Source organism: Actinoplanes regularis, assembly GCF_900188005.1.
GTDB classification, from domain to species: Bacteria; Actinomycetota; Actinomycetes; order Mycobacteriales; family Micromonosporaceae; genus Actinoplanes; species Actinoplanes regularis.
The window spans coordinates 283,751-333,242 of the sequence record NZ_FZNR01000009.1; the positions used below are offsets into that span (position 1 = coordinate 283,751).

51 protein-coding genes, 1 tRNA gene and 1 other RNA gene (1 of these 53 only partly in view) are annotated in these 49,492 nt (G+C 70.2%); 29 read left to right on the top strand and 24 right to left on the bottom strand.

Annotated elements, in window-relative coordinates; genetic code table 11:
• On the top strand, positions 1–99 hold the 3' end of the coding sequence (locus tag CHC09_RS45395) for a hypothetical protein (RefSeq protein WP_143232507.1). 102 nt of this gene lie to the left of the window's left edge; 99 of the gene's 201 nt are visible here — the last part of the coding sequence; its start codon lies off the left edge, out of view; it ends in the stop codon at positions 97–99.
• Between the two features lie 499 nt (positions 100–598).
• On the opposite strand, the gene CHC09_RS24425 is transcribed toward CHC09_RS45395, so the two are convergent.
• A complete protein-coding gene (locus CHC09_RS24425) occupies positions 599–979 on the bottom strand; it encodes a YbaB/EbfC family nucleoid-associated protein (protein WP_089295496.1) in 381 nt (126 codons plus the stop codon).
• A gap of 90 nt (positions 980–1,069) precedes the next feature.
• Positions 1,070–1,441, bottom strand: coding sequence for a hypothetical protein (locus tag CHC09_RS24430; RefSeq protein ID WP_089295497.1), 372 nt, complete (start codon positions 1,439–1,441; stop codon positions 1,070–1,072).
• A 251-nt stretch (positions 1,442–1,692) separates the two neighbouring features.
• Between CHC09_RS24430 and CHC09_RS24435 the strand changes: the two genes are divergently transcribed.
• The 4 genes from CHC09_RS24435 (at position 1,693) to CHC09_RS24450 (ending at position 6,921) form a co-directional block, all read left to right on the top strand.
• Positions 1,693–2,988, top strand: a complete 1,296-nt coding sequence (locus tag CHC09_RS24435) for an AAA family ATPase (RefSeq protein ID WP_089295498.1) — start codon at positions 1,693–1,695, stop codon at positions 2,986–2,988.
• A 36-nt stretch (positions 2,989–3,024) separates the two neighbouring features.
• The gene (locus CHC09_RS24440; RefSeq protein ID WP_089295499.1) at positions 3,025–4,041 is read left to right on the top strand and encodes a beta family protein; all 1,017 of its coding nucleotides are present in this window, start codon (positions 3,025–3,027) and stop codon (positions 4,039–4,041) included.
• Positions 4,042–4,057: 16 nt separating this feature from the next.
• Positions 4,058–4,900 carry a bifunctional DNA primase/polymerase gene (locus tag CHC09_RS24445; protein WP_089295500.1) on the top strand — a complete coding sequence of 281 codons (843 nt, stop codon included), beginning with the start codon at positions 4,058–4,060 and terminating at the stop codon, positions 4,898–4,900.
• Between the two features lie 134 nt (positions 4,901–5,034).
• A complete protein-coding gene (locus tag CHC09_RS24450; protein ID WP_239138491.1) occupies positions 5,035–6,921 on the top strand; it encodes a GAF domain-containing SpoIIE family protein phosphatase in 1,887 nt (628 codons plus the stop codon).
• On the opposite strand, the gene CHC09_RS24455 is transcribed toward CHC09_RS24450, so the two are convergent.
• Both CHC09_RS24455 and CHC09_RS24460 read right to left on the bottom strand, forming a co-directional pair.
• Complete coding sequence (locus CHC09_RS24455) at positions 6,895–8,331, bottom strand: hypothetical protein (protein ID WP_089295501.1); 1,437 nt, start codon at positions 8,329–8,331, stop codon at positions 6,895–6,897. The genes CHC09_RS24450 and CHC09_RS24455 overlap by 27 nt on opposite strands.
• A complete protein-coding gene (locus CHC09_RS24460) occupies positions 8,328–9,377 on the bottom strand; it encodes a hypothetical protein (RefSeq protein ID WP_179277256.1) in 1,050 nt (349 codons plus the stop codon). The genes CHC09_RS24455 and CHC09_RS24460 overlap by 4 nt, the downstream gene beginning before the upstream one ends.
• A gap of 143 nt (positions 9,378–9,520) precedes the next feature.
• On the opposite strand from CHC09_RS24460, the gene CHC09_RS24465 reads away from it, so the two are divergent.
• Positions 9,521–9,805 (top strand): DUF427 domain-containing protein, encoded by a 285-nt coding sequence (locus tag CHC09_RS24465; RefSeq protein ID WP_089295502.1) that lies wholly within the window; start codon positions 9,521–9,523, stop codon positions 9,803–9,805.
• 19 nt (positions 9,806–9,824) lie between these two features.
• Here the strand turns inward: CHC09_RS24465 and CHC09_RS24470 are convergent, their stop codons facing one another.
• Complete coding sequence (locus CHC09_RS24470) at positions 9,825–10,157, bottom strand: hypothetical protein (protein ID WP_089295503.1); 333 nt, start codon at positions 10,155–10,157, stop codon at positions 9,825–9,827.
• Positions 10,158–10,212: 55 nt separating this feature from the next.
• Positions 10,213–10,659, bottom strand: coding sequence for a YbaB/EbfC family nucleoid-associated protein (locus CHC09_RS24475; protein WP_089295504.1), 447 nt, complete (start codon positions 10,657–10,659; stop codon positions 10,213–10,215).
• A gap of 194 nt (positions 10,660–10,853) precedes the next feature.
• Here CHC09_RS24475 and CHC09_RS24480 point away from each other — a divergent pair, with 194 nt between their 5' ends.
• From CHC09_RS24480 to CHC09_RS24490, 3 genes are all read left to right on the top strand, one after another.
• A complete protein-coding gene (locus tag CHC09_RS24480; RefSeq protein ID WP_089295505.1) occupies positions 10,854–11,042 on the top strand; it encodes an FXSXX-COOH protein in 189 nt (62 codons plus the stop codon).
• Positions 11,043–11,053: 11 nt separating this feature from the next.
• Positions 11,054–12,511, top strand: coding sequence for an aKG-HExxH-type peptide beta-hydroxylase (locus CHC09_RS24485; RefSeq protein WP_089295506.1), 1,458 nt, complete (start codon positions 11,054–11,056; stop codon positions 12,509–12,511).
• A 118-nt stretch (positions 12,512–12,629) separates the two neighbouring features.
• Positions 12,630–14,309 (top strand): putative bifunctional diguanylate cyclase/phosphodiesterase, encoded by a 1,680-nt coding sequence (locus tag CHC09_RS24490; RefSeq protein WP_089295507.1) that lies wholly within the window; start codon positions 12,630–12,632, stop codon positions 14,307–14,309.
• Here the strand turns inward: CHC09_RS24490 and fxsT are convergent.
• Positions 14,306–16,726, bottom strand: coding sequence for an FxSxx-COOH system tetratricopeptide repeat protein (gene fxsT, locus CHC09_RS24495; RefSeq protein WP_089295508.1), 2,421 nt, complete (start codon positions 16,724–16,726; stop codon positions 14,306–14,308). The two genes, CHC09_RS24490 and fxsT, sit on opposite strands and share 4 nt — an antisense overlap.
• A 94-nt stretch (positions 16,727–16,820) precedes the next feature.
• Here fxsT and CHC09_RS24500 point away from each other — a divergent pair, with 94 nt between their 5' ends.
• Positions 16,821–17,135, top strand: a complete 315-nt coding sequence (locus CHC09_RS24500; protein ID WP_089295509.1) for an STAS domain-containing protein — start codon at positions 16,821–16,823, stop codon at positions 17,133–17,135.
• A 6-nt stretch (positions 17,136–17,141) separates the two neighbouring features.
• Here CHC09_RS24500 and CHC09_RS24505 read toward each other — a convergent pair whose 3' ends face one another.
• A complete protein-coding gene (locus CHC09_RS24505; RefSeq protein ID WP_089295510.1) occupies positions 17,142–18,431 on the bottom strand; it encodes an MFS transporter in 1,290 nt (429 codons plus the stop codon).
• Positions 18,432–18,478: 47 nt separating this feature from the next.
• Between CHC09_RS24505 and CHC09_RS24510 the strand changes: the two genes are divergently transcribed.
• The 9 genes from CHC09_RS24510 to pilO all read left to right on the top strand — a co-directional run bounded on the left by CHC09_RS24510 (position 18,479) and on the right by pilO (position 27,451).
• Complete coding sequence (locus tag CHC09_RS24510) at positions 18,479–19,459, top strand: GlxA family transcriptional regulator (protein ID WP_089295511.1); 981 nt, start codon at positions 18,479–18,481, stop codon at positions 19,457–19,459.
• A gap of 69 nt (positions 19,460–19,528) precedes the next feature.
• The gene (locus tag CHC09_RS24515; RefSeq protein WP_089295512.1) at positions 19,529–21,199 is read left to right on the top strand and encodes a GspE/PulE family protein; all 1,671 of its coding nucleotides are present in this window, start codon (positions 19,529–19,531) and stop codon (positions 21,197–21,199) included.
• 102 nt (positions 21,200–21,301) lie between these two features.
• On the top strand, positions 21,302–22,420 hold the full coding sequence (locus CHC09_RS24520; RefSeq protein WP_089295513.1) for a type IV pilus twitching motility protein PilT: 1,119 nt from the start codon (positions 21,302–21,304) through the stop codon (positions 22,418–22,420).
• A 2-nt stretch (positions 22,421–22,422) separates the two neighbouring features.
• Positions 22,423–23,655 (top strand): type II secretion system F family protein, encoded by a 1,233-nt coding sequence (locus CHC09_RS24525; protein WP_089295514.1) that lies wholly within the window; start codon positions 22,423–22,425, stop codon positions 23,653–23,655.
• 104 nt (positions 23,656–23,759) lie between these two features.
• The gene (locus CHC09_RS24530) at positions 23,760–24,260 is read left to right on the top strand and encodes a type II secretion system protein (RefSeq protein ID WP_089295515.1); all 501 of its coding nucleotides are present in this window, start codon (positions 23,760–23,762) and stop codon (positions 24,258–24,260) included.
• An 83-nt stretch (positions 24,261–24,343) separates the two neighbouring features.
• Positions 24,344–25,129 (top strand): prepilin peptidase, encoded by a 786-nt coding sequence (locus CHC09_RS24535; protein ID WP_089295516.1) that lies wholly within the window; start codon positions 24,344–24,346, stop codon positions 25,127–25,129.
• Positions 25,130–25,167: 38 nt separating this feature from the next.
• Positions 25,168–26,193: a type IV pilus assembly protein PilM gene (gene pilM / locus CHC09_RS24540; protein ID WP_089295517.1), complete on the top strand. Its 1,026-nt coding sequence runs from the start codon at positions 25,168–25,170 to the stop codon at positions 26,191–26,193.
• Positions 26,190–26,879 (top strand): hypothetical protein, encoded by a 690-nt coding sequence (locus CHC09_RS24545; RefSeq protein WP_089295518.1) that lies wholly within the window; start codon positions 26,190–26,192, stop codon positions 26,877–26,879. The genes pilM and CHC09_RS24545 overlap by 4 nt, the downstream gene beginning before the upstream one ends.
• Complete coding sequence (pilO, locus tag CHC09_RS24550; protein ID WP_089295519.1) at positions 26,879–27,451, top strand: type 4a pilus biogenesis protein PilO; 573 nt, start codon at positions 26,879–26,881, stop codon at positions 27,449–27,451. Before CHC09_RS24545 ends, pilO begins: the two co-directional genes overlap by 1 nt.
• Here the strand turns inward: pilO and CHC09_RS24555 are convergent.
• Positions 27,448–28,308 (bottom strand): LLM class flavin-dependent oxidoreductase, encoded by an 861-nt coding sequence (locus CHC09_RS24555; RefSeq protein ID WP_089295520.1) that lies wholly within the window; start codon positions 28,306–28,308, stop codon positions 27,448–27,450. The genes pilO and CHC09_RS24555 overlap by 4 nt on opposite strands.
• A 182-nt stretch (positions 28,309–28,490) precedes the next feature.
• Here CHC09_RS24555 and CHC09_RS24560 point away from each other — a divergent pair, with 182 nt between their 5' ends.
• From CHC09_RS24560 to CHC09_RS24570, 3 genes are all read left to right on the top strand, one after another.
• The gene (locus CHC09_RS24560) at positions 28,491–28,880 is read left to right on the top strand and encodes a response regulator transcription factor (protein ID WP_089295521.1); all 390 of its coding nucleotides are present in this window, start codon (positions 28,491–28,493) and stop codon (positions 28,878–28,880) included.
• Positions 28,881–29,248: 368 nt separating this feature from the next.
• Entirely contained in the window at positions 29,249–29,674 is a 426-nt protein-coding gene (locus tag CHC09_RS24565; RefSeq protein ID WP_089295522.1) for a PLD nuclease N-terminal domain-containing protein, read from the top strand.
• An 888-nt stretch (positions 29,675–30,562) separates the two neighbouring features.
• On the top strand, positions 30,563–30,832 hold the full coding sequence (locus CHC09_RS24570; protein WP_089295523.1) for a hypothetical protein: 270 nt from the start codon (positions 30,563–30,565) through the stop codon (positions 30,830–30,832).
• A 222-nt stretch (positions 30,833–31,054) separates the two neighbouring features.
• On the opposite strand, the gene CHC09_RS24575 is transcribed toward CHC09_RS24570, so the two are convergent.
• Both CHC09_RS24575 and CHC09_RS24580 read right to left on the bottom strand, forming a co-directional pair.
• Positions 31,055–31,127, bottom strand: a tRNA-Ala gene (locus tag CHC09_RS24575).
• A 77-nt stretch (positions 31,128–31,204) separates the two neighbouring features.
• A complete protein-coding gene (locus CHC09_RS24580) occupies positions 31,205–31,798 on the bottom strand; it encodes a YqgE/AlgH family protein (RefSeq protein WP_089295524.1) in 594 nt (197 codons plus the stop codon).
• 80 nt (positions 31,799–31,878) lie between these two features.
• On the opposite strand from CHC09_RS24580, the gene CHC09_RS24585 reads away from it, so the two are divergent.
• Positions 31,879–32,685 carry an S-methyl-5'-thioadenosine phosphorylase gene (locus CHC09_RS24585; RefSeq protein WP_089295525.1) on the top strand — a complete coding sequence of 269 codons (807 nt, stop codon included), beginning with the start codon at positions 31,879–31,881 and terminating at the stop codon, positions 32,683–32,685.
• A gap of 42 nt (positions 32,686–32,727) precedes the next feature.
• Here CHC09_RS24585 and pntB read toward each other — a convergent pair whose 3' ends face one another.
• The 4 genes from pntB to CHC09_RS48875 all read right to left on the bottom strand — a co-directional run bounded on the left by pntB (position 32,728) and on the right by CHC09_RS48875 (position 38,142).
• Positions 32,728–34,146 carry a Re/Si-specific NAD(P)(+) transhydrogenase subunit beta gene (pntB, locus tag CHC09_RS24590; RefSeq protein ID WP_089295526.1) on the bottom strand — a complete coding sequence of 473 codons (1,419 nt, stop codon included), beginning with the start codon at positions 34,144–34,146 and terminating at the stop codon, positions 32,728–32,730.
• Between the two features lie 4 nt (positions 34,147–34,150).
• The gene (locus CHC09_RS24595) at positions 34,151–35,677 is read right to left on the bottom strand and encodes a Re/Si-specific NAD(P)(+) transhydrogenase subunit alpha (protein WP_089295527.1); all 1,527 of its coding nucleotides are present in this window, start codon (positions 35,675–35,677) and stop codon (positions 34,151–34,153) included.
• Between the two features lie 395 nt (positions 35,678–36,072).
• Positions 36,073–37,389 carry a hypothetical protein gene (locus CHC09_RS24600; protein WP_089295528.1) on the bottom strand — a complete coding sequence of 439 codons (1,317 nt, stop codon included), beginning with the start codon at positions 37,387–37,389 and terminating at the stop codon, positions 36,073–36,075.
• Positions 37,390–37,866: 477 nt separating this feature from the next.
• On the bottom strand, positions 37,867–38,142 hold the full coding sequence (locus CHC09_RS48875) for a restriction system modified-DNA reader domain-containing protein (protein WP_373871956.1): 276 nt from the start codon (positions 38,140–38,142) through the stop codon (positions 37,867–37,869).
• 53 nt (positions 38,143–38,195) lie between these two features.
• Between CHC09_RS48875 and CHC09_RS24605 the strand changes: the two genes are divergently transcribed.
• Together CHC09_RS24605 and CHC09_RS24610 are read left to right on the top strand one after the other, a co-directional pair.
• Positions 38,196–38,447 carry a type II toxin-antitoxin system Phd/YefM family antitoxin gene (locus CHC09_RS24605; protein ID WP_089295529.1) on the top strand — a complete coding sequence of 84 codons (252 nt, stop codon included), beginning with the start codon at positions 38,196–38,198 and terminating at the stop codon, positions 38,445–38,447.
• Complete coding sequence (locus CHC09_RS24610) at positions 38,444–38,818, top strand: type II toxin-antitoxin system VapC family toxin (RefSeq protein WP_089295530.1); 375 nt, start codon at positions 38,444–38,446, stop codon at positions 38,816–38,818. The genes CHC09_RS24605 and CHC09_RS24610 overlap by 4 nt, the downstream gene beginning before the upstream one ends.
• A gap of 110 nt (positions 38,819–38,928) precedes the next feature.
• Here CHC09_RS24610 and ssrA read toward each other — a convergent pair.
• Both ssrA and CHC09_RS47800 read right to left on the bottom strand, forming a co-directional pair.
• Positions 38,929–39,310: a transfer-messenger RNA gene (gene ssrA, locus CHC09_RS24615) on the bottom strand.
• Between the two features lie 31 nt (positions 39,311–39,341).
• The gene (locus CHC09_RS47800) at positions 39,342–39,593 is read right to left on the bottom strand and encodes a hypothetical protein (protein ID WP_239138492.1); all 252 of its coding nucleotides are present in this window, start codon (positions 39,591–39,593) and stop codon (positions 39,342–39,344) included.
• A gap of 7 nt (positions 39,594–39,600) precedes the next feature.
• Here CHC09_RS47800 and CHC09_RS47805 point away from each other — a divergent pair, with 7 nt between their 5' ends.
• Positions 39,601–40,026 (top strand): hypothetical protein, encoded by a 426-nt coding sequence (locus CHC09_RS47805; protein ID WP_239138493.1) that lies wholly within the window; start codon positions 39,601–39,603, stop codon positions 40,024–40,026.
• Positions 40,027–40,139: 113 nt separating this feature from the next.
• Here CHC09_RS47805 and smpB read toward each other — a convergent pair whose 3' ends face one another.
• From smpB to CHC09_RS24650, 6 genes are all read right to left on the bottom strand, one after another.
• Complete coding sequence (smpB, locus tag CHC09_RS24625) at positions 40,140–40,616, bottom strand: SsrA-binding protein SmpB (RefSeq protein ID WP_089295532.1); 477 nt, start codon at positions 40,614–40,616, stop codon at positions 40,140–40,142.
• A gap of 54 nt (positions 40,617–40,670) precedes the next feature.
• Entirely contained in the window at positions 40,671–41,918 is a 1,248-nt protein-coding gene (locus CHC09_RS48480; RefSeq protein ID WP_089295533.1) for a M23 family metallopeptidase, read from the bottom strand.
• A gap of 115 nt (positions 41,919–42,033) precedes the next feature.
• The gene (gene ftsX, locus CHC09_RS24635) at positions 42,034–42,909 is read right to left on the bottom strand and encodes a permease-like cell division protein FtsX (protein WP_089295534.1); all 876 of its coding nucleotides are present in this window, start codon (positions 42,907–42,909) and stop codon (positions 42,034–42,036) included.
• 66 nt (positions 42,910–42,975) lie between these two features.
• Positions 42,976–43,656 (bottom strand): cell division ATP-binding protein FtsE, encoded by a 681-nt coding sequence (gene ftsE / locus CHC09_RS24640; protein ID WP_089295535.1) that lies wholly within the window; start codon positions 43,654–43,656, stop codon positions 42,976–42,978.
• A gap of 140 nt (positions 43,657–43,796) precedes the next feature.
• The gene (gene prfB / locus CHC09_RS24645; protein ID WP_089295536.1) at positions 43,797–44,909 is read right to left on the bottom strand and encodes a peptide chain release factor 2; all 1,113 of its coding nucleotides are present in this window, start codon (positions 44,907–44,909) and stop codon (positions 43,797–43,799) included.
• Between the two features lie 52 nt (positions 44,910–44,961).
• Positions 44,962–45,477, bottom strand: a complete 516-nt coding sequence (locus tag CHC09_RS24650; protein WP_089295537.1) for a PadR family transcriptional regulator — start codon at positions 45,475–45,477, stop codon at positions 44,962–44,964.
• Between the two features lie 407 nt (positions 45,478–45,884).
• On the opposite strand from CHC09_RS24650, the gene CHC09_RS24655 reads away from it, so the two are divergent.
• Positions 45,885–47,024 (top strand): hypothetical protein, encoded by a 1,140-nt coding sequence (locus CHC09_RS24655; protein WP_179277258.1) that lies wholly within the window; start codon positions 45,885–45,887, stop codon positions 47,022–47,024.
• Positions 47,025–47,059: 35 nt separating this feature from the next.
• Here CHC09_RS24655 and CHC09_RS24660 read toward each other — a convergent pair whose 3' ends face one another.
• Positions 47,060–47,590: a DUF6912 family protein gene (locus CHC09_RS24660; RefSeq protein ID WP_089295538.1), complete on the bottom strand. Its 531-nt coding sequence runs from the start codon at positions 47,588–47,590 to the stop codon at positions 47,060–47,062.
• Between the two features lie 129 nt (positions 47,591–47,719).
• On the opposite strand from CHC09_RS24660, the gene CHC09_RS24665 reads away from it, so the two are divergent.
• Entirely contained in the window at positions 47,720–47,965 is a 246-nt protein-coding gene (locus CHC09_RS24665; RefSeq protein WP_179277259.1) for a helix-turn-helix domain-containing protein, read from the top strand.
• A 620-nt stretch (positions 47,966–48,585) separates the two neighbouring features.
• On the top strand, positions 48,586–48,933 hold the full coding sequence (locus CHC09_RS48725) for an Rv3235 family protein (RefSeq protein ID WP_342352361.1): 348 nt from the start codon (positions 48,586–48,588) through the stop codon (positions 48,931–48,933).
• Positions 48,934–49,492 lie beyond the last annotated feature (559 nt).

Sequence of the window (49,492 nt, forward strand, 5' to 3'; positions counted from 1 at the left end):
AGTTGCAGGCCGGTTTCGCTTTTCCCTGTACCCGATATTGAACACGGAACTTATTTCCGGCCGGTGACAGGCAAGGAAACATCCTTTCACCATCCTTGATCAAATAGTCTGCGACCTGCGAGCCGGTCGCTCGGCCGGGTCGCGATATCGGACTCTCCGAAGTGGACCGAACGGACAGAAAGATCTTCCATCCGGTGCGCCGTCTTTTCACCTAGATCCACTACTGCGGGCCGCGAGTCTCGCAACCGGGCAAACCCCTGACGTTCGCCCGACCGACGATGGCTCAACTGTCGGATACCCGTCAGAACATCTGTTCGTTGATCCAAAACGCGCTGCAAACGTTCTCACAGGTCCGCCGCCAATCTGATCTTGATCCGCCGCCCTCACCCCGGTCCGAGCCGCTGGAGGGCTCTTGGCAACCCATCCGGCCCCGGCCGTCACTCCGAGCGGGAATGGCGGCCTCGATCCGCAACAAACAGCACACAATTCGCCGGTCGCCGCGCCGAATCTCGACCTGGAACGAACAATTGCACACCGGGAAGAAGCAGACGTATCACGGCCGCCCGGAGAATTCATTGAACCTGTGACGTGAAGCCATTCAGAAGGACCGCCCGGAATCGCGCGTCGCATACGCCGCGGCCACCGCACGCCCGGTCGCCGATTCGGCTCCGACGGCCTTCTCGGTCGCCGTCAGTACCGCATCGGCCAACGCCAGTCGCGCCGCCCGCACCGTCGCCCGAATCTCCGCGGCGATATCGGTCGCCGCGCGCCCCCGGACCCCCTCCTCCAACTCCAGTCCGACCAGCTCGCCGCCGGGCCCGACCGTCACGCTGACCAGCCCGTCCGGACTTCGCGCCGTCCCGGACAGACGATGGACCCGGGCGGACAGCTCACGCGCCCAGTGGGCCCGCTCCGCGAGCCCGGACCGCCACTCCTCGATCCAGGACCGGACGTCGTCGAGATTCCGGGCATCGAGCATGGCTCCGCCTCCCATTCACCGTCACGAGTTCGCCCGGCTGACGCTAGCGGCGCGCGGGAGATCACGGAGGAGCCTGTGGACAACCGGAACTCAGCCGGGGTCGACGGTGTCCCAGGAGTAGTCGAAGTCGTCCGGCGGGAGACGCCATTCGCGCAGCACAGCGAGGAGTTCAGACTCGTCGGCGGCCTCCGCCCGACGGAGCCGGACCACGCCTGGATCGTGGTCGTAGCCCTCCAGCCGGTCCGCCTCGTACTCCCAGTGGGTGATCAGGAAGCTGCGCCCGGAGTCGCTGCGCACGGTGCCGTCCCGGATCGAGGCCTCGTCCGCGGACCGGCCGCTGGGCACGATGTGCACGAACGACCAGCGGTGCGGCTGCGAGGCCGGGACCAGTACCGCCAGCCTCCGGCCGAGCCGCAACGCCGCCAGCTTCAGCGCCGGCCAATCCCATTCATGATGATCCATGGCAGGGCGCAGCGTACCTACAAAACGTTTCCACCAGGGACGTGCCGCGCCCGCGGCGCGATTGTCCCTTTCCAGGCAAGGCGCCGACACGTTCAAACCCTTTCCCGGTACGACCGGAGCACCCTTTCGGGCACGGTTTCCCCCCATCCGAATGTGAACGGGACTTTTCGGCACCACCGCGGCCCGTGGAAACCCCTGGTGGGAAGCGGCGATCCGGAGGTCCTGTCGGTGGGCCGCGCTACCGTGCCCGGGTGAGTTCAGTCAGTCCGGCCGAGGAGGCCGCCGCCGTGATCGCCGGGGTGCTCGGCGATCTCCGCTCCGGCCGGCACCGGGGAGTCGTCGTCGACTCACCACCCGGCGCCGGCAAGTCGACGCTGGTGGTGCGCGCGGCCGGGGAGCTGGCCGCGACCGGCGAGCCGCTGATGATCGTGGCTCAGACGAATGAGCAGGTCGACGACCTGATCGAGCGGCTCGGCGCGCGCTCGCCCGAGGTGACCGTGGGCCGGCTGTCCGCAGTCGACTACGAGCGCACCGATCGGGTCAAGGAGCATCCGAGCTGCCGCGTCGCGGCCAAGGTGCCCGACCTCGGCTCGCCGGCGATCACCATCGGCACGGCGGCCAAGTGGGCCACGGTCGCCGAGGGCAGCTGGCCGTGGGCGATCGTCGACGAGGCCTACCAGATGCGGTCGGACGCGCTGCTGCGAGTCGCCCCGCGCTTCGAGCGGGCGCTGTTCGTGGGCGATCCCGGTCAGCTCGACCCGTTCTCCACCGTCGAGGTGGAGCGCTGGACCGGCCTGTCCTGGGACCCGACGCAGAGCGCCGTGGCCGTGCTGCTGCGGCACAATCCGGAGCTGCCGGTGCACCGGCTGCCGGTCTCCTGGCGGCTGCCGGCGTCCGCCGCGCCGGTGGTGGCCGAGGCGTTCTACCCGTTCACCGGCTTCCGCTCGGGCACCGGTCCGGACGACCGCGCGCTGGCCTTCGAGCGGCCCGCCGAGACCGCCCTCGACCGGGTGCTGGACACCGCGGCGCGGACCGGGTGGGGGCTGCACGAGCTGCCGGCGCGATTCACCGTGCGGACCGACGCGGAGGCCGCCGACGCCTGCGCCCAGCTCGCCGCGCGGGCGCTGGCCAGGGGCGGGGTGGCCGAGTCGGAGGCCGGGAGCGGCGCGCTCGAGCCGTCCCGGATCGCGATCGGGGCCGCGCACCGCGACCAGGCGGCCGCGATCCGCGCGCTGCTGCCCCCGGAAGCGGCCGGCATCACCGTCGACACCGCGAACCGCCTGCAGGGCCGGGAGTACGACCTGACCGTGGTGCTGCACCCGCTCTCCGGCCGGCGCGACGCCACCGCGTTCCACCTGGAGTCCGGGCGCCTCTGCGTGCTCACCTCGCGGCACCGGCACGCCTGTGTGGTGGTCGCCCGGTCCGGCATCCCGGAGCTGCTCGACGCGCACCCCTCGACCGAGCCGGTGCACCTGAACGTGCCGGTCAAGTTCCCGGACGGCTGGGAGGCGAATCAATCGATGCTGGCGCATTTATATCGGACGTAACCCACAGGTAACCATCGATCCGGCTACCGTGGTGGCATGACGCCCACCGGGGCTTATCGGCCGATTCTGCGGCCACGTCGTGGTGAGCTCACAGCGCTGGCGCACCTCACCGCGGAGGACGCCGGGCGGGTCCTGCCGATCGTCGAGCTGGACCCGGCGATCAGCATCCTCCCGCTGATCCGCGAGCTGCGACCACGGAGCGAGGCGCTGGCCCTCGACTTCGGGAACGTGCCGGAGCAGGCCACCGCGGCGGATCAGCCGCTCCCGGTGGCGGAGCGACTGGCCCGGCTGGGTGTGGCGATGGTGCCGGTGCTCAGGCCGGCCGAAAGCGGTCGCCGCCTGGTGGCACACGGCCTGGCCGCGCGGATGCACCGCCGCCACGCGGTGCTGCGCCTGCAACCGCACGCCGACGCCGGCAACCCGGCACAGGCGGACGCGGTCACCGACCGGGTGCTGGCCACCACCGCGCTCGAACCGCACGAGGTCGATCTGCTGATCGACCTGGCCGAGACGGCCTGCCTGGCGCACGCCGACGAGGTCGAGGAGCGGGCGCGCCGGGTTTTGCGCTGGGCCCGGACGATGCCGTGGCGCTCGGTCAGCGTCGCCTCCGGCGCGATGCCGCCCAACCTCGACGATCTGCCCACCGATCGGCCGGTCGCGGTGGGCCGGCTGGATGCCCGGGTGTGGACACGGCTCGGCGAGCCGGGGATCGGGTACGCGGATTACGGCGTCACCTCCCCGGTCCGGCGGCTCGGCGTGCAACATCACCGCCAGTTGCCGACCCTGCGGTACACCACCGAGCGGGACTGGTGGATCTACCGCTGGGCGCGGCGCGGCGGGCGCAGCGACGACCGGTGCCACGACCTGTGCCGGACCCTGGTCACCTCGCCGCAGTGGCCGGCCGCGGGCGCCCGGTTCTCCTGGGGGGACGCCGAGATCGCCCGGCGGGCACGCACCGCCCGGGGCGCCGGGAGCTCGGCGAGCTGGATCGCCTGGGGCACCTCGCACCACATCTCGCACGTTCTGAGGACCCTACCGGAGCGCTCCATTTAGTCGTACGTTTGTTCTAATGTCGCTCACGGCAGCCCTGGCGTACGCCCGGCACGGCATCCCGGTCCTGCCGGTGCATACCCCTGACCGGGACGGTGTCTGCTCCTGCAGTCGACGAGACCACTGCGACAGCCCTGGCAAGCACCCGCGCCTGCGGCACGGGGTGAACGAGGCGAGCACCGATCCGCGCCAGATCGAGCTCTGGTGGACGTACTGGCCCCGGGCCAACCTGGGCCTGCGCACCGGCGTGGTGATGGATGTGGCCGACGTCGACTCGGCGGAGGGCTGGCACGGGCTGCGCCATCTGCTCGACGACGAGGTCCCGCCCGGTCCGCAGGTGCGCACCGGGTCGGGCGGCCGCCACCTGTGGTTCCGCCCGACCGGCTACGGCAACCGCGTCCGCGTGCTGCCCGGCCTGGACTGGCGCGGCACGGGTGGGTATGTGCTGGCGCCGCCCTCCCGGCACGCGACCGGCGCCGGGTACACCTGGATCCGCCGGCCGGGGCCGGCGCTGCCGGTCAGCCCGGCGGCGCTCCGCGCCATGATCGCCGGGCCGCCGCCGGCTCCGGCGCGGCCGGTCGCCCACCCGGACCGGTACGCGGAGGCGGCGCTCGACGCCGAGGCCGACCGGGTGGCACGGGCCGTCGTCGGGTGCCGCAACGACACGCTGAACCGGGCGGCGTTCGCGCTGGGCCGATTCGTCGGCGCCGGGTTGCTCGACGCCGGGACGGTGCGGCGCGAACTGGAGGCGGCGGCACGCTCCGCCGGGCTGGGCCAGGCCGAGATCCGCGGCACGATCCGCTCCGGGATGGCGGCGGGCACGCGGCAGCCGTTCCTGCGGACTCCGGGCCACGTGGCGTGACAGTCGGGAAGATCACCCCTGCCGGAGCAGATCGGCACGAATGCCAGAAAACGGCACCGAGCTGCGGCGATGGCATGGATGAGGGGACGGGTTAACCGATTGGGTTACCGGAAACGGATGATCGGGTCGCGTGCGTGCGGGTTCCCGGGGCTCTCGCGCCGGTAGCCTGGCAGGCGACCGGCCGGGGGGCGATGGTGCTTCAGTGGGACGTCATCGGTGACGCGGAGCAAAGTGTGCTCGGTGATCCGGTGCGCCTGTGTTCGGTGCGGCGGATCGGCCGCCCGGGGCCGGACGAGGCGTTCGACCGGGTCGCGATGCTGGTCCGGAAGCTGGTGGACGCGCCGCTCGGGGTGGTCTGCCTGGTCGACGCCGAGCATCAGTACCTGGCCGGCCAGGTCGGCCTGCCGGAGCCGATCGCCAGCGAGCGGACCATGCCGCTGACCCACTCGTTCAGCCGGCACGTGGTGGTGGCCGGCGAGATGCTGATCATCTCGGACGTGCGCACCGACCCGCGGATGCGGGGCAACCCGACGATCGCCCAGCTCAACGCGATCGCGTACGCGGGGGCGCCGATCACCGATCCGGACGGGCTGGTGGTGGGGGCGCTCTGCGCGGTGGACCACGAGCCGCGGGACTGGACGAACAGCGAGATCGCCCTGCTCACCGAGTTGGCGGCGGTCTGCTCGTCGGAGGTCTGCCTGCGGATCGCCCGGGCCACGGCCGAGGACGCCCGCAAGGCGGCCGAGGACGCCCGGCGGGCCGCCGAGTCCGCCGGCCAGAACCTGGAGCTGCTCACCGACCTGACGGAGTCGCTGGCCGCGACGATGGACGTGGACGAGGCGATGCGCCGGCTCGGCCGGATCGTCACGGGCGGGCTGGCCGACTGGTGCGTGGTGACCTACGCCGACGAGCCCGGCGTCACGCCGCACGTCAGCGCCACACACCGGGATCCGGCCCGGGCCGCCGACATGGACCGGCTGGCCGAGCTGGCCGCCCGCTCCCGCACCGACCTGCGCGCGATCGTGCTGGCCGCGCACCGGCACGGCCGGCCGGTGCGCCGGGTGGACGGGCCGGCGAAGATCCGCGACCGGCTCAGCGACGCGGAGATCGCCTCGATCGCCACCACCGCGGGGCTCGGGTCGTCGATGATCGCGCCGATCATCTCGTCGGTGCGGCGCCGGATCCTCGGCGCGGTGCTGCTGGTCAACGGGCCGGACCGGGCGCCGTTCAACGACGCCGAGGAGCGCGTCGCGGCGGAGATCGGGCGCCGGGCCGGGCTGGCGGTGGAGAACAGCCGGCTCTACCGGGAGCAGCGGCACATGGCCGAGGTGCTGCAACGCAGCCTGCTCACCGAACTGCCGACGCTGCCGGGTGTCGAGCTGCACGCCCGCTACCTGCCGGCGCAGGACGGTGCCGCGGTCGGCGGGGACTGGTACGACGCGTTCGCCCAGCCGGACGGCAGCGTGATGGTCGCGGTCGGCGACGTGTCCGGACACGACATCGAGGCCGCGGCGATGATGGGTCAGCTGCGGAATCTGGTCCGGGGCGACGCGTACGGCCGGGACGACGAGCCCGGCGCCCTGCTCACCCAGCTGGATCTGGCGCTGCACGGCCTGCGGGTGCCGGCCGCCGCGACGGTGGTGCTGGCCCGGGTCCGGCAGTCCTGGTCGGGCTACGCGATCAGCTTCGCGAACGCCGGCCACCCGCCCCCGTTGCTGCTCCTGCCGGACGGCCGGGTGCAGGTCTGGTGGGTGCCGCCGGAGCCGCTGCTCGGCCTGCTCCCGCAGGATCCGCGCACCACCACGATCCGCTATGTGCCGCCCGGGTCGACGCTGGTGCTCTACACCGACGGCCTGGTCGAGGACCGTGACCAGCTGCTGGACGACGGGGTGGCCCGGCTCGCCGAACGGCTCCGAACGAGCTCCGCCTACCCCGGCGACGCGCTCTGCACCCGGCTGCTGGAGGTCGCCCCGCACCGCAGCGACGACATCGCCCTACTGCTGGTCCGCCTGACCGGCTGAGTCCTCGGCCACGACCGGCGGCCCGCCGTGGGTCCACGGTGTCTCGGCGGGGTCCGGGAGGGACCCGCTGCGGCGGAACTCCTCGCTCAGGGTGGTCAGCACCAGGCGCTCCCCCGCCGCGGGGACGCTGCCCGGCTCGGCGACCAGCTTGCGTCCCATGCCACCGGACAGTTCGAGGAGCACGTCGCTCTCCCCCGGGGAGCCGGCGGGCGTCACCGAGATGACCCGGGCGCGCTGGGACGGGCGGGCCGGTGAGGTCAGCGACGTGCCCGGCTCGACACGGACGGGCTCGGCGGTGCGGACCATGATCCGGGGGCGGAGGACCGGACGCCGGCCGGTGTCGTCGACGCGGTCGGGGGCGGCCAGCGTCACGGTGCCCGCGAAGGCCGCGCCGGCCAGCCGGTACTCGGCGAGCACCAGCGGGTCGTCGAAGGCGCGCTGGACCGCGTACCGCGAGGCCGCGGACTCCAGGCGTTGCAGGCGCGCGGCCGCCGCGACGGCGCCGTCACGGCGGGGCTGGGGCGCGCCGCCCTCGGCGAGGTACTGGTGGAACGCCGTGAAGGCATCCTTGTCACCGTCCCAGCGCTGGGCCACCCGCTCACCGGCCGGCAGCCGCCGCAGCAGGTTCAGGGTGCGCCACATCCGCTCCCAGGTCGGGAGCATCAGATCGCGCAGCACCTCGGGCAGTTCCGGCGCCTGGCGTTCGATCAGCGGGGCGAGGACCCTGTTGTCGAAGTCCGGGTCGGTGGCCGGGCCGGCGACCGGGCCGTTCTCCACCGCGCGGGCCGCCACCGCGCCCTCCTCGATCCAGGCCAGCAGCACGCCGAGCTGGGCGTCCTCGGCGCCGCTCTGGCCGGTGGCCCAGTGCAGCCCGAGCGCCTGCACCGCGTTGAGCAGCAGCGACGATCCGGGCACCTCGGCGCTGTTGGCGAAGAAGGTGAGCCAGCGGCCGAGCAGCGGCACCGCGGCGGGCACCGGGTGCTCGCCGTCGACCGTGCGGAACCGGGTGGAGCGGCCGAACAGGCGCAGGAAGTCGACGCCGCCCGGGTTCGGGACCCAGAGCTGCGGGGCGTCCACGTATCGGGTCCGGACGTCCTTGCCCCGGTCGACCGGGACGTCCTCGGTGACGTCGGTGAACGAGTCGAGGTACGAGACGAGCAGCTCGCCGAGGCGGTCGGCGAACCGGAACCGCTCGTCCCGGTCCCGGGGCTGGGTGACGACCAGGAGCTCCGGTCGCGCCGGATCGGTGCCGGCCAGCGCGGCCAGCGGGGCGTTCGCCTCGCCGGCCATCGCCAGCGGGATCAGCACCATCGGATGATCGTGGACGTGCAGGTGGCGGACGGTGGCGACGGCCTGCGCCCGCCCGGTGGCGACGGCCTGCGCCCGGGCGAGGGCGGTGAGCGTACTCAAGAAAGGGCCTCGGATCGCAGGCGGAGCGCGTGCCGCAGCATGGCGGCGGCCTCCTCCTGCTCCGCCGTGGGCGGTTGCGAGCCGGAGGCGAGCGCGAGCACCTCGCCGACGGTCTCGATCCCGCCCAGTGCCTCGCGCACCGGTCGGCCGAGGGCTCCCGTGGTCCCGGCCGCCTCGTTCCGGCAGAACATCGAGAGTTCGCAGGTGGAGATGCACTCCGGCGCGTATCTCGGCGTCACCTGCTCGAGCGCCGCGGTCAGTTCCGTGGACGGCTGGTTCAGGTCGAAGGTCAGCCCGGCCGGCAGCGCGTCGATGATCTCCCCGACCGAGGCGAGCCGCGACAGCTGCCGGCGCAGCGTGGCGAGCTGCTTGCGGACGTCCAGCCGGACCGCCACCGGGGTCATCGCGAAGTTCCGCGGGCAGACCAGCACGACCTCGTGGTCGACCAGCAGCGGATCCATCCCGAGCCGTTCCAGCAGCTGACGCAGCGCGAGCACGTACGTCGCGGCCTGGGTCGCCGCGGCGGAGACCTTGGCGCTCTCGGCCTGCCCATCGACCACCGCGAACGACTTGATCTCGACGACCTGCAGCCGGCCCTCGTGCGCGTAGGCGACCAGGTCGGGCTCCAGGTAGACGGTCTGCCCGGCCACCTCGAGGGTGAGCAGCGGATGGTCGATCAGCGCCGCCTCGGCCGAGGCGAGCAGGCGGGCCGTCCGCGAGTGCCGGTCGTCCAGCGTGTCGTCCGAGTCCGCGCCGAGATCCTGATAGCCGAGGGCGGCGTCGCCGGCGCCGAGCACCGACCGCAGCAACGCGCAGTCGTCGGCCTTCAGCATCGCCTCGAACGCGTTACCCCGGGACAACGCGAAGCGGGACTGGCCGAAGCTGCCCGGGAAGCCGACCGCGTCGGCGAGTTTCAGCTTGTCGACGCCGGCCGCGTCGAGGACGGCACGCCGATTGCAGCCCGGATTGCCGGTGAGGGCGGCGATCGTGCGCGCGTTGTGCCGCTTGGCCTTCCCTGGGCCGCGTAGCTCGTCGAGCCGAGTCATCAGCGCCGTTCTTGTGAGACGTCGGGGAGAACTGACTGTAGATCTTTGTACGAGGCGGCGGCAATCTCGCCGCGTTTCACCCACGAGAGGTGAATAAAACGTGCATTTCAGTCACAATCCCGGTGGCGCGCTAGGTTCGGAGCATGCCGAAGGCCATCTGGAACGACGAAGTGATCGCGGAGAGCAACGACACCGTGGTGCTCGAGGGGAATTACTACTTTCCCCGGGGCTCGGTGCGGGAGGACGTGCTCATCCCCTCCGACACGCACACCGTCTGCCCCTGGAAGGGCAAGGCGTCGTACTACTCACTGAGCGCCGACGGCCGGACGGCCGCCGACGCCGCCTGGTACTTCCCGAATCCGAAACCGGACGCCGCGGCGGTCCGGGATCGCGTCGCCTTCCGTAAAGACGTGAGGGTGGAGCTCTAACCGCGGCCACGAGGCCCGCTCACGCGATGCGCGGGTGGGCCTCCTCGATCGCGGTGACCTCGAGATAGTCCAGCATGTCCCGCTGCTCGTCGGGATCCAGCGCTCGGAAGGCGGCGTACGCCTCCCCCCGGGCGTTCTCCGTCTCCGCGGCCAGCAGCGCGATGATCGCCGACCAGGCCAGCGAGACCCGGTCGAAGAGCCGGGCCCGGCGCAGCGAGGTGAGCCGGGTCAGCATCGCCACCTTGGCCACCGCGTCGTCGTCGGTCGGGAGCCGGTCACAGAGCTCGAAGAGCGCCTTCCCCCGGTACGGATGCTCGGCCTCGATCATCCGGGCCAGCTCGGCATTGCCCATCCGGTCGACCGCCGGAGCGGGGCCGCGCCGCGGCAGGCGCGGACGAGGGTTCGGCTCAGCGTGCACGACTGTCCCGCCCACTCTCGAAGCCCTTGCCCGGCGACTGGTGCGGCAGCGTGGGCCGACTGGCGAAGGAGGGGAACGGCGCGCGCGCCGGCATCACCGGGGCGGGCGGCTCGGCCGGCCCGGCAGTGGCCGGGAAGCGCTGGGTGAAACCGTCCAGCACCGCCCTGCCGGTCTCGGTCTCCGTGCCCACGGTCTCCTCGACCGCGTCCGCCACCTGATCGGCCAGCGCCGACTGCGCCCGCCTGATGGTCCGCAGGATCTCGGTCGCCAGCCCGGGCGCGCCCAGGCCCAGCGACCGTTCGTCCAACTCCAGCGCGGTCACGTTCCCCGAACTCGCCACGGTGACCAGAACCGCGCCGTCCGCACCGGCCGCCGACGCGCGCAGCGTCGCCACCCGGTCCGCCAGCGCGGCGGCCGCGCCCCGCGAACGGGACACTCCGTCACCGCCCCCCGACTCTCCGCCCAGCACGATTTCGCCCTCCGTTACGGACTTGCGGTGGTGATGTCTCATAAGATCACGCCCGCGCCATCCTCGCGAGCACCCACGGTAGCGACTCCCGGCGCTCACTCGACCCGATTACCGCCGTAACCTTCAACCAACACATCGACCATCACGATCGAGGGGGTTTTGTGGAGACGGGCCAGCCCGACGACGGACCCGCGCCGGAGTGGCGGTCCGCGATGATCGACATCTCCGAGTTCACGCTCGCCGAACTGGTCACCCACGACGACTCCGCCCTGGACCGGTGCCTGCGCCACCTGGCCGAGGATCGGACCGGGGCGGGCGAGCAGATCGCCGGCTTCAACTCGGCGCTCTGACCCCGATCCCGTTGCGCCCGTTCCGGCTCGCCGACTCCGACCTCGCCGCCCTCGGCGCCGGCCGGCCGTCGCCCGGCACCCTCGGCCTGCTGCGCAGGGCGCGGCTCAGCCGCCATCTCCTTCTCCTGCGGGAGGCCCGGCGAGCGGTCCCGGAAAGGCTTGCCTGGTACGACGACCTGGGCGCCCTGACCCCGGCGGCCGCCCGCACGCGGATCGCCGACCCGCTGGTCGGACTCTGGTCGGCGCGAGTCCTGGCCGCACTCCGCGCCGGCCCGGAGACGGCGCTCGGGGAGCTTCCCGAACCGGTCGGGCACCTGATCCGCGTGACGCACTCGGGGCGGACGCTGACCGTGCGGCTGGACGACCGCGGCCCGCTGCGGCACCTGCTCGGGTTGCCCCCGGCCGAGCGGCTGGCCCCCACCGAGCTGGCGCACTGGCACGACTGCCTCGACGCGGCCTGGCGGATCCTGGTCACCCGGCACCCCACAGCCGCCGGCATCCTCGACGGCGTCCTGCAAGTGATCGTCCCGGCCCGGCCGGATCCGCTGGCCGAGGGCGTGAGCGCGACGTCGGCGGGGGCGTTCGGCGCGGTCGCGATGTCGGCGCCGGCCACCGGCACCGGCCTGGCCGTGGCCCTGCTGCACGAGACCCAGCACAGCGTGCTGAACGCGGTGCACGGGCTCTTCGAGCTCGTCCACCCGGGCGGGCGGCTCGGGTACTCGCCGTGGCGGGAGGATCCGCGTCCCACCTTCGGCGTCCTGCACGGGGCGTACGCCTTCCTGGCCGTGGCCCGCTTCTGGCGCACCGAGCTGCGGCACGACGGCGCGACGGCCCCCGGCCGCGGTGCGGCGGAGTTCGAGTTCGCGCGCTGGCGGACGGCGGTGCACGAGACGGCCGGCCGGCTGCTCGCCGGCGGGGAACTGACCGCGGCCGGGGTCCGGCTGGTCGGCGCCCTCCGGGACGAGGTCGAGCCGTGGCTGGCCGAACCGGTCGATCCGGAGGTGGAGCGCCTCGCCGACCTGGCCCGGGCCGATCATCACGCGCGCTGGCGGCTGCGGAACCTGACGCCCTCCCCCGGTGACCTGACCGCGCTGGCCGGCGCGTGGCGCGCGGGCCGGCCGGCGATGCCCGTCGAGTCCACGGTGGCCGACGGGGTGCGGACGATCGAGTCGAGTCCCCGGCTGCGGCTGATCCGGGCGGTGCTGCGCGGGGACACCGCCGGCGCCGAGGAGGGCGATCCCGGGGATGTCGCGTGCGTCCGTGGGAGCCGGCGGGACGCGCTCACGTCGTACCAGGCAAGCCTCTCGAAGGACCGCGCCCACGACGCGGCCTGGGGCGGACTCGCCCTCGTCTCCCCGCATCCCGCCCTGCGCCGCAGGCCGGAGCTGGTCCGCGCGGCCGCGCTGGCCCTGCCCGAAGCGGACCTCGCGGCGCTGGCCGACTGGCTGTCCCACCAGGACGAAGACTGAGCTTTCGCCGGTTGCAACTCGGTTGACCTGTGGTTATGTTCGGTAGCGAAGCCGAAAGGCGAGCTGGATCACTTAAGCCGCCCACCACCGGACCGATGTTTGCGTCCGGAGGTGACTCATGGCTCGAAAAGCACTGCTGGCCCGGACGCAACGCGTCGTCGACGACGGCTTGGTCCTGGTTTCGCTGATCCTGCTGGTGTGGCCGGCGGCGAACACCGTCGGCGTGACATCGGCGGCCCGGCTTATTCCGCTGGCCGCAGCCATCTGTCTCGGCACGGCGATGCTGCTGGTGGCACCGGAGCGGCCGATGCTGCGCTTCGCTCCGACCGCCGCGGCGCTGGCGGTCAGCGCCATCCGGCACATCCAGGGCGAACTCGCGCGGGGTGCGATCTGGCTGTTGCTCGGCATGGCCGTGGCGGTGCTCTACCGCCGCTGGGCCGGAGCCGGCAGCAGCAAGGCCATGCTCCGCGAGATGACCACACAAAACGCCCTGCTCGTCCGCCAGGCCTACCGGGACCCGCTGACCGGGGTCGGCAACCGCAAGATGTTCCTGGAGCGCGCCGACTTCGAGCTGGGCGAGACGAGCCGCACCCTGACCGCGGTGATCGTGATCGACCTGGACGGGTTCCGCGACCTGAACGACACCTACGGCCACGAGGTCGGCGACAGCCTGCTGCGCGCCGCGGCCGACCGGCTGGCCGCGAACGTCCGGGCCAACGACGTCGTCGCGCGCCTCGACGGCGACGAGTTCGTGGTGCTGCTGTCCGGTCTGGAGGACGAGCAGGCCGCGATCGCGATCGCCGACCGGGTGCTCACCGAGCTGCACCGGCCGCTGGAGGTGAACGGCGTCAAGCTGGCCGTCCGGGCCAGTGCGGGCGTCGCGATGACCGCCGGCGGTGAGGGGATCGACCTGCTGCTGCGCGAGGCCGATCAGGCGCTGCACCGCGCCAAACTGGACGGTGGCGGCACGACCCGCCGGTTCGACCCGGAGCAGTTCGCCCTGGAGGAGCAGCGCCGCAAGGTCGGAGCCGACATCATGCGCGCCCTGGACGCCGGCGAGTTCGAGGTGCACTACCAGCCGATCGTGGACCTGGACGGCGAACAGACCGTCGGCGTCGAGGCGCTGCTCCGCTGGCAGCACCCGGAGCAGGGGCTGGTCTCGCCCGAACGCTTCCTGGAGATGGCCGAGCAGCTCGGCCTGCTCCCCCGGCTCGGCGGCTGGGTGCTCGAGGAGGCCTGCCGACAGGCGGTCCACTGGCAGCGGCAGTTCCCCGGCTTCGAGATGAACGTCAACCTGTCCGCCTCCCAGCTCAGCAACCCGTTCCTCGTCGCCGACGTGCGGACGGTGCTGGAGTGCACCGGCCTGCGGCCGGAGCACCTGGTGCTGGAGCTGACCGAGTCGGTCGCGCTGACCGACCTGGAGGAGTCGGCGCGGATCCTGGGCGAGCTGAAGGCGCTCGGGGTGCGAATCGCGCTGGACGACTTCGGCACCGGGTTCTCCTCGCTGAGCCACCTGAGTGCGCTGCCGGTGGACGTGGTCAAGATCGACCGGTCGTTCGTGCAGGCGATGCCGGAGAGCGGCGAGGCGTCGGTGGCCGAGGCGGTGCTGCACATCGCGCGGACCTTCAACCTGTCGCCGGTCGCCGAGGGCGTCGAGCACGCCGCGCAGGCGGACTGGCTGCGGGACCTGGCGTGCAGCCGGGCGCAGGGATACCACTTCGCCAGGCCGATGCCGGCCCTTGAGGTCACCGAGTTGCTGGACAAACAGGCCGAGCAGGAAAGCCCGCTGGCGACCTAGAGCGGCGGAAGATCGATGTCGGTCTCCAGGCGCTGAGAGGCGGCGGTCACCCGGAAGATCGGGTGGCCGTCGCCGTACGCTTTGGCCAGCGCCGCCAGCGCCTGCTGCTGCGCCGCCTCGTCCTGATCGGCGAGCGCCAGATTCCACGCGCAGGCCACCGTGTCCGGATGGTCGGCGCCACGGACCACCCGGGACCGGCGCAGCGTGTCCGCGGCCAGCTCCCGGGCCCGCTGCGCCTCACCGGCCGCGAACAGGTCGGCCGCCAGCCCGTTCGCGCAGCTCAGCGTGAACGGGTGATCGGCGCCGACACTGCGCCGCAGGCCGCCGAGCACCTCCTCGTCGATGGTGCGCGCCTCGGCGTGCCGGTCGGCCGCCCGGACCACCCCGGCCAGCCCGGCGGAGGCGGCCAGCGTGAACGGATGCTCGTCGCCGAGCACCGCGTGGAACCGGATCACCGCCCGTTCCAGCAGCTCGTGGGCGCCGGTCAGGTCACCGGCCGCACGCACGCAGTTGGCCAGCGAGACCGCGGTGGCCAGGGTGTCCACGTTCAGGTCGCCGAACCTCCGCCGATAGGCGGCCAGGTTGGCGGTGGCCAGCTCACGGGCTTCCGGCGCGCCGCGGCGGTACGCGGCCATCGCGGTCAGCCGGCCGGCCCAGAGAGCGAACGGGTGGTCCTCGGCGACCTGCTCGGAGTGCCCGGCCAGAACGGCGCCGACCCCGGCGTAGTCGCCGAGGCCGAACAGGTCGTAGGCGAGCGCGGCCCGGGACGACCACGTCTCCGGGTGCCCGTCCACGAAGATCGACTGCCGGTGCCGGAGGGTCTGCTCGTCCAGTGCCCGGGCGCCCCGGAAGTCGCCGAGCAGCCGCAGGTCGATGGCGAGGTTGTTGGCGCAGCGCAGCGCGGTCGGGAAACTCTCCCCGAGGAGCCGGCGGTAGCGCACCAGGTTGTCCGCGTCGAGCTGCCGGGCCTGACCGAAATGGCCCTGCACCCGCAGGTCGCCGCCGACGCTGTTGGCGGTGGCCAGGGTCGCCTCGTCGTCCGCGCCGAACACCTCCCGCTGCAGGCGCAGGGTCCGCAGATTCAGGTTCCGGGCGTCGGCCGTGCGCCCCACCGCGCGCAGCGCGTTGGCCAGATGGAACGAGGCGAGCAGGGTCTGCTCGGCGGACTCGCCCAGCCCGTCACGCCAGCGGGCCACCGCGGCGCCGGCCAACTCACGGCTGGAGTCGTGGTCGCCGCGGGAGAAGTGGAAGCGGATGCAGTTGATGACCAGCTGGCGCACCTCCTCGGCGTCGCCGCCGAGCAGGTCCGAGTGGATCAGGTGCGGGGCCAGCTCCGCGTAGCGGTACCAGCCGGCCGGGTCGTCCGGGTCGCCCGGGTCGGCCGCGGCGAGCATCCCGCGTACGGCCCGCTGCAGTTCGGCGTGCCGCTCCGAGCTGAGCTCCTGGCCGAACATGCCCCGGATCAACGGGTGCACGGTGAGCCGCTCCCCGGACGGGTCCAGCCCGGCCAGCCCGAACCGGGCGATCCGCCGCATCGCCGCCCGCACTCGGCGTTCGACCCGGACGGTCCGGGCCACCTCCGGCGGAAGCGGCAGGGTGCGCGCCGCCCAGAGCAGCCGCCACGAGATCGGGGCGCTGGCCAGGAACGTGCAGAGCTCGAGCAGCATCCGGTCGGCCGGGGCGGCCTCACCGAGCGCGTCGGCGGCCAGGCCCCAGGCCACCCGGATCGGGGTGGGGAACGCGAGCTCGGCGGCGCGGCGGTCGTAGCGGTCCAGGTATTCACCGACCGGCCAGCCGGTCGCGGTCCGCACCGAGGACGCCAGATCCAGTGCGATCGGCACGTCGCCGAGCCGGGCCGCGAGCCGGTCGGCGTCCTGGAGGGAGAGCTCGGGCGCGCGGGCGCGGAGCATGTCGACGGCGTCCGCCCGGTCGAATCCCGGCACCGGCAGGGCCTGCGCAACCTCGGCCGTCCAGCGCGGGTTGCGGCTGGTCACGAGCACGTGCCCGGCCCCCGAGGGCAGGTAGGGCATGATGTCCTCGGGCCGGTTCGCGTTCTCGAAGACGACCAGCCAGCGCCGGTACGGCTCGCCCCGGCTCAGCGCGTCGCGGACCGCGCCCAGGGTGCGGTTGAGATCCCGCGCCTCGGGCAGCCCGAGACTCTGGGCCAGCCCGGCGAGAGCCGCCCGCAGCACGGCGTTCTGCTCCGCGGGGATCCACCAGACGAGGTCGTACAGATCCGCATGGCGGTAGGCGTACTCCACCGCCAGTTGGGTACGTCCTGTCCCGCCGAGTTGATGATCCGGGCTCGGCAGGAGCACGACCGGACCGTTGCCGAGCATGTCGCGCACGCGGGTCAGCAGTTCCTCACGGCCCACGAAGCGGGGATTGCGCGGCGGCAGACCGCCACGGATCGGCACACCGCGCTCCTCACGTCTTGGTGATGCCGATTACCGTACGTGGAACCCCCGCCACAGCAAAGCGGCACGCGCCCGCGAGACGGAAGGCACCCCGGTGACCGAAGAAGTGACGAGCCTGGATGCCGACGGCGACATCATCACCGTGGCACTGCGCGGCGAGATCGATGTACTGACCGTCGAGCAGGTGCGGCTGGCGCTGGGCGAGGCGGTCGCCCGCCGGCCACGGCAGCTCGTGGTCGACATGGCCGACGTGGCGTTCATCGACTCGACCGGGCTCGGAGCACTGGTCTCCGGCTTCCAGCGGGCCCGCGATCAGGAGATCGACTTCCGGCTGGCCCGGCCGAGCCACAACGTACGGCAGATCCTGATGCTGAGCGGCCTCCTCGAGGTCGTCCCGGTCCTTCCGTAGCCGGCACTAGGCCTTGGCCGCCGGGACGGCGAGGCCGAGGCCCGGGGCGATCGGCTTGAGGTGCTTTCCGGCGAAGAGCATCAGGCTCAGGATCGAGCCCAGCAGGGCCAGGCCGCCGGCCGAGTACCAGGCCCAGGTGTACGCGCCGAACTGGTCCCGGACCAGGCCGGCCGCGGTGGTCGCGATCGCCGCGCCGATCTGGTGCGAGGCGAACACCCAGCCGAAGACGACCGGTCCGGCCGCACCGAAGTACTCCCGGCACAGGGTGACCGTGGGCGGGACGGTGGCCACCCAGTCCAGGCCGTAGAAGATGATGAAGACCAGCATTCCGGGGTGCGCGGTGGCGGCCAGGATCGACGGCAGGATCAGCAGCGACAGCCCGCGCAGCGCGTAATAGCCACCGAGCAGGATCCGGCTGTCCACCCGGTCGGTGAGCCAGCCCGAGGCGATCGTCCCGACGATGTCGAAGACGCCGACCAGGGCGAGCAGGCCCGCCGCGGTCGTGTTCGGCATGCCGTGGTCGTGCGCGGCCGGGATGAAATGCGTGCCGACCAGCCCGTTGGTGGTCGCCCCGCAGATCGCGAACCCGCCGGCGAGCAGCCAGAACGCCCTGGTCCCGGCGGCGTCGCGGAGCGCGCGCAGGGCGGTGCGGGCGGCCCCGCCGGTCGGCTTCGGCGGCAGCTCGGTGACGCCGCCGAGGGCGGTCACCCCCAGGTCGGCGGGGTGGTCCCGGAGCCGCCACAGGATGAGCGGCACGACCAGGAGCGCGACCACCGACACGGTGAGCGCCGCCGTGCGCCAGCCGCTGGACTCGACGATCCGGGACAGCACCGGCAGGAAGATCAGGTTTCCGGTGGCGCCGCCGGCCGTGAGCACGCCGGTGACCAGGCCACGGTGCCGGACGAACCAGCGGCCGGTGATGGTGGCGACGAAGCCCAGGGCGAGCGTGCCGGTGCCCAGCCCGACCAGGACGCCCCAGCAGAGCATCAACTGCCAGCTTGCCCGCATCCAGATGGTCAGCCCGGAGCCGAGCGCGACCAGGGCGAGCGCGGCGGCGGCGACCCGGCGGATGCCGAACTTGGCCATCAGGGCCGCGGCGAACGGCGCGGTCAGGCCGTAGAGCAGCAGGTTCACCGAGACCGCAGCGGAGATCGTGCCGAGCGACCAGCCGAACTCGGCGTGCAAGGGCTCGATCATGACGGAGGGCGTGGAGCGGAACCCGGCCGCGCCGATCAGCGCGATGAAGGCGACCGCGGCGACCGACCAGGCGGGGTGGAGGCGTGCTTTCACGATCATGATTCTCCGGAATCCGGCCGGTCCGGACGAGTGGCCGGGAGGCCATCATGCGCAAGAATCAGGCCATGGCTCACCAGATCGCGGTACTCGTCCTCGACGGCGTCGTCCCCTTCGACCTCGGGACGCCGGCCCAGGTGTTCGGCTCCGCCCGCACCGGCCCGGAGCGGGAGCGCCTTTACGAGCTGCTGTTCTGCGGGGAGGGGCCGGTGCGCACCGAGGCCGGCTTCACGGTGACGCCGGACCACGACCTGAGCGTGACTGAGCGGGCGGACACGGTCCTGGTCCCGGGCATCCACACCGGCGGCCCGGTCACCGACGGCTCGCTGCCCGAGGCGGTCCGCGAGGCGCTGCTCTCGGCGTCCCGGCGCGGCGCCCGGATCGTGTCGATCTGCACCGGCGCCTCGGTGCTGGCCGCCGCCGGCCTGCTGGACGGTCGCCCGGCCGCCACCCACTGGGCCTGGGCGCGGCGGATCGGCGGGCTCTATCCGCGGGTGAACTGGGATTTCGACGTGCTCTTCGTCGACGACGGCGACGTGCTCACCTCGGCCGGCGTGGGCGCCGGCGTGGATCTCTGCCTGCACATCGTGCGCTCCGACCACGGGGCCGAGGTGGCCAACGGGGCGGCCCGCCGGTGCGTGGTGCCACCCTGGCGGGACGGTGGTCAGGCGCAGTACATCGAGCGCCCGGTCCCGCCCGCCGCCGGCACCGGCACCGAGCCGACCCGGAGCTGGGTGCTGGACCGGCTGAGCGAGCCGGTCTCGCTGGAGGAGATGGCCGGGCACGCCCGGATGAGCGTGCGCACGTTCACCCGACGGTTCCGCGACGAGACCGGCTCCAGTCCGCGGCAGTGGCTGCTGCGCCAGCGGGTCGAGCACGCCCGGCTGCTGCTGGAATCGACCGACCTCGGGGTGGACGTGGTGGCCCGCCGCGCCGGGCTGGGCAGCGCGACCGCCCTGCGACAGCACCTGCAGGCCACGATCGGGGTGGCCCCGTCGGCGTACCGCAGGACGTTCCGGCACGCGGGTTAGCGGCTCAGCTTTGCGGCGGGATGTCCGATAGAGGGATGTATACCCTGTGCCGCCGCGCTTGAGGACTCCATGGACCAGACCTTCCGTCCGCTGCTCGACGCCCTGAAGCAGATCGGCGTCGATGCGCAGGCGGTCGACGCGGCGGCCGCGGAGGCCCAGCGCACCGGCCGCCCGGTACGCGCGATCCTGATCAACGACCAGGTGGTCACCGAGGAGCAGCTGACCCTGGCGGCGGCCACCGCGTTCGGGATCAACACCCTGGACCTGGTCGGCTACACCCCGGACCCGACCGCGCTCAAGCGCATCCCGCTCCCCGTGGTGCTCCGGCACCGGGTGCTCGGCCTGGCGATCAACGACGGCGAACTCGTGGTCGGCATCACCGACCCGGCCGACGTGGTGGCGCTGGACGACGTCCGGGCGGCGACCGGCATGACGGTCCGCCCGGTGGTGGTGGCCCGCTCCGAGGTCCGGCGGATCATCGAGAAGCTGCAGCGCGAGGACAGCGACCTCGGCGACCTGGCCGACGCGGTGCTGGACGACTCGACCGGGATGACCGCGCAGCAGACCAGCACCGACGATGCCCCGATCGTCCGGTACGTGAACAGCCTGATCGAGCAGGCGGTCATGAACCGCGCCTCCGACCTGCATCTGGAGCCGACCGAGGACGACATGCGGGTGCGCTACCGGATCGACGGCGTGCTGCACGAGGTCGATCTGGTGCCGCGCGGCGTGATGGCGGCGCTCACCTCCCGCCTCAAGATCATGTCAGGCGTCGACATCACCGAGAAGCGGATCCCGCAGAACGGCCGGATCACCGCGCTGATCCGGGACCGCACGGTCGACCTGCGGACCGCCACGCTGCCCACGGTCTGGGGCGAGAAGATCGTGCTGCGAGTGCTGGACACCGGCGGCGGCATCGATCTGGACATCGGCAAGCTCGGCTTCACCCAGCACAACCTCGACCGGTTCTCCGCGTCCTTCCGGAAGCCGCACGGGATGGTGCTGGTCACCGGCCCGACCGGGTCGGGCAAGTCGACCACGCTCTACTCGACGCTGGGCCAGATCAGCAAGCCGGAGATCAACGTGATCACTGTCGAGGACCCGGTCGAGTACCGCCTGCGCGGCATCAACCAGGTGCAGGTGAACGCGAAGGCCGGGCTGACCTTCGCCGCGGTGCTGCCGGCCATCCTGCGCTCCGACCCGGACGTGGTGCTGATCGGCGAGATCCGGGACGGCAACACCGCGCAGATCGCCGTCGAGGCTTCCCTCACCGGTCACCTGGTGCTCTCCACGCTGCACACCAACGACGCGCCCGGCGCGGTCACCCGGCTCACCGAGATGGGCATCGAGCCGTTCCTGGTCGGCTCCTCGCTGGACTGCGTGCTGGCCCAGCGGCTGGCACGACGGCTCTGCGACTGGTGCAAGGAGGCCTACACCCCGACCGAGGAGGAGGTGATGGCCGCGCACTGGCCCCTGGAGGATCTTGCCTTCCCGACCCTGCTCTACCGCCCGGTCGGCTGCCGGAACTGCGCGAACACCGGGTACCGGGGCCGGATCGCGCTGCACGAGGTGATGCCGATCAGCCCGGAGATCGAGTCGCTGACCATCCGCCGCGCCTCGGCCGGCGAGATCCGCGAGGTCGCGCTCGCCCAGGGCATGTACGACCTGCGCGCCGACGGCCTCGCCAAGGCCGTCGCCGGGTTGACCTCGGTGCGCGAGGTGTCCCGAGTAGCAGTCTGACGGCACCCGTCCCGCTACTAAACCGGCTTGCAACGGTGCCGATTCATCAAACGTTGATACGCGAAATGAGTTGATACGCGAAATGAGAGGCCGGGACGGCAGATGGACATGCTCGAGCGCGGGGCGCGACAGGCGGCGACCGCCGGTTCGGATGACCTCGCAGTGCTCGACCAGCTGCTGATCACGCTGGTCGAATCGCGCGGCTCGGACCTGCACCTGACGGTGGGCTCGCCCCCGATGATGCGGGTGGACGGCGAGCTGCGCCCGGTTCCGGGGTACGGCAAGCTGAACGCCGCGGACACCGGCCTGCTGGCCCGCGCCGCGGTCTCCCCGGCCCAGTGGGAGACGTTCCAGCGCGACCAGGAGCTGGACTTCGCGCACAGCATCGTCGGCGTCTCCCGTTTCCGCGGCAACCTCTACATGCAGCGCAACTCGTGCGGCGTGGTCTTCCGGGCGATCCCCCACAAGATCAAGGCCCTGGACGAGCTGGGCATGCCGGAGTCGATCGCCCGCTTCGCCTACCTGCCGCGCGGCCTGGTGCTGGTGACCGGCCCGACCGGTTCCGGCAAGACCACCACCCTGGCCGCGATCCTCGACCTGGCCAACCGCAGCCGGGCCGAGCACATCCTCACCATCGAGGACCCGATCGAGTTCCTGCACCCGCACAAGCGCAGCATCGTCAACCAGCGCGAGGTCGGCTCGGACACCGAGACCTTCGCCAGCGCCCTGAAGCACGCGCTCCGGCAGGACCCGGACATCATCCTGGTCGGCGAGCTGCGTGACCTGACCACGACGTCGACCGCGCTGACCGCGGCCGAGACCGGTCACCTGGTGCTGGCGACGCTGCACACGCAGAGCGCCACCCAGACCATCGACCGGGTGATCGACATCTTCCCGCCGCACCAGCAGCTGCAGATCCGCGCGCAGCTGGCGGCCAGCCTCCAGGGTGTGATCACCCAGGCGCTGGCGCCGCGGGCGGACGGCAAGGGACGTCAGGTGGTCTGCGAGATCCTGACCGCGACGCCGGCCATCCGGAGCCTGATCCGGGAGGGCAAGTCGCACCAGATCCCGTCGTTCATGCAGGCCGGTAGCAACGAGGGCATGCTCGCCTTCGACCAGCACCTGGCCGAGAAGGTGCGCGAGGGCGTCATCACGATGCAGACCGCCCTGGAGATCAGTCATTCACCGGAGGAGCTCAAGCGGCTCGTCGGGCGGAACTGACCGTGGCGGCCAACAAGACTTTCGCCTACAACTCCATCGACGCCTCGGGCAAGAAGGCCAAGGGGACCATCCAGGCCCCGAACGAGGCGGCCGCCGGCCACCTGCTCCGGCAGCGTGGCGAGGTGCCGCTCGGCCTGACCGAGGCGGGCCAGGGTCTCCAGCGTGAGATCAAGATTCCCGGGCTGGGCAACCGGGTCAAGCTCAAGGACCTGGCGGTCTTCGCCCGGCAGTTCGCGACGATGACCGCCTCCGGCATGTCGTTGCTGCGCTCCCTGTCGATCATGGAGGAGCAGACCTCTTCGCCGGCGCTGAAGAAGGCGATCGGCGAGGTGCGCACCGACGTGGCGGCCGGCAACGGGCTCTCGGCGTCGATGGCCAAGCACGACCGGATCTTCCCGCGACTGATGGTCGCGATGATCCGGGCGGGTGAGACCGGCGGCATGATCGAGCGGGCGCTCGAGCAGATCGCCGACAGCCTGGAGAAGGACACCGCGCTCCGCGGCAAGATCAAGGGCGCGCTGACCTACCCGGCGATCGTGCTGGGCTTCACCTTCGTGCTGATCGCGGCAATGCTGATCTTCATCGTCCCGATCTTCGAGGGGATGTTCAAGAGCCTCGGCGGCGAACTGCCCGCGATCACCCAGGTGCTGGTCACGACGAGCCACAACATGTGGTGGATCGGTCCGCTGGTGCTGATCCTCGGGATCGGCGGCATGCTCGCCTACAAGCACCAGGTGCGGACCAGCGCCAGCTTCCGCCTCAAGGTGGACCGGCTGAAGCTCCGGATGCCGGTCTTCGGCCCGCTGTTCCAGAAGCTGGCGATGAGCCGGTTCTCCCGGAGCCTCGGCCTGCTGCTGAACGTCGGCGTGCCGGTGATGCAGGCGCTGGCGGTCGTCGGTGAGACCACCGGCAACGAAGTGATCAACATTGCCATGAAGGACATCCAGAACACCGTCCGTGACGGTCAGCCGATGTCCTCGGCGATGCGCAACCACAAGGTTTTCCCCGAGATGGTCAACCAGATGATCGAGGTCGGGGAAGAGAGCGGTCAGATCAGTCAGATGCTCGACAAGGTTGCCGATTTCTATGACAGAGAAGTCGACGCCGCCGCCGAGTCGCTGGCCGCCTCGATCGAACCGATCATGGTGCTCGTCATGGGTGCGGTGGTCGGCGGCATGGTCGTCTGTCTCTACATGCCGATGTTCACCATCTACGAGAACATCCAGTCGAGCTGACCTCCGGCGTGCGACGAGCACGCGAGGCAATACCCGGCCGACTCCCGACGGCCGGTCATCCTTTCCTGCTCCACTCACCCCACCCGCCCCTGGAGGCACTCCCCATGCAGAACGTCATCGACCGCCTCGTCGCCAAGCAGGACGAGATCCGCGCCAAGCAGGACGACAAGGGATTCACCCTGATCGAGCTCCTGGTCGTGGTGGTCATCATCGGCGTCCTGGTCGCGATCGCCGTCCCGGTCTACCTGAACTACCGCCAGGGCGCGGCCGACAAGTCGGCCCAGTCCGACGTGCGGGGCGCCATCAGCGCCGTGGAGCAGTACTACACCAGCAACAACAACACCTTCCCGGCCACCAGCAGCAACTTCACCAGCGGCGGCAGCTCGATCACCCTGGCCAAGCAGACCAACGGCGTCGACGGCACCATCACCGTCTCGGACAAGACCAAGCTGACCTACCTTCTCAACGCCGACAACAGCTACACCATCTGCGCGATGAACGACGGCGGCACCAAGGGCAAGGTCTACGTCTACAAGAGCGCGAGCGGTGGCTCTGTCGGCGTCGGCGACAGCACCGTCAAGGTCACCGCCACCGGCTGCTCCTGATCCGACAACAGCCTCGGCAACGCACTGAACGGGTGGCGCCACCTCGAGGTGGCGCCACCCGCACTACGTGAGAGGAGCCCGACATGCCGCTGGTCCCGTTGCTGGTCGTCGCCGGTGTTCTCGGGCTCGCGGTGGGCTCGTTCCTGAACGTCGTGATCCACAGGGTCCCCCGCGACGAGTCGCTGGTCCGGCCCGGCTCGCACTGCCCGGACTGCGGCCACGCGGTCCGTAACCGGCACAACGTCCCGGTGCTCGGCTGGCTCCTGCTGCGCGGCCGGTGCGCCGACTGCGCCACCCCGATCAGCGCCCGATACCCGCTCGTCGAGGCAGGCTCCGCCGCGCTCTTCGTCGCGGTGGCCGCGCGGTTCGGCTGGTCCTGGGCGCTGCCCGGTTACCTCTACCTGGCCGCCGTCGCAATCGCCCTGGCCGTGATCGACCTCGACGTGATGCGGCTCCCCAACAAGATCGTCCTTCCCTCGTACGCGGTCGCCACCGCCCTGCTGGTCCCGGCCGCCCTGCTGGCCGGCGACCCGGGCGCCCTGCTCCGGGCCGCGGCCGCCGCGGTCCTGCTCTACCTGCTCTATCGCCTGCTCAGCATCTGGGGCATGGGTGGCGGCGACGTCAAACTCGCCCCGCTGCTCGGCTTCTATCTCGGCTGGCTCGGCTGGGGTGCGGTGGCGGTCGGCGCGTTCGCCGGCTTCCTGCTCGGCGGCCTGGTCGGCGCGGTCCTGCTGCTCACCCGGGTGGCCGGGCGCAAGAGCCGGGTCCCGTTCGGGCCGTACATGCTGGCCGGCGCGTTCCTCGCGGTCTTCGCCGCAGCGCCGATCACGGACTGGTACGCCGATCTGCTTACCCCGCTCACGTACTGACCGATAGCCCGTAGGAAGACGGCAAGGAAGGAAGACCTGTGGCTGGCGCACCACCGATCGGGCTGGACATCGGCTCGTCCTCGATCCGGGCCGTGGAGGTCCGCCGATCCAAGGACGAATACTCCCTGACCAACTTCGGGCAGGTCCCGCTCGACCCGGGCACCGTGCAGGGCGGCGTGGTCCAGGACCCGCTGCACGTCACCAACGCGCTCAAGCAGCTCTGGGCGGCCTGCCGGTTCGGCAGCAAGCGGGTCAGCCTCGGCGTGACCAATCCGCAGCTGGTGGTCCGCGAGATGTCCATCGCCAACCTGCCGGCCGGGCAGATGCGCCAGGCCCTGCCGTTCCAGGTCAAGGACGCGCTCCCGCTCGCCGTCGAGCGGTCGCTGCTGGACTTCTACCCGCTGGAGCAGCCCGGCGACAACCCGACCGTGCGCGGCCTGCTGATCGCCATGCCCAAGGACGCGGTGCTCGAAATGGTGCAGGCCGTGGAGAGCGCCGGCCTGCACGTGACCGGCGTCGACCTGGCCTCGTTCGCCCTGCTGCGCGCCGCCTCCCGGCTGGACACCCAGGTCGAGGCGATCGTCGACATCGGTGCCGACATCACCAGCGTGGTGGTGCACGCGGACGGCGAGCCGCTGTTCGTGCGTACCCTGCCGCGCGGCGGCTCGGAGATCACCGAGAGCATCGCCACTCGGCTCGGCATCCCGGCGCCGCAGGCCGAGGACCTCAAGTGCCGGCACGGCCTGGAGGGCGACGGCAACCCGGACAGCCCGGCCGCGGTCGCCGACGCGGTCCGCCCGCTCGCCAACGAGCTGCGCAGCTCCTTCACCTATCTGGCCTCCGGTGAGCGGCAGAAGCAGGTCACCCGGCTGTCGCTGTGCGGCGGCGGCGCCCTCATGCCCGGTCTCGCCCAACACCTGCAGCAGCAGCTCGGCATCGTGGTGATGTACGCGGACAGCACCTCCCGTCTGCGGGACACCCGCCGCGCCCGGGAGCGCGGCTTCGACAGTTTCGTGCCGTCGGCCGCCGTGTCGATCGGCCTCACCCTGGGAGCGGGCCGATGAGCACGACCGCCCTGATGCCACTGGACCCATCGGTCTCCCCGCAGCAGGCGGCCCGCATCCTGCCGATCCGTGCCAACCTGCTGCCGACGGACATCAGCGACGGTCGGCGGGCCCGGCGCACCCGTGCCGTCGTGCTCGTCGCGGTGGTGGTGGTGCTGGCTCTGCTCGGCAGCTGGTACTGGCAGGTGGTCTCGCTGCAGCAAGAGGCTGAGACCGATCTCGAGCTAGTCACCCAGCAGGTGGTCAGGGCGCAGCGGGATCAGAGCAAGTACAAGGATCTGAACACCACCAAGAACACCAACAAGGTCCTGTCCGGCCAGCTGAGGACCCTGATGGCGGACGACCTGGCCTGGCAGACCCTGCTCGACCTGGTGCGCACCACCGGGGCCGACGCCGAGGCGAGGGCCACCAAGATCGACGGCTCGCTGTCCGAGGACGGCACGGCGGGCGGCGGCGACGTGATCGGCCATCTCTCCGTCACCGGCACGGCGAAGGACAAGAAGGCGGTCGCCGCATACATGAAGGCGCTCGCCGGGCTCACGAAGAAGGGCATCGCCGACCCGTTCGTCACCAACGTATCCGACGCCGACGGCGGCGGTGTCGACTTCAGCCTGACCGCTTCGATCACCAAAACCGCGCTCTGCGGCCGCTTCAGCAAGACCACCTGCAAGTCCGGGAGTAACTGATGAGCCTGCTCCGCTCCGACCGCGTCTGGCTCTTCGGCGGCATCATCCTGGTCGCGCTGCTGGTCGCTTCCGGCTGGTTCCTACTGATCAGCCCGAAATACACCCAGGCGTCCGACCGGCGCGGCCAGGTGGAGGACACCACGACTCAGCTCTCCAAACTGCGCAAAGGTCTGGCCGACCTGAAGGCGGACAACGAGAACCTCACGACCTACAAGGCCAAGAAGGCGGCCTACCTGAAAGCGCTGCCGTCCGGTGACGACATCCCCGCCTTCCTGACCCAGTTGCAGACCATGGGCACCAAGCTGAAGGTCAACGTGGCCGCGTACTCCGCCTCGGGCCGGACCAAGTCCGACGCCGTGACCACGGTCGAGGAGCTGCCGATCACGCTCAGCGCGACCGGCAAGGTCGCCGATATCAGCAAGTTCGTGAGTCAGCTCCAGAACACCCAGCCCCGGGCGGTGCTGATCGACACGGTTAGCGTGGAGTTCAAGGACGGCAACGCGGCGCTGTCGCTGACCCTGACCGCCTTCCGCAACACCGCCGACACGACCACTGCGGTGACCACCGGCTAGGGCACCGGGCCGTCGGCGGGCGCCAGCAGCGTGGCGGCGACGTCGAAGCCGGGACGGCGGAGCACGTACCTGGTGATGCCCCACCGTCGTTCGTTCTCGGCCAGCTTGGCACGGAGCTCACCCACGGTGCCGGCCATCACGTACGGCGTGAGCGCCACCTCGGCCTCGCTGATCCCCGCCAGCTTCGCCCACTCCGCGTACGTCGCGCCGGCGTCATCGGTGACCTCGAGCCGCTGCACCAACGCCTCCACCGGCTTCCCGCCGGTCAGCTCCACCTGCGCGTCCACCTGGTCGGGGTGGTACCGCGCCTCGTGCATGTGCCCGTCGGCCAGGGTCCGGCCCAGCCCGGAGAGCCCGATCAGGTCGGCGTGTTCCGCGGCCCACCGCAGCAGCCGGGTGTTGCCCCCGCCGAACATCAGCGGCACCCGCTCCCGCACCGGGCGCGGCTTCTCCATCCCGTCACCGGCCAGCAGCCGCACGGTCGCCTCGGCCACCGCGATGCAGTGGTCCACGCGCTCACGCACGCTCGGACGCTCCCGGCCGACCGCGGCCCACTCCGCGGGGGTGTGCCCGGCCCCGATGCCGAGGATCGCCCGGCCGCCGGAGACCAGGTCGAGGGTGGCCACGTCGGAGGCGATCAGGATCGGCTCGCGGACGCCGGCGTTCAGCACGTTCGACCCGAGCTGGATCGTGCTGGTGACGGCGGCCGCGGCGGCCAGCGCCACGAACGGCGACGCGCAGGTGCCCGGGTGATCGGCGGCGTAGAGGGCGGCGAAGCCGGCGGCCTCGGCACGCCGGGCCAGGTCGAGCCAGTCGGCGGCGTCGTCGGGCTGCGCCTGCAGGGCGAAGGTGGTCATGGCCGAATTCTTCCCAGCGGCCGCCCCGGAGGCCGAATTCTTCTGCCGCGGGCAGAGCCGCCCGAGTCCCGGAACGCCGGGACCTTCGGCCCTGTTCCTCGGCAGATGAAGGGTCTTTGGTCCTAAGTCTCGGCGGAGGCCCGCCGAACAGGAGGGTCCACGAGGATGAAGGGGACGACCGCATGAACGAGAACCTGATCCTGATCGCCGACGACGACGCCGACGTTCGCGACCTGCTCGCGATGGCCCTGGAAGAAGCGGGCTACCGCGCAGTGGCCGCCAAGGACGGGAACACTGCGGCACGCATCCTCTCCGTTGCCAAGCCGATCGGCATGATCACCGACGTCCGGATGCCGGCCATGAACGGCATGGAGCTGTGCCAGTTGGCCCGCCGGAGCCCGGCGAACCAGGACATGGCGATCCTGATGGTCTCCAGCCACAGCCACGCCTACGACGTCGACGCCGGGCTGGTCTCCGGCGCGGACAGCTACCTGCCCAAGCCGATCTCCCCCAGGCAGCTGGTCTCCGAACTGAAGACCCTGATCAGCCGCCGCCAGCTCGCGGCCGCCTGACCGGTCCGGTCCAGGTCCGCCCGGGTTCCTGCCCAAACCCTTCGCCGGTACGCCCTAGGAGCCCTGTGACCAGGCCTTTCGGCCCAAGCTCCGTGGCCTTCGCGCGCGGCGTGGTCCCGGGCCGAGGCCGCAACGCGCCCGGCGGGCGCGCTGCGGCCTAGAGCGGGCAGGCGCCTCGCGCGAGACCGCCAGAGCGCTTGGGCCGAAAGGCCTGTCGACGGAACTCCTAGGTCGTACCGCCGACTTCGAAGTTTTACATCGCCGAATGTTCGCTCTGCGTGCCAAATCAGGTATCCGGCTACACACCGGCGGTCTCGTCCGCGGCCCAGGGGCAGACGGTTCGCCGTTCCTTTGGCATCATCTGCCTCGTGTTTCGCCTCTACTCCCTCTTCGCGCTGGTCGACCTGGCGCTGATCGTCATTGCCCTGATCGACTGCCTCTCGGCGGAGGAGTACGCGATTCGCGCCCTCCCCCGGGGCATCTGGGTCCTGCTGATCCTGCTGTTCTCACCGATCGGCCCGATCGTCTGGTTCGTCGCGGGCCGCCCGCCCCGCCCGGTCCAGTTGAGCAACGGCACGGTCTGGCGCCCGGGTTCCGGCTTTCCGGAGAATCAGCGTCCCGCTCGCAGCGGCCCGGTCGCCCCGGACGACGACCCGGAGTTCCTTCGCGGTCTGGCCGCCTCCCGCAAGGAGGACGAGCAGCTTCTGAAGAGCTGGGAGTCCGACCTCCGCCGTCGCGAGGAGGAGCTGCGCCGCCGGGAGTCCGGGTTCAAGTCCGGCGACGACGAGGCCTGACACTCGCATCTCGCCTCGGAGACGCGGCAGCGACGGACCCATTCACCGGATCCTGCGGGGACTCGTCCGGAAAGGCGCACCGGCCTCAGCTCGGGGAAGCCCGGGATTATCGCCGAACTCATCGAGACGGATGCCCCGTCGGCTGAATCTGCCAATCAGAAGGCGCGATTTGACCATTCGGATGAATTGGCCATCGGCCGAACAGTCACCTGGCGCCGAAACCCAAAAAGACGCCCGAAAAGGAGTGGTCGGCTTGTAAGAGGCAGAAGTTCTTAGGAGCAGGAGGGAGTGGAACGTTGAACAACTCGATGGCACGCACGCTGATGGCGGGCGTCGGACTCGTCGCTGCGGCGGCGTTCGGTGCCGCCCCTGCGGTCGCCTCCGTAGGCGACACAAACACGACGGCGGCCACCCAGGCACCGGGTCACTGGCCTGACGAGCCCGGACCTGGCGAGGTCCCGCACGTCCACCTGCCCGGCGGGGGCATCTACTACCCGCACGGACACCCGGGTGGCCACCAGCCTCCTTACAACCCATGGGGCCCCGAAAACCCCCATGCCGACCTGAACCACTGAAGCCTTACAGGCACTGAGCGAACGGTCGCGCCCTCCACGGCGCGGCCGTTTGCCGTCTGAGCCCGCGCTTCGAAACCCGTTCGAAGCGGCCCTCTGCGCGACATCAGGTGACTACTGAAGTTTGACGCAACCTGCGCCGCCATGTCGGCGAATACGGCAACAGACTGAGGATAACTTTCAATACTCAATGCCCTGACCGTTCAGGGGAGGTAATCATCGACCAAAAGGTCATCTAACCATGCAATCCGGAGAAAAGTCCGAAAGGTCATGGTTTGCTCGTCAATGCCAGTAATCGGTCGAGAGGAGCGGAACCATGAACGCCATGACACGCACGCTGATGGTCGGCATCGGACTCGTCGCCGGAGCGACGCTCGGAGCGGGCCCGGCACTCGCCGCACTGAACTGCGGCCCATGTGACCACGGCAACGGAGGCTGGAACGCCGGTGTTGACTGCGCCAACACGCCCGGAGCCGTGGACTGCTTAAGAGACAACGGGGCCCCGATTCTCGGCAACGGCGACTGCAACCACGGCGGGGAATACAACGGCGGCCCCTACGGCGGCGGCTACGGCGGCGGCTACTGAGCCGTCCGGATTCCAACCGGGATCTCCAGCGCTGGTCAGCCCGTCGCGTGGCGCGGGAACCGTCCACGGTTTCCGGGCCACGCCAATTACGGCGTCACCCTTCCACGCTTTGGCGACCTCGGCGAGGCGAGCGTCACCGGCGGCCATGAGGGCGGGGCGGGCTTGCTGCGACCCACGTGAACGAAAAAACGCCCGGACTTCAGTCCGGGCGTTTCGCAAGGGTGGAGCTGAGGGGACTCGAACCCCTGACCCCCACACTGCCAGTGTGGTGCGCTACCAGCTGCGCCACAGCCCCTTGCCGTTGTCCCCGGTGTCTCACCCGGGCACGCTGGAAATACTACACACCCCTGCGGGGCCCTCTGCAGGACCCCCTCAGTTCAGCGAGACGTCCGGGGGGAAGTGGGCCACCGCGGCCAGGATGTCTCCCTGGCGGCGCAGCACCATGGCCCACAGGTCGTCCGGCCGCTCCACGAACGGATCCCCGGGCAGGGCGTCGAAGACGAACCAGGATCCGGAGGCGATCTCCTCCTCCAACTGCCCGGCCGACCACCCGGAGTACCCGGCGAAGACCCGGATGTCGGCCACGTTCTCCTTCAGACGCTCCGGATCGGCGGAGAGGTCGAGGGTGCCCAGCGAGCCGGCGACCGGATGAAAACCGGTCACCCGCTTCTTCACCTCGGGGCGGGTGCGGGCCAGGCAGATCGCCGACTCGGGCTGCACCGGGCCGCCCTCGAAGAGCACGGCCGGATCGCCGGCCAGCTCGCCCCAGTTGCCGAGCACCTCGGCGACCGGGACCTCGGTGGCCCGGTTGAGCACCACCCCCAGGGCTCCGCCCGCCTCGTGGGCGACGAGCAGCACGACCGTACGGTCGAAATTGGGATCTTTGAGGGTGGGGGTGGCAACCAGCAGCTGACCGGTCATCGACTCCACCGACCGGCCTCCGATCCGCTGCCCCTCACCGAACATGGGATACCTGCCGCCCGTCCGACGTCAACGCCATGCTCAGCACGATAGCCTGCGTTTCCGGCCCTCGATAAGGTCTGCACATGAACCCGTCACCCCCGGCAGCAGAGATCGGCGTCATCGGCGGATCCGGCCTGTACGCACTCCTCGACGGCGCCATTGAACACCAGGTCGAGACGCCGTATGGTCCGCCATCCGACAAGATCACGGTGGCCGATGTCGCTGGCCGCCGTGTGGCGTTCCTGCCCCGGCACGGTCGCGATCACCGGTTCCCGCCGCACAAGATCCCCTATCGGGCGAATCTGTGGGCGCTGCGCTCGCTGGGGGTGCGCCAGATCGTCGCCCCGTGCGCGGTCGGTGGCCTGCGTCCCGAGCTCGGCCCGGGCACTTTCGTGGTGCCGGATCAGCTGATCGACCGCACCAGCGGCCGGGAGCAGACGTTCTACGACACCGGCGCGGTGCACGTCTCCTTCGCCGATCCGTACTGTCCGGACGGTCGCGCCGTGGTGCTGGATTCCGCCGCCCGGGTGAACGCGGTGGACGGTGGCACCATGGTCGTCGTCGAGGGCCCGCGCTTCTCGACCCGAGCCGAGTCCCGCTGGTTCACCTCGATCGGCGGCGCGATCGTGAACATGACCGGTCACCCGGAAGCGGTCCTCGCCCGGGAGCTGGCCCTCTGCTACACCGCTATCGCGCTGGTGACCGACCTGGACGCGGGTGTCGAGGGCGACCACGGCGTGACCCAGGAGGAGGTCTTCGCGGTCTTCGCGGAGAACACGGCCCGCCTCCGCGACGTACTGCTTGACGCCGTGACCAAGCTGCCCATACATCGGACCTGTGCCTGCAAGGATGCCCTGCAGGGCATCAAGATCCCATTCGACCTGCCGTAACGACGGAACGGACCGCGGCGCGAACGCCGCGGTCCACCCCGATCAGAACGCGCGCAGGATGTCGTTCACCCGGTCCTTGGCGTCGCCGAAGAGCATCGCGCTGTTCTCCCGGAAGAACAGGGGATTCTGCACACCGGCATAGCCCGACGCCATCGACCGCTTGAAGATGATGACCTCGGCCGCCTCCCAGACCTTCAGGACCGGCATACCCGCGATCGGGCTCCCCGGGTCCTCGGTGGCCGCCGGGTTGACCGTGTCGTTGGCGCCGATCACCAGCACCACCGACGTACGCGCGAAGTCCTCGTTGATCTCATCCATCTCGAGAACCACGTCGTACGGCACCTTCGCCTCCGCGAGCAGCACGTTCATGTGCCCGGGCAGGCGGCCGGCGACCGGGTGGATGCCGAAGCGGACGGCCACCCCCTTCTCGCGCAGCTTGCGGGTCAACTCGGCCACCCCGTACTGCGCCTGAGCCACCGCCATCCCGTACCCCGGCGTGATGATCACGGACTCGGCGGAGGCGAGCAGCTTGGCGACCGCGTCCGCCTGGATCTCCCGGTGCTCGCCGTAGTCCGTGTCGTCGGCCGGTCCGGCCTCGATCCCGAACCCACCGGCGATCACCGAGATGAAGGACCGGTTCATCGCCTTGCACATGATGTACGACAGGTACGCGCCGGAGGAGCCGACCAGCGCCCCGGTGACGATCAGCAGGTCGTTCGAGAGCAGGAAGCCGGAGGCCGCCGCGGCCCAGCCGGAGTAGCTGTTCAACATGGATACCACGACCGGCATGTCCCCACCGCCGATCGAGGCGACCAGGTGCCAGCCGAGCAGCAGCGCGATCGCGGTCACCGCGAGCAGCAGCCACAGGTGCGGGTCGATCACGAACCAGACCGTCAGCACGACGAACGCGCCGAGCGCACCCAGGTTGAGCAGGTTCTTGCCGGGCAGGGTGAGCGGCCGGGACTTCATCCGGGCCGACAGCTTGAGGAAGGCGACGATGGACCCGGTGAACGTCACCGCGCCGATGAAGACGCCGATGAACACCTCGGCGCTGTGGATGCCCAGCAGGCCCTGAGCCTCCAGGGCGGCCGCCTCGACGCCGTCCGGGTCCGCTTCGACGTGCAGGTATCCGTTCCAGCCGACCAGCACCGCGGCCAGACCGACGAAGCTGTGCAGCAGCGCGATCAGCTCCGGCATCCCGGTCATCTCGACCTTGCCGGCCCGGTAGAGACCGATGGTCGCGCCGATGCCGATCGCCACCAGCAGCAGCACCAGGCCGGTGCCGCTCAGGTCGCCGTCCACGGCCAGTGCGACCGTCGCGACCAGCGCCAGGGTCATGCCGAGGATGCCGAACAGATTGCCGAACCGGGCGGTTTCGTGCCGGGACAGGCCGGCCAGCGCCAGGATGAAGAGCAGGGCCGCGACTAGGTACGCCGCCTGGGCCGCCGTTTCGATGGTCATCGCGTCAGCTCCTGGTGAACATGGCGAGCATGCGGCGGGTCACCGCGAAGCCACCGAAGACGTTGATGCTGGCCAGCAGGATCGCGATGAACGACAGCGCGGTCACCACGGCACCGCCGTGCCCGAGTTGGAGGAGTGCGCCGACCACGATGATTCCGGAGATCGCGTTGGTCACCGACATCAGCGGGGTGTGCAGGGCGTGGTGCACGTGCCCGATGACGTAATACCCGATCACGATCGCCAGTGCGAACACCGTCAAGTGCCCGCGCAAGGCCTCCGGCGCCAGCGCGGTGAGCACGAACAGCACGGCCGCTCCGGCACCGACGAGCGGGAGGTCACGGCGTACCGCCGACTTCTTCTCCGCCGCCTGCGGCGCGGCTACGGCGGCGGGCGCCACCGGAGCCGGCGCCGCGGAGACCGACACGGGCGGCGGCGGCCAGGTCAATTCCCCTTCCCGTACGACGGTGATCGAGCGCTGTACGACGTCCTCGAAGTCGAGCGCGAGCCGGCCGTCGCCCTCCGGCGTCATCAGCTTCATCAGGTTCACCAGGTTGGTGCCGTAGAGCTGGGACGCCTGCGCGGGCAGCCGCCCGGCCAGGTCGGTGTAGCCGATGATGGTCACGCCGTTCGGGGTGGTGATCGCCTCGCCGGCGACGGCACCCTCGACGTTCCCGCCGTTCGCGGCCGCCATGTCGACGATCACGCTGCCCGACTTCATGCTGGCCACCATCTGCTCGGTGATCAGGCGGGGCGCGGGCCGTCCCGGGATCAGCGCGGTGGTGATGATGATGTCGACGTCGGCGCACTGCTCGGCGTAGAGCCGGGCGGCCCGCTCGTTGTAGTCGTCGGACATCTCCTTGGCGTATCCGCTGGCGGACACCTCGACGTCGGCCGCCTGCACCGCGAGGTACTCCCCGCCGAGCGACTTGACCTGGTCGGCGACCTCCGGCCGGGGGTCGGTGGCGCGGACGATCGCGCCCAGGCTGCCGGCCGAGCCGATCGCCGCGAGCCCGGCCACCCCGACGCCGGCGACCAGCACCTTCGCCGGCGGGACCTTGCCGGCCGCGGTCACCTGCCCGGTGAAGAACCGTCCGAACGCGTGCGCCGCCTCGATCACCGCCCGGTACCCCGCGATGTTCGCCATCGACGAGAGCACGTCCAGCGACTGGGCGCGCGAGATCCGCGGCACCGCGTCCATCGACAGCACGGTGATCGGCCGCCGCGCGAGGTCCTCGACGAGCTTCTCGTCCAGCCGCGGGTTGAAGACGCCGATCAGCGTCGCCCCGGTCTTGAGCCGATCCAGCCGCGCCGGCTCCGGCGCGTTGATCGTGAAGATGATGTCGGCCTGGTACGGATCGCCGAGCGTCGCGCCCGCGTCCGCATAGGCTTCGTCCGAGAACGATGCCCGTCGACCGGCCCCCGGCTCGACCACTACGTCATAACCGAGCTTGAGTAACTGCCCTACGGTTGCGGGCGTCGCCGCGACCCGCTTCTCCCCCGGGCTGGACTCCCCGAGAACACCAATGATCATCAATCGACTCCCAGCAGTTCTAGCGACGTTGCCGGACCTACGACGGAAACGTGAATGTGGATGTCTTCACGGATGCCGACCATGAACGCGTTCAAAGGCGTGAGCTTGTTACTCGCGGGTAGCTTAACTGCCGGCATGACCGCCGTCACCCTACAAAACATCACATCACTCTCAGTGACCCCAACCTAATCCTGCGCACAGTGTCAACCAAGCCCCATCTCCCCGTCGCGCCTACCGACCCCGTGCTAAACGAATCCACCTACGGCGCCGACGTCGTTCGCGCCGGTTTGATCCGGCGACTCGCGCCCGGTAGGAGCAAACGGACGCGGGCGGCCCGGCTCGCGCCGGACCGCCCGCGTCACGCATTGAGCGACCTACTGAAAGGTCGCCGTCCCTCACTTCGTGAAAATGAAGTACTTGTACGCCGAGTACGTCGTCAGATTCGCCGAGTCACCCGAACTACCCGTCACGTACGCGGCCCGGACCCGGTACTTCACGTTGAGCTTGCGCGCACTCGTGAACGTCACATACGACTTACCGGCGCTGTTCAGCGTGTAGTAGCCGGACTTCACTCGATGCCACGAGCCGCCCGAGTAGTAGTCGACGGTCAGGTACTGCTTCCGCTTCGGGTACGGGTTGATCGTCGTGGTGAGGTACGGGTTCGTCGCCTTGTGGAAATAAGCCACCGCGCTCTTCGTCTGGTACTGCCGCGACAGCGCCATCGTGGCGCTCGCGTAAGTGAGCACCCTGGACTTCGCCGTGATCGGCTGGGTCTCCTCGTCGCCCGCGAAGACCGCGCTCACGACCGTGTCCCGGCTCAGCTTGAGGCTCGCGGTGAGATTGCCCCTGGCGTCGACGGCCGCGCTGCGCAGCAGACGGTTTCCCTGGTCGCTGCCGTCAGGGTCGGCCCAGATCTCGACCGTACGGTTGGTGGCCGTCTTGCCCAGGTGAGCGGTGAACGTGACCGTCGCGCCATACGCGTAGGCCGCGTTGTTGTGGTCCAGGGTCAGCGTGGTGTTCGTGATGGCCCGCACGGTCGTGGTCGCCGAGGCCGCCGCGTGCACGGTGTCGACCGGGATGCTCGCCGTGTAGGTGATCGTGCCGGTCATCGCCACCGAGTCGTTCGACTGGAAGGTCCCGCCCGCACCCGTGGTGACGTACCCCTTCAACATGGTTCCGTGGACCGGATCCTGTCTGGTGATCTTCACGGTGACACCCTCGACCGGCACCGCGGCACCGTTCTCGGTCGCGGTGACAGTCCCGCTGATCGACAAGATGCCGGTCGACAGGACCGGCGATGGCGCTGCCTTGAGCGTGACGGTCGTGGGCTCCTTGACCCGCTCGTCATTGAGCATCTGCACCGAGTACCACTGGTCGGACGCGCTGTACGCCAGGGCGACGACCCGCTCGGACCCGGGCTCGAACGCCAGTAGCGCGACCGAGGCGTGGTTGTAGCCGTACCCGGTCTTGTTCAGGTCCAGGGTCTTGAACGGCGTGCTGCTGCCCGGCTTGAAGAGCTGGACATTCGACATGTAGCCGCCCTGGCCGACCGCGATCGTGCCGTCGTCGGCCACCGCCACGCCGAGCGGGTCGGAGCCGACGGTGAACTCCTCGATCGTCGAGAGGTCGGTGGTGCTCAGCACCTCGGCCGTCCCGTCGCCGCCGTCGTCGATCAACCGGGTGCCGTCGTTGTTGAAGGCGATGTCGTTCACGTAGCCGTGCGCGGCGTGGCTCGCGACGGGGCGGCAGCTTCAGCTTTAACGGTCGGCGCCGACCCGGCCGCCACGGCTGGCGACCCGACACCCGACATCCCCAAAAAGACCAGCACACCGATCAGACCAGCAATGATCGGGTGCGCAGAACTTCGTCCACTCATGCGTTTCTCCCCGTTCACACTTCACACATCCGTGAAGTCCACGGGATCATGGCACAGCCCATCGGCCTCCGTCACTGCGGTATTCGCCCGCAACGTGGGGTGTCCGGGGCTCGGCCCCGGAGCAGACATGACAAGGGGCCGCGGTCCGCGCTTTCCGCGAACACACGGCCCCCTGCCACTTGTGGAGGTACTGACCGCCTACTTGAACCTTGCCGACCAGATGGAACCGCTGCGGGCAGCCCTCGACAGGTAAGCCACCCAATTGGATCTGGTCACGAAGCGATGCGAGGCGGACACCATCGCGAGCGCGCGCCTAGTTGCGCCAGCCATTGCCCTGATAGCCGGCCAACGCGCGAGCGGCGCCCGATGGCGACTCGAAGACGCGGCCATCCGCGAGCTGCAGCGCTCCGCCGGGCATGACCACCGCGCGGTGGCTGGCCCCCCGCCGCTTCCAGATCAACTCCTCAGCTCCATGGAGAAGACCGGCCCGGACGAGAGGATCCAGTTCCCCGGTTCGCACGGACGGGGTGGGCGCCGGCGCTGCATCGATCTTCAGCTCCCGCCGCAGAACGCTGTTCGGCGTGTCGATGAATCTCGCCCAGCGGCAGGCTTCGGGCTAACCTCCTAGCTAAGGAGGCCGCCATGCCCGAAGCAGCCGCTCAGTTCAACATCCACGACGCGAAAACGAACCTCTCCCGGATCATCGACCGCGTCGAGCACGGCGAGGAGATCATCATCAGCCGCGCCGGCACCCCGGTCGCCAAGGTGATCCCGCTCAACCCCAGGGTCCATCGGGTCAACCGCGGCTCTCTCGCCGGCCAACTCGTCGTGACGGACGACTGGGACTCGCCTGAGGTGAACGACTCGATCGCACGGGACTTCGGCCTCGCATGAGCCTGCTCCTCGACACCCACATCGTGCTGTGGTGGCTGGCGGACGACGCCACGCTCGCCGCCGACCTCAAGGTCCGGCTCGACCACGAACCGGACGTCTACATCAGCCCCGCGACGATCTGGGAAGTGGCCATCAAGCAATCGCTTGGCAAGCTCGGCAAGCCGGCCGACCTCGCGGAGCGCGTCCGTGACAGTGGCTTCCGGCACCTGAACATCACCGCCGAACACGGCATCGTCGCGGGGCGGCTCCCGCTCATCCACCGGGACCCGTTCGATCGGATGCTCATCGCCCAGGCCCAGGTCGAGCACTTGACTCTAGTGACCCGCGACAGCGAGATCCCGAAGTACGACGTCGACGTTCTGGCCGCGTAGCGCGGCCAGGTCGTAAGGCTCGGAACGACAACGGCGGCGCGGCCCTCGTGGGCCGTGCCGCCGTTCCAGGTGAACCCGCGCCGCTCTCGCGGCCTCGGGCGACCTCCATTGAGTGGAGGTGCCGGGAATCGAACCCGGGTCCTTCGTTGCTTTGTCAGGGCTTCTCCGAGCGCAGCTCACTATGTCCCTACTCGGCCCTCCGACTCACGTGAGCAAGTTCGGACGACGGGCCCAGTCACTGATTAATCTCGCCGCGCGGTCCCCGTGACCGGGACCGGTTGGCCAGCCTCCTAGCTGATGCCGGTAGCTGGGACGGAGGCGCTCCCAGACCGACAGACCACGCTACTTGCCTCAGGCGGCGAGAGCGTACTGGTCAGCGTCAAACTTAGAGTTGGCGCTTATAAGTTTCCGACGACCGATTCTCGAGACGACGTCGGCTTCCTCGGCTCGCTTCCCCTGTCTCCACGTACGAAGTCGAAACCAGTCACCCCCTGGGTATTTGGTACAGCCCGGCAATCTTAGCTCACCCGGCCGTCGCCACCACCGAGCACCCGGTCGGCTGAGCGCTGCCCTTGGCCCCCTTGCGGCCCGCGAATCCCGCCGTGATGCTGGACTTGCCGGACAGCGAAGAAGTCCCCACGAGTTCGATCTGATTCCCGTTGAAGGCCGCCGGCTTGGCGTTCCAGGGCCCGCCCGTAACGCTGTAGCTGCTGGGCTTGTAGGTCACGGTCGCTTTCCAGTTGTGAGCCTTGGTGCCGTTGTTGGTGACCGTCACGCTGGCGATGAAGTTGTCATCCCACCTGCTGGAGAAGCCGCAGGTGACGGAGAGGTCGTTCGAGGCCGGCGGGGTGGTGGTGGTCTTCGTCGCGGTCGGCTTCGGGCTCGCCGAGGTCTTCGACGGCTTCGGGGTCGCCGAGGAGGTCGCGGACGCCGACGGGGTGGCGGAGGACGACGCCGAGGCCGAGGGCGATGCGGAGACCGAGGCGGACGGCGACGAGGTCGCGGACTCCGACGGCGACTCGGCCTCCAGCGGGGTCGTCGTCGACTCGGCCGCCCGCAGATCGGTCGCGGGCTGCACCATCAGCGCGTCGTCGCCTGCCGACGCCGGGCCACCGGCTCGCACCCCGATCCAGACCACCAGGCCGATCAGGATGGCCGCGGCCAGACTGAACATCCCACGGGCCAGGAAGAACTGGCGGTCTCTGTGATTTGACTTGGACAACGGCCGGTCTCCCCGATGAAGAGTCGAGTCGATGAAGAGTCGAGCAGGGCTCACCCGAGGGCGAAGCGATCAACAGTTCTGGCGGCGGAGGATACCGCGTCAGCCCATGCCTTTGGCACGGCGGCCCACGGCGCGGTTGATTTCGCGCTTCGCGTCCCGCTCGGCCATGTCCTGCCGCTTGTCATAGCTCTTCTTGCCCTTGGCGACGCCGAGCTCGACCTTCGCATACCCGTTCTGGAAGTAGATCGAGAGCGGGACCAGGGTGATGCCGTCGTCGCGCAGCTTGCCCATCACCTTGTGGATCTCGTCGCGCTTGAGCAGCAGTTTGCGGACCCGCCGGGGCTCGTGGTTGGTCCAGGTGCCCTGCGTGTACTCCGGGATGTGCAGGCCGTGCAGGAAGATCTCGCCGTCGTTCTCGTGGCCGAACGCGTCGACCAGCGAGGCGCGGCCGGCGCGCAGCGATTTCACCTCGGTGCCGGTGAGCACCATGCCGGCCTCGTACGTGTCGATGATCGCGTAGTCGTGGTACGCCTTGCGGTTGGAGGCGACGAGCTTACGCCCCTGTTCGCGTGGCATACCGGGGACTCCTTCGGCGGGCTGAGGGGATTGATCGGAGCAATCCTAGCCCGCCTACTGACAGAGGCAGGACGGCAGGTAATTCAGCGGATTCCGGGGCGCACCACCGAAGCGGGTCTCGAAGTGCAGGTGGGCGCCGGTGGACGCGCCCGTGGTTCCGACCGCACCGATGATCTGGCCCTGCCGGACGTACTGACCCACCCGCACGTAGATCCGGGACTGGTGGCCGTAACAGGTGGAGAAGCTGGTGCCCAGGACTCGACCGTGGTTGACGCAGGTGTAGTTGCCGTAGCCGCCGTTCCAGCCGGCCTGGATCACCCGGCCAGGCGCGGCGGCCCGGATCGGGGTGCCCGACCCGGCGGCGAAGTCCGTCCCGGCGTGCAGCTGCCAGACCCGGTAGTACGGGTCGTACCGGTTGCCGTAGTCGCTGGTCTTCCAGCCGCGCACGGGCATCAGTAGCCGCCCCCGGTACTGCCGGGCGTATCCGTTGCGGCTCTCCCAGCCGCGCATGCTGGACCGGATCTTCCGCTCGACGGCGAGCGCCGCGCGGTACTGGAGGAGCACGGTGGCCCGCTGCGCGTTCGCCGCGCTCAGCGCCGTACGCCGAGCCAGCACCAGCTGGTAGACGTCGCGCTGGGCCCGGAGCGCGTCGGCCTGGGCGGCCTGCGCGGCACGCAGTTTGGCCGCGGCCTCGTCCTCGGCCTCCTCGGCGGCCCGCTGCGCCGCCCCGGCCCGGTCCTGCGTGGTACGGGCCTCCCGGCGGGCGCCGATCAACCGGCGCACGTCGGCGTCCTCCCGGCGCGCCATCTCGTCGACCAGGCTCATCCGGTCGATCAGGTCCATCGGCGCGGTCGCCGAGATGAGCAGGTTGAACCGGGCGGCGGGGGTGCTCATGTAACTGTTGCGGGCGATCTCCGCGACCCGGTCGCGGGCGCCGGCCACTCGCTCCCGGGCGGCCGCCCAGTCCGCGGCGATCTGTTGGTAGCTCTGCCGGGCGGCGGCGGCCCGGGCCCGGGCGGTGTTCGCCTCCACCCGGGTGGCGATGACGATGCCACGGGCGGCGGCCACCCGCTGCTGCGCGGCGGGCATGGCGGCCGAGGCGAGGGCGAGCCGGCGGGCGGCGGCCCGGGCGGTGGCTCCGGCGTTCTCCAGGAGCGCCTCGGCCCTGCGTACCGCCCGAGCGGCTCGGGCGGCGTCGCTCCGGTCGGCCAGCGCCGGCGCGGGCGCGACCAGGACGGGTTCGACGACGCTGAGCAGACAGAGGCAGGCGGTCAGCAGCAGGTTGGGTCGGCGGCTCCTCACGTCGAGTCACCGTACTCTGACTAATGGTCCGTATGGCCGCAAACCGCCCGAAGGACACAAAGGCCGCGACCCAGTCGGGTCGCGGCCTTTATGCGTAAAGGTCTCAGGTTGGGCGTTAGACCTTCAGGTAGAACCGCAGCGTGATCCAGGCGGTTCCAGCGCTGACCACCGCTCCGACACCGGCCAGCAGCGGCAGCATCAGTACGACGTTGCCGTTCGGCACCGGCGTCAGGATCGCGGTCAGGGCCTGGAGCTTGTTGTCCAGCAGGACGATCTTGCCGATGAACAGCGCGCCGAAGCCGAGGATCGCGCCGACCAGGCCGGCGACGACCGCCTCCAGGACGAACGGCGCCTGGATGAACCAGTTCGAGGCACCGACCAGCTTCATGACCGCGACTTCCCGGCGCTTGCTGTAGGCGGCGACCTGGATGGTGTTACCGACCAGCAGCAAGGCGGCGAAGGCCATCACCGCAGCGACCACGAGTGACATCAGCTGGACTGAATTGAAGATGTTGAACACCTTCTGCAACAGCTCCCGCTGGTCGATGATCCGCTGGATCGCCGCGTCGCCCTTGACGTCCTGAGCGAACTTGTCGTAATCCTCCGGGTTCTTCAACTTCACCCGGAACGACTCGGGCAGGCTGTCCGCGTTCACAGCGTTCACGAAGTCGGGCGAGTCCTGGTAGAGGACCTTGAAGCGCTCTAGCGCCTCTTCCTTGGTCTCGTGCTTCGATTCCTTGACCAGCGGGTTCGACTTGAGCTTCTCCTCCAGCGCCGCGACCTGTCCGGCCTCGGCGTTGTCGACCAGGAAGATCGAGACTTCGATCTCGCCGTAGTAGAAGTCCTTCATACGGTCGACCTGCATGTACATCAGCACACTGGCGCCGAGCATGGTCAACGAAACGGACATGGTGATGATCATGGCGACCGTCATCGTGACGTTTCGCCACAGGCCCACCAGGACCTCGTTGAGGACGTACTTCACGCGCATCGGGGGGATCCTTCCAGGACTCCGCGTGTTGCTGCTTCAGCATTGAACATGGGGGCGGAGCTGGCCTCAGCCGTAGACACCGCGGGCCTGGTCCCGGACGATCCGTCCGCTCTCGATCTCGATGACCCGGCGACGCATCTGGTTAACGATGTTGGAGTCGTGCGTGACCATCACGACGGTCGTACCGGTCCGGTTGATCCGGTCCAGGAGCCGCATGATCTCGACCGAGGTGTCCGGGTCGAGGTTACCGGTGGGCTCGTCGGCGAGCAGGATCAGCGGCCGGTTCACGAAGGCCCGGGCCACCGCGACGCGCTGCTGCTCACCACCCGAGAGCTCGTGGGGGTAGCGGTGCTCCTTGCCGCCGAGGCCGACGAGCTCGAGCACCTCGGGAACGACGCGCCGGGCGACCGCCTTGGTCTTGCCGATCACCTCGAGGGCGAAGGCGACGTTCTCGTACGCGGTGCGGTTGGGCAGCAGCCGGAAGTCCTGGAAGACGCAGCCGATCGAGCGCCGGAACTGCGGGATCTTCCAGGAGCGCAGGGAGGTCACGTCCTTGGCGTTGACCACCACCTTGCCGCGGGTCGCTTGGACCTCCTTCAGCAGCAGCTTGATGATCGTCGACTTGCCGGAACCGGAGGGGCCGATGAAGAAGACGAACTCACCCTTCTCGATTCCGACGCTGACATTGTCCAACGACGGTCGAGACGCCTTTGGATACGTCTTCGTCACGTTCTCAAGCTGAATCACGGGAGTGGAGTCTACGCGGTGTGACGAAAACTCCAAGCCCGCCGGGGTCGGGAATCTTCGCCACCTGCGGCAACAACAAAACAGAGCGCCCCCAGCCTGACCGAGCGTTCAGGCTGGGTCACTCAACGTGACAGATCTTGTCAGGCCGCGATCTGGTTCTGCTTGCGCCAACGGATGCCTGCCTCGATGAACGCGTCCAACTCGCCATCGAAGACCGACGTCGGGTTACCGGTCTCGAACTCAGTGCGCAAATCCTTCACCATCTGGTACGGGTGCAGGACGTACGAACGCATCTGGTCGCCCCACGATCCGGTGGTGTCCTGCTTCAGACCGGCCATCTTGGCCTCCTCCTCCTGGCGCTTGCGCTCCAGGAGCCGAGCCTGCAGCACGCGCAGCGCGGACGCCTTGTTCTGCAGCTGGGACTTCTCGTTCTGGCAGGTCACCACGATGCCGGTGGGGATGTGGGTGAGCCGCACCGCCGAGTCGGTGGTGTTGACGCTCTGGCCACCCGGACCGGAGGAGCGGTAGACATCGGTGCGGAGCTCATTGTCCGGAATGTCGATGTGGTCGGTCTGCTCCACGACGGGCATCACCTCGACGCCGGCGAAGCTGGTCTGCCGGCGACCCTGGTTGTCGAACGGGCTGATCCGGACCAGCCGGTGGGTGCCCGACTCGACGCTCAAGGTGCCGTACGCGTACGGCACCTTGACGGTGAAAGTGGCCGACTTGAGGCCGGCCTCCTCCGCGTACGACGTGTCGTAGACCTCGGTGGGGTAGCCGTGACGCTCCGCCCAGCGCAGGTACATCCGCATCAGCATCTCGGCGAAGTCGGCCGCGTCCACGCCGCCGGCGCCCGCGCGGATCGCCACCAGCGCCTCCCGGGAGTCGTACTCCCCGGAGAGCAGGGTGCGGACCTCCATCTCCTCGATCGCCTTGGTCAGCGCGGTGACTTCGTCACCGACCTCGGCGATCGAGTCGGCGTCGGCCTCGGCCTCGGCCATCTCCAGCAGCAGGCCGGCGTCGTCGAGCCGGGTGCGCAGGCGCTCCAGCTTGGAGATCTCGCCGGCGACGTACGACAGACGGCTGTTGACCTCCTGCGCCCGAGCCTGGTCGTCCCAGAGGTCGGGGGCGGATGCCTGCTCCTCGAGATCCGCCTTGTCACGGCGCAGCTTGTCGACGTCCAGGACGTTCTCAATGTTGCGGAGGGTGGCGTCGAGCGCTTTGAGTTGCTCGGGGAAGTCGGCAGCGGTCACGACAGTCAAGACTACGCCGCCCGGCCAGATCACTGGCCGGGGCGTCCTCAACTCATTCGGACGGAACGGTCTTCAGCCAGCTGAGCGCCGCCTTGTGATAGGCGACGGCGAACTCCAGCGCGGCCGCACCGTACGGGTCGTCGTTCTTCTTCGCCTCCTTGGCCTGCTCCTTCGCCATCGTCAACGCTTCGGAGTGGTACTGGTTGGCGGTGGTGTAGAGGGTCTTCAGCTGATCCTCGCTGTGCTGCTGCCCGAAGGCGACTCGCAGCGCGACCGGGTTGCGCAGCGCGTCCCGGCCAGGCGTCTCGGTAAGCCATCGTCCGAAGGCGCGCTTCCCGGAGGCGGTGATCGCATAGGGCTGACTGGAACGTGGACCCGGCTTGCCGAGACGGACATACCCCATTTCGGCCAGTACGGGTAATTCGCGGTAGACCTGGCTCCGCGTCATCGACCAGTAGGGCCCGAGGCGGCGTTCAGCGGCCGCCATGAGCTGTCCGCCGGTCATCGGCCCCTCGTGAAGCAGGCCGAGCAAGGCGGCAGCCGTGGGATTGATTTGGAAGTCGGGCATGCCTTCTAAGCTGCCACTTTGTCGGTCCGGCGTCCAGGATTTCGCACGATCCGTCCAGTTTGCGCCTCCACAAACGACTGTCCCGCACAGACAGTCCGACAACGAGCGCGCCGACCTGACGATTTTGCCGCCACCAACTAGTTGACCAGGTAAAATGGAACACCAAAACGGTCAGACGGGCAGTTCGAGGCAGGAACCGCCCATTCGTTCGCATGTTGCCGCGCGAATTCGGACATTTGATGTCATCTGTCCGGCGTGGTGCCCTGAAACGAACCAATCTTCACTCTGGCGGCTTAGCCCGCCCTCTCCGGCGCGGCGTCGGCGCCCCGCGTCGGGACGACAGCCATCCTCGCACTTCACGGATGGCAGATCAGGGTCCCGCAGGTTCGCCCATTACCCTGACCTCCATGACCGACCCCGAGCGCCAGTCCGCACCGGAGGCCCGCGAGGTTCCGTGGCTCACCGCGACCCTGTTGGCAATCGCCGCGCTCGCGTGGACGGCCGGGATGCTGATCTCAGCCCGAGTCAAGATCACCAGCTGGGCGGACGCGGCGATGGAGGTCACCTCGACCGCGTACGCGCTGCCCGGCGCGGTCTCCGCGGCCATCGTCGCCGGCGCCGCCGTCGCCCTGCTGGCACTCACCCTGATCAGCGGGCGCCGCGAGCTCGGCGCCACCGCGCGATTCGCCGTCGGTACCGGCAGCGGCCTGCTCGTCGGCGTCCTCTGCGCACTACCGGTCATCACGATCAACACCGCCGGCACGATCTACGCCGCGGTCGGCGGGACGGTCGCGGCGGCCGCCACGATCGGCGGCGCGCTGGCCGGCTTCCGGCTGCCGCCGGTGATCGCCGCCGCCGGGTGGGCCACGCTCGGCGTGTTCGCGGTCGGGGCGGTGCTCAACCAGAGCGACATCCAGAGCACGATCCTCGAACTGCTCGGGTCCGGTCGCGACACCGAGTCCGCGGCGAACGCGAACCAGTACTTCTCGTACGGACAGTCGGCGCTCGGCGGCCTGGCCGCCGGCCTGATCACGTTCGCGATCCTGCGCCGGGCCCGCCGGCGGGCCGGCGGGCAGGATCTGCGCTGGACGTTCTACCTGATCGCGGGCGCCGGGGCGGGGGTCCTTTCGGTGATCGCCGAGATCCTGACCCGGACCGCCGGAGCCCAGGTTCTCGAGCTGGCCGGCAAGGTCAGCGAGCTGGAACGGTCGGTGCAGCAGATCCTCAGCACCAACCGGCTCAACAGCGCGCTGATCGTCCTCTTCGTCGGTGCGTTCACCGCGATGGTCGCGGTCGGACGAACACTGTCACCAGCGGACGACGATGAGGACGAGACCGCGGAGGCTACGGCCGCGGCCGGCGAGATCGCGGGGACCGCAACGACGACCGACAAGATCGCGAAGACCGCGTCAGCGACCGGCGATGCCAAAGCCCAGACCGCGTCGGGGACCGGCGAGATCGCCGAGGCCGGAGCGGGGACGGCCGGGACCGCCGAGGCTAAGGCCGGGGCCGCCGAGATCGCGGGGGCCACGGCGGCGACCGACTAGGTGCCGGTCGACGCCACACACGTCGCCGACCGGGGTCAGAGCAGTTCGTCGAGTTCGGAGACCGCGTACCAGGCCAGCTCGTGATCCTCGGCGCTGTCGACGGTGAACTGCGCGTCCGGGTCACCCGAGAGCGCCTCCTCGACAGCCGCGGCGGCCGCTCCGACCGTCTCGACCGCCTCCGCATCGTCCACGTGGATGCTCGCCACCTGGGCGAACCGCACCGCCTCGGGCAGCCGGACGGTGCTCGAGCCCAGCTCGACGTCCTCACGGACCAGCGCGGCCGTCGGCACATCGGCGGAGATGACCACCCGGCGGCGGGGCGCCGTGTCGTCCTGCCGGAGCAGCCGCAGGGCCTCCTGCGCGGCCCGGGTGAAGGCCACGTACTCCAGCTCCTCCTCGTCGCCCTCGGCATACCACTCCCGCAGCGCGGGTGTCACCGCGTGCGCGACCGTCGCCGCGTCGCTGAGCCGGCCCTCCGCCCGCAGGACCGCCAGCATCGGCACGGTGGCCGGCACGTAGACCCGGACCAGCTCGGTGATCGGCACGTTCTCCTCCTGCTTCGCCATCCCGGTCAGTACACCGCCGCCGCGGGCCGGGAGAGGCCCATTCCACCAGGCGTCTCCGGATCGTGGACATCCGGGAGCCGGACTCGTCCAGCGACGGCAAACGGTGGCAAACTCAAGCTGCCGTAATGAATGAGGTGGGAGGCCACGGTGGAGTCCCGGTTCCTGTTGCTGTCCGACGTGGCGGCCGAGCTGAACGTCTCGGACTCGCAGGTCTATCACATGGTGCGCAGCGGCGAACTGCCCGCGATCAAGATCGGCGGCCGTGGTCAGTGGCGCGTCGAGCGGGCCCGGCTGGAGGAGTACATCCAGGCGAAGTACGCGGAGACGGCGGCCTGGGTGCGGGAGAACCCGATGAGCGAGCGTGAGCCGGACTGAGCGGAAGGCCGCTTTTGTTCCTCTTTCCGGATACCCCGAGCGGCATTGCCGTCGATCGCCGATCCGAGCAAACTGGCTTCGTCGCAAGCAAACGGAGGCAAACGCAAGCATTGGCGGTGGAGATGCAGCTGGCGGTGGAAACGCAATCAGCGGTGGAGACACGAGCACCCAGGGAGACGCGAGCGGCGGCCGGCCTCGCACCCGCCGGGTCACGAGCCCCGACGGACGACCTCGCACCTACCGGCACACAGCCCCCGACGGCCGACCTCGCGCCCACCGGCACACGACCCCCGACGGACGACCTCGCGCCCACCGGCGCACAACCCCCGACGGCCGACCTCGCGCCCGCCGGAGCACGGCCCGCGGTTCGCCTACGTCCGGTTCCTCGGTATGAACCCCCGTTCGATGACGAGCTGACGCCCCCAACCTGGTCGTCCGCCCAGCAGCTCGCCCTGGACTGGCCCCGCCGCGCCGCCCCGTCCTCGACCGACGCGCCACCCACGGCCCCGGCGACGGGCGGCAAGCCTCGCCGGCGGTCGGGCGGCACGGAGCCGGATCCCAAGGAGCTCGCGGCACTGACGGCGGCGCCGGTGGTGGCCGGAGCCTCCGGGGACGCGAGATTGGCCGTCAAACGATTCGTGCACCTCTGCGTAGAGGTGCTCAACGGTTACCGCCCCGCGGCCCACCTGCGGCGATTGTCGCTGCCGGCAGAGGCCGCCGAGGTGGCCTCCCAGGGTCTCGCCGGCGCCCGCCGGGTCACCGAGATGCGGCGTCCACGTCGGTCCGGCGACCGGCGATCGGCCCGGCCCAGCCCGGTCGCCGTGATCAAGGTGAACCTCTGCGAGCCTCGGCCGGGCGCGGTCGAGGCAGCTGTCGCCCTGGTCACCGGCGAGCGCACCTGGGCCATGGCACTGCGTCTGGAGCTGCACGACGACAGCTGGTGTGCGACCACGCTGCGCCTGATCTGACCGAACCGCAGGGTCGACCCCGGGGCGTCCACCGAGCAGCACGGGCGGTGGCCGTTCCGGGTTCCAGCGGCCCGAACACGAAACCGCCGCGCAACGGCGGCCAAGGCGCGGGTCGCCCCTCGGACATCAGCATCCAACCGCCTGAACACGAGCCGGCCCGTATACCGGGCGCAACACGCGGACCCACCGAATTCCGGCCGCTGAACACGGACCGACCCACGTGCCGGGCACAACGCGCGGGCCCCACCGGATTCCGGCCGGATCCAGCCGCTGAACACGGATCGGCGCGCGTATCCGGCGCAGCGCGCGGACCCGCCGAGTCTCGGCCCCTGAACACGAAACACCCGCCCGACATGCACGGACCCGCCAGATCCGGCCCACTCAACGCGGAACACTCCGCGCATCGAGCGCAGCCCGCAGACCCGCCGAGACCCGGCCCCTGAACACGAAACACCCGCGCGACAGGTCACGTCCACCGAAGTGGTGTACGACCTGGTTTTCCGAGTGAACGGAGGCGGCCATCGCAGATCCTTCGGATTGATTGAAGATCACGAAGGAG

Coding starts and splice junctions, on each gene's coding strand:
- CHC09_RS24555 (WP_089295520.1), bottom strand. CDS start 28,308: ATGACCACCTTCGCCCTGCAGGCGCAGCCCGACGACGCCGCCGACTGG.
- CHC09_RS24570 (WP_089295523.1), top strand. CDS start 30,563: ATGAACGCCATGACACGCACGCTGATGGTCGGCATCGGACTCGTCGCC.
- CHC09_RS24535 (WP_089295516.1), top strand. CDS start 24,344: ATGCCGCTGGTCCCGTTGCTGGTCGTCGCCGGTGTTCTCGGGCTCGCG.
- CHC09_RS24490 (WP_089295507.1), top strand. CDS start 12,630: ATGGCTCGAAAAGCACTGCTGGCCCGGACGCAACGCGTCGTCGACGAC.
- CHC09_RS24445 (WP_089295500.1), top strand. CDS start 4,058: ATGTCGCTCACGGCAGCCCTGGCGTACGCCCGGCACGGCATCCCGGTC.
- CHC09_RS24580 (WP_089295524.1), bottom strand. CDS start 31,798: ATGTTCGGTGAGGGGCAGCGGATCGGAGGCCGGTCGGTGGAGTCGATG.
- CHC09_RS24425 (WP_089295496.1), bottom strand. CDS start 979: ATGCTCGATGCCCGGAATCTCGACGACGTCCGGTCCTGGATCGAGGAG.
- CHC09_RS24595 (WP_089295527.1), bottom strand. CDS start 35,677: ATGATCATTGGTGTTCTCGGGGAGTCCAGCCCGGGGGAGAAGCGGGTC.
- CHC09_RS24510 (WP_089295511.1), top strand. CDS start 18,479: ATGCGCAAGAATCAGGCCATGGCTCACCAGATCGCGGTACTCGTCCTC.
- CHC09_RS24515 (WP_089295512.1), top strand. CDS start 19,529: ATGGACCAGACCTTCCGTCCGCTGCTCGACGCCCTGAAGCAGATCGGC.
- CHC09_RS24470 (WP_089295503.1), bottom strand. CDS start 10,157: ATGGGCAATGCCGAGCTGGCCCGGATGATCGAGGCCGAGCATCCGTAC.
- CHC09_RS24610 (WP_089295530.1), top strand. CDS start 38,444: ATGAGCCTGCTCCTCGACACCCACATCGTGCTGTGGTGGCTGGCGGAC.
- CHC09_RS24655 (WP_179277258.1), top strand. CDS start 45,885: ATGACCGACCCCGAGCGCCAGTCCGCACCGGAGGCCCGCGAGGTTCCG.
- CHC09_RS24505 (WP_089295510.1), bottom strand. CDS start 18,431: ATGATCGTGAAAGCACGCCTCCACCCCGCCTGGTCGGTCGCCGCGGTC.
- CHC09_RS24465 (WP_089295502.1), top strand. CDS start 9,521: ATGCCGAAGGCCATCTGGAACGACGAAGTGATCGCGGAGAGCAACGAC.
- ftsX (WP_089295534.1), bottom strand. CDS start 42,909: ATGCGCGTGAAGTACGTCCTCAACGAGGTCCTGGTGGGCCTGTGGCGA.
- pntB (WP_089295526.1), bottom strand. CDS start 34,146: ATGACCATCGAAACGGCGGCCCAGGCGGCGTACCTAGTCGCGGCCCTG.
- CHC09_RS47805 (WP_239138493.1), top strand. CDS start 39,601: ATGAAGTTGTCATCCCACCTGCTGGAGAAGCCGCAGGTGACGGAGAGG.
- CHC09_RS24585 (WP_089295525.1), top strand. CDS start 31,879: ATGAACCCGTCACCCCCGGCAGCAGAGATCGGCGTCATCGGCGGATCC.
- CHC09_RS24530 (WP_089295515.1), top strand. CDS start 23,760: ATGCAGAACGTCATCGACCGCCTCGTCGCCAAGCAGGACGAGATCCGC.
- CHC09_RS24660 (WP_089295538.1), bottom strand. CDS start 47,590: ATGGCGAAGCAGGAGGAGAACGTGCCGATCACCGAGCTGGTCCGGGTC.
- CHC09_RS24665 (WP_179277259.1), top strand. CDS start 47,720: ATGAGGTGGGAGGCCACGGTGGAGTCCCGGTTCCTGTTGCTGTCCGAC.
- smpB (WP_089295532.1), bottom strand. CDS start 40,616: ATGCCACGCGAACAGGGGCGTAAGCTCGTCGCCTCCAACCGCAAGGCG.
- CHC09_RS24430 (WP_089295497.1), bottom strand. CDS start 1,441: ATGGATCATCATGAATGGGATTGGCCGGCGCTGAAGCTGGCGGCGTTG.
- CHC09_RS24650 (WP_089295537.1), bottom strand. CDS start 45,477: ATGCCCGACTTCCAAATCAATCCCACGGCTGCCGCCTTGCTCGGCCTG.
- CHC09_RS24440 (WP_089295499.1), top strand. CDS start 3,025: ATGACGCCCACCGGGGCTTATCGGCCGATTCTGCGGCCACGTCGTGGT.
- CHC09_RS24560 (WP_089295521.1), top strand. CDS start 28,491: ATGAACGAGAACCTGATCCTGATCGCCGACGACGACGCCGACGTTCGC.
- CHC09_RS24605 (WP_089295529.1), top strand. CDS start 38,196: ATGCCCGAAGCAGCCGCTCAGTTCAACATCCACGACGCGAAAACGAAC.
- CHC09_RS24520 (WP_089295513.1), top strand. CDS start 21,302: ATGGACATGCTCGAGCGCGGGGCGCGACAGGCGGCGACCGCCGGTTCG.
- pilO (WP_089295519.1), top strand. CDS start 26,879: ATGAGCCTGCTCCGCTCCGACCGCGTCTGGCTCTTCGGCGGCATCATC.
- CHC09_RS24460 (WP_179277256.1), bottom strand. CDS start 9,377: ATGACTCGGCTCGACGAGCTACGCGGCCCAGGGAAGGCCAAGCGGCAC.
- CHC09_RS24545 (WP_089295518.1), top strand. CDS start 26,190: ATGAGCACGACCGCCCTGATGCCACTGGACCCATCGGTCTCCCCGCAG.